The sequence below is a fragment of the Acidihalobacter sp. genome, from assembly GCF_037381185.1.
Classification (GTDB): Bacteria; Pseudomonadota; Gammaproteobacteria; order DSM-5130; family Acidihalobacteraceae; genus Acidihalobacter_A.
This window is the reverse complement of the sequence record NZ_JARRQY010000040.1, coordinates 1-56,379: the sequence shown is the minus strand read 5'-3', so window position 1 is coordinate 56,379 and position 56,379 is coordinate 1. Positions and strand designations below refer to the sequence as shown.

Sequence of the window (56,379 nt, the reverse complement as noted above, 5' to 3'; positions counted from 1 at the left end):
GACCAGCGCGCCTTCGACCCGCCGCACGCCGCGGACCTCGATCACCGCACTGCCCGACATCACGGTGATGCCGCGGCGGCGCGCCTCGTCCTGATAGGCGCCGTTGGGGTTCGCACGGGTGTCAACGATGGCGACCACATCTCGCCCCGTATCCTGCCAGTCGAAGGCGGTGCGGTAGGCGTGGTCGTTGGTCGTCATCAGCACCAGACGTCGGCCGGGGACGACCGCATAGCGGTTGATGTACGTGGACACGGCCGAGGCCAGCATGCAGCCCGGAACGTCGTTGTTGGCGAACACCAGCGGGCGCTCGTGGGCACCGGTGGCGAGCACCACCCAGCCGGCGCGCACGCGGTGCATGCGCTGGCGCGTGCGGCCATCCGGAGCGCTGTCGCGCAGATGATCGGTGCAGCGCTCGTGCAGCGTAAGGAAGTTGTGATCGTGATAGCCATTGGCGGTGGTACGCGGCAGCAGTGTCACGTTGTCGCAGGCGGCCAGCTCGTCGAGCACTTCGCGCACCCACTCCGCTGCCGGCTTGCCGTCCAACGTTTCCCGGCCGGACAGCAGCGAACCACCCATTTCCGCCTGCTCGTCGGCCAGGATCACGCGCGCACCGGCGCGCGCCGCGGCCAGCGCCGCGGACAATCCGGCAGGCCCCGCGCCGATCACCAGCACGTCGGTATGCCGGTTCATGTGATCGTAGACGTCGACATCCGCCTCGCGCGGCGAACGGCCCAGACCCGCGGCCTTGCGGATGTACTTCTCGTAAGTCTTCCAGGCCGCCGGCGACGAGATGAAGGTCTTGTAGTAGAAGCCCGGCGGCATCAGGCCGCCGGCCACTCTGGAGGCCACGCCCATGACGTCGAACGACAGGCTGGGCCAGCCGCTGGTGGGCTGGCTGACCAGGCCATGGAAGATCTCCTGCTGGGTCGCGCGTACGTTGGGCACCTGGGTGGCTTCGCTGGCGCCCAGCTGAAAGACGGCGTTGGGCTCCTCCGCCCCGGCGCTCACGATGCCGCGCGGACGGCCGTACTTGAAGCTGCGGGCGACCACGTCCACGCCGTTGGCCAGCAGCGCCGAAGCCAGGGTGTCGCCGCGAAAGCCTGTGTACGTCTGCCCGTCGAACTGGAACTGCACGGGTTGGCTGCGATCGATGCGCCCGCCCGCTGGAAGTCGATTGTCCTGCATGATGGCTCGCTCTTCAGGGCTGCTGGGTGTGGGACGGGGAGACGACCTGCGGCGCCGCGCCCATCGGATAGGTTTCCAGGATCTGGTAGGTGGCGGTGTCGCGCGTCACGTTGAAGAACTTGCGACAGCCGGCGGCGTGTACCCACAGTTCGTGGTGCAGACCGCGCGGATTGTCCCGGAAATACAGGAACTCGCCCCATTCCTTGTCGGTGCAGGCGTCGGCGTCGGCCGGACGCGTCAGATGCGCCTGCCCCTTGGGATGGAACTCTTCCTCGGACCGGTGCTCGCCGCAGTACGGGCAATAGATGTGCAGCATGTCGCGCTCCTCGATCAGTGCGCCACGCCGGCGGCGCCGTGCTCGTCGATCAGCGCGCCATCGTGGAAACGGAACATGGAAAACGGCTTGGCCAGTTCGTGCGCCTCGCCCTGGGCCAGAGTGGCCGCGAAAACGTGGCCGGAGCCCGGCGTCGCCTTGAAGCCGCCGGTGCCCCAGCCGCAGTTGAAGAACAGGTTCTCGACCGGCGTGGCCGAAATGATCGGACAGGCGTCGGGACAGGTGTCGACGATGCCGCCCCACTGGCGGTTCATGCGCACCCGGCTGAAGACCGGGAACATCTCGACGATAGCCTGCAGCGTATGCTCGATCGTCGGGTAGGAACCGCGCTGGCCGTAGCCGTTATAGCCGTCGATGCCGGCGCCGATGACCAGATCGCCCTTGTCCGACTGCGAAATGTAGCCGTGCACCTGATTGGACATGACGACCGTATCCAGCACCGGACGCAGCGGCTCGGACACCAGAGCCTGCAGAGGGTGCGATTCCAGCGGCAGACGGAACCCGGCCAACCCGGCGAGTACGCCGGAATTGCCCGCGACCACGCAACCGATGCGCCCGGCGCGGATGACGCCGTGCTGACGCGTGTTCACACCCACCGCCGCACCGTCTTCCATGACGAAGCCGTCCACTTCGCACTGCTGGATCAGATCCACGCCCATGGCGTCGGCGGCCCGCGCATAGCCCCAGGCCACGGCATCATGCCGGGCGACGCCGGCGCGGGGCTGCCAGGAGGCACCGAGGATGGGATAGCGCGCGTTCGGCGAGCAGTCCATGATCGGCACGATCTCCTGCACGCCCTGCGTGTCGAGTTCCTCGCTGTCGATGCCGTTCAGCAGATTGGCGTTGACGCGCCGACGGATGTCGCGCATGTCCTGCAGCGTGTGCCCCAGGTTGAGCACGCCGCGCTGCGAGAACATCACGTTGTAGTTCAGATCCTGCGACAGGCCTTCCCAGAGTTTGAGGGCATGCTCGTACAGCAGCGCCGCCTCGTCCCAGAGATAGTTGGAACGCACGATGGTGGTGTTGCGTGCGGTGTTGCCGCCGCCGAGATAGCCCTTCTCGATCACCGCCACGTTGGTGATGTTGTGCACCTTGGCCAGATAGTAGGCGGTCGCCAGCCCGTGGCCGCCGCCGCCGACGATGATCACGTCATAGCTTTTCTTGGGCGTGGGGCTGCGCCAGACCCGCTGCCAGTTCTCGTGGTGGCTCAGACTGTGCTTGAGCAGGTCGAATCCGGAGTATTTCTGCATCAATCGGGTCCTCATCAAATACTCGCCGAACGGACGGCGCCGCGGTTCAGCACTCTATGACGTTTACCGCCAGGCCGCCGCGTGACGTTTCCTTGTACTTGTCCAACATGTCCCGGCCGGTGTCGCGCATCGTCCTGATCACCTTGTCCAGCGAGACGAAGTGGCTGCCGTCGCCGCGCAGCGCCATGACGGCGGCATTGATCGCCTTCACGGCACCGACCGCGTTGCGTTCGATGCAAGGCACCTGAACCAGGCCGCCAATGGGATCGCAGGTCAGTCCGAGATGGTGCTCCATACCGATCTCGGCAGCGTTCTCGATCTGTTCCGGCGTGCCACCAGCAGCGGCGGCAAGCCCTCCCGCCGCCATCGCGCAGGCCGAACCCACCTCGCCCTGGCATCCGACCTCGGCGCCGGAGATCGAGGCGTTTTCCTTGAACAGGATGCCGATGGCCGCCGCAGTCAGCAGGAAGACGACCACACCGTCCTCGTTCGCCTCGGGGCACCAGTTGATGTAGTAGTGCAACACCGCCGGAATGATGCCGGCTGCGCCGTTGGTCGGCGCGGTGACGATGCGACCGCCCGCGGCGTTTTCCTCGTTCACCGCCAGGGCGTAGAGATTGACCCAGTCCATGGCGCTCAGGGACGGTGAAATCGTGTCGCGCCGATCCGCCGCGATCAGCTGGGCGTGGAGCTTCGCCGCGCGGCGCTGCACCTTGAGCCCGCCGGGCAGAATACCCTCGTTGCGGGTACCGTTACGCACGCAATCCTGCATCACCTGCCAGATGTGCAGAATGCCCTCGCGGATCTCGTCCGGGCTGCGCCAGGCCTGTTCGTTGGCCAGCATCACGTCGGCGATGGAAAGATCGTGTTCTCGGCACTGTTCCAGCAGCTCTGCCGCGGTGTGGAACGGATAGGCCAGCGGCGTCGTGTCCTCGACGATGCGGTCCGCCCCCGCGGCGCTTTCGTCCACCACGAAGCCGCCGCCGACGGAGTAGTAGGTGCCCTGCTGCAGCACCTCGTCGCCGGCGAAGGCCGTGAACACCATGCCGTTCGGGTGGTACGGCAGCGTCTCGCGCCGGTGATAGGTCAGGTCCGTCGCCTGATCGAAGTCGACCGCGTGGGAGCCGTCCAGCAGCAGCTTGCCCTCGGCCAGGATCTCGGCCGTGCGGGCGGGCAGCGCCTCCGGATCGACCGTGTCAGGCTGGTTGCCCTCGAGTCCGAGCAGGACCGCCGGCCCGGTGCCGTGCCCCTTGCCGGTCGCGCCGAGCGAACCGTACAGCTGCACGTCGATCCGCCGTACCCGCTCCAGCAGACCCGCCTCGCGCAGACCGCGCGCGAAACGATGCGCCGCCTCCATCGGACCCACGGTATGGGAACTCGAGGGTCCGATGCCGACCTTGAACATATCGAACAGGCTGATAGCCATGGTTGCTCCTCAGCTTGCCGGCGCGGACATCGTGTCTTCAGCCACCGGTCGTCAGCGGTAAGCCGGGAAGTCGCGGCACATCTGCTCGACCTTTTCCCGCACCGTGGCGATGGTCCCGGACGCGTCGCCGTCGCGCAGGGCGTCCAGCACGTCGACGATCCAGCCCGCCAGCTCTCTACTCTCGGCCTCGCCCAGACCGCGCGTGGTGATCACGGGCGTGCCGATGCGCAGTCCGGAGGTCACGAAAGGCGTCTGCGGGTCGTTCGGCACCGCATTCTTGTTGACCGTGATGTGCGCCTCGCCCAAAGCCGCGTCGGCCGCCTTGCCGGTCATGCCCTGGCGCACCAGACTGAGCAGCAGGAGGTGGTTGTCGGTGCCGTTCGACACGACATCGTAGCCGCGCTCGATGAAAACGTCCGCCATCGCCCTGGCATTATCCACGACCTGGCGCTGATAGGCCTTGAACTCGGGCTCCGCAGCCTCCTTGAAGGCCACCGCCTTAGCGGCGATCACGTGCATCAGCGGACCGCCCTGCCCGCCCGGGAACACCGCCGAATTGAACTTCTTTTCCAGCTCGGGATTGCCGTTCGACAGGATCAGGCCGCCGCGCGGACCGCACAGCGTCTTGTGCGTGGTGGTGGTGACGACGTGGGCGTGCGGAACCGGGTTGTCGTACACCCCGGCCGCCACCAGTCCCGCGACATGCGCCATGTCCACCATCAGATACGCACCGACACTATCGGCGATCTCGCGGAAACGCGCCCAGTCCGCCACCCGCGAATAGGCGGAGAAACCCGCCACGATCATGCGCGGACGATGTTCCTGCGCCAGCGCCTCGACCTGGTCATAGTCGATTTCGCCGGTTTCCTCGTTCAGGCCGTACTGCACGGCATTGTAGATCTTGCCCGAGAAACTGACCGATGCGCCGTGCGTCAGGTGACCGCCGTGCGCCAGGCTCATGCCCAGGACGGTGTCGCCGGGCTGCAGCAAAGCCATGTAGACGGCCGCATTCGCCTGGGAACCCGAGTGCGGCTGTACGTTGGCGTAGTCGGCGCCGAACAGCGCCTTGGCGCGGTCGATGGCCATCTGCTCGACGCGGTCGACATACTCGCAACCGCCGTAGTAGCGCTTGCCCGGATACCCTTCGGCGTACTTGTTGGTCAGACACGAACCCTGCGCCTCCATCACCCGCGGACTCGTGTAGTTTTCGGAGGCGATCAACTCCAGGTGATCCTCCTGCCGCTGCGCCTCGTCCTGGATGGCCTCCCACAGTGCTTCGTCGTAGGTGGCAAGCGTCTGATCCTTGGTGAACATCGTCATATTTCCCTGTTCATGAGTACCGAGGTGACGCAGTGATCTGCGTCGCACTGGGTGGATGATATTCGGGGGTGGGCAGACACGGATGTTTGCCTGCGACATCGCTGCATTGATTTACGACAAAGGGCGACGCGGCCGCGTCGCCCTTCCCATGCCCGCATAAGGATTCCGCACCCGGCAGCACGGCGGTTGAACGCGCCGCTACTGCCGGAAACGGCCGACACGTCAGGCCGCGACGGCCCCGTGAGGATCGATGACGAATTTCTTGGCCGCTCCGCCGTCGAAATCCGCATACCCGGCCGGCGCCTGGTCCAGGCTGATCATCTGCACGTTCACCGCCTTGGCTATCTCGGCGCGGCCGAACAGAATCGCCTGCATCAGCTGACGGTTGTACTTCATCACCGGGCACTGGCCGGTGTGGAACGAATGCGACTTCGCCCAGCCCAGGCCGATACGCACGCTCAGGGAGCCATGCCGGGCGGCGGTGTCCTCCGCACCGGGATCTTCCGTCACGTACAGTCCCGGAATACCCACCTGCCCGCCGGCGCGCGTCAGCTCCATAGCCGAATTGAGCACCGTCGCCGGCTGCTCGTGGCCGTGGTCGTGCCCGCAGGCATGCGCCTCGAAACCCACGCAGTCGACAAAGGCATCGACTTCGGGATCACCCGTAATCTGTTCGACCATGTCGAAAAGCTTTGCGTCCTGACGCAGGTCCACGGTCTCGCAGCCGAAGCTGCGCGCCTGTGCAAGGCGGTCGGGGATCATGTCGCCGACGATGACGCAGGCCGCTCCCAGCAGGCGTGCGGAAGCCGCCGCGGCCAGCCCCACCGGACCAGCACCGGCAATGTAGACGACCGAACCCGGACCGACGCCGGCCGTCACGCAGCCGTGGTACCCAGTCGGGAAGATGTCCGACAGCAGCGTCAGGTCCTTGATCTTCTCCATGGCCTGATCGGCGTCGGGGAACTTCAGCAGGTTGAAGTCCGCGTAGGGCACCATGACGTACTCCGCCTGACCGCCTACCCAGCCGCCCATGTCGACGTAGCCGTAGGCCGCACCCGGACGCGCCGGATTCACGTTCAGACAGATACCGGTCTTGCCTTCCTTGCAGTTGCGGCAGCGGCCGCAGGCGATGTTGAACGGCACCGACACGACATCGCCGACATGGATGAACTCGACATCACGGCCGCATTCGATGACCTGGCCGGTGATTTCGTGGCCCAGCACCAGGCCCTGCGGAGCCGTAGTGCGCCCACGCACCATGTGCTGGTCCGAACCGCAGATATTGGTGGTCAGAATCTTGAGAATCACGCCGTGGTCGCAACGGCGATTACCCAGTGCCAGCTCGGGGAAGGCTATGGACTCGACTGTTACCTCTCCAGGGCCTTGGTAAACCACGCCCCTGTTGGATGCATGACTGGTCATCGTTCCTCCTCTCATTAATGTATTGCACCTGAAGTACCCTCTGAATCTAATTCAAGGCATCAGGGACACATGTCTGGAAGCGACAACCTGTAATTGCTGAGCGTCACATCGCCGGCGCCACGGAAAAACGGCATCGCCGGAAAGCTCCTTCGCCTCGGCTGGCCACGCTTCAACCGTGTCGCGCCGTAGACGGCACGCATACGGTGCGGCCCGCCACATGGACCCAACAACAAACTGAAAACGTTAATGTTTTCATGACAAGGACAATGACTCCGCGGGCTTGAAACAGGCCCGGGAGATCCCCATCCGATCCCGCGTCATTACTCCGGCACGAATGGAAAACTCCGTCAGCGACGGCTTCTCATGCAGCGAGCATCCGCTCGACGTACTCCCGGGCCAACGCGCTGGCGGTTGCCGACGAGACGCCCCCTTCCAGGGCGGCGGCCACCCACAGACCATCGATAAACGCGGTCAGACCCTGCGCGACATGCTGCGCTCTGGGCCTGTCCACGGAGCGCTGGAGCCAATAAGTCAGATTGTCGCGCAGACGCCCGACGTGGGCTCGCCGCACCCGAAGCAGATTCGGGCGCAACGTGGACGACTGGGACCAGAATGCCAGCCACGCGCTGACGGCCTGGGGCTCGAACTGTTCGGGGGCGAAATTGCCTTCGATGATCGCGTACACCTTCGCCATCGGCTCGGACGCCACCTCGCAGCGTTCCCGCACGGCGCGCTTGAGGCGCTTCTGCAGATAACGGATCGTCGCCTCGAGCAGATCGTCCTTGCTCCCGAAATAGTGGCGTATCAACCCGGGCGACAGCCCGGCCGCCTGCGCGATATCGACGACCGTGGCCTGCTCGATGCCCTGACGCGCGATCACTTCGACGGAAGCCTCCATCAACTGACGCCGACGCACCGCATACATTCCGACTTTTGGCATCCAATCTCTCTTCATATTGATCCGGCAGCTAAATGGTTGCCGGATCAATAGCGATCAGACAACTCACGCTTCGAAATCGGGCTCCACGGAGGGCGCCTTCGGCAACCGCGATCGTGCCTTCAAGGTGTCCTCGTCGACGCCCAGGTTGCGCACATAGGCACGGGACGCGTCCATCTGCGGCTGGAAATCCCACGGCGTGTAGCGCCCGGTCGTCAAAGTGCGGTGAATATACAATCTGCGCTGCTGACTCTCCATGACCTCGCGCTTGAGTTCGTCCGGCTGCCAGCGGGCCATGACCGCATCGTGGAGTGCCCGTTCCTGCGCCGCGTAATCCGGATTGCCCGCCAGGTTGACGAGTTCGTGCGGATCCTCCGCCAGATCGTACAGCTCGACCGGATCGGTCTGGGAGAACACGTACTTGAGATCGCCCCGGCGCACCATGAGACGCGGATCCAGCGCGGCTTCGCTCAGATACTCCACGCGCACGTCGTCATTCTTCCAATCGCGCCCTTCCAGGGCCGGCAGCAGACTGGTGCCTTCGGGCCTCGCGGGACCGATGTCCTCAGCCGTACAGCCGGCGATGTCGTGCAAGGTGGGCATGATGTCCACGAGCGAAACGCCCCGGCTGATCCTCTGCGGCTTCCAGCGCTGCGGCCAGTGGAATATCAGCGGGACGCGTGCGGACCATTCGAAGAAGGTCATCTTGTACCAGAGGCCGCGCTCGCCGAGCATTTCGCCGTGATCCGCCGTGAACACGACAATCGTATCGTCGGCCAGCCCGGTGGCTTCCAACGCCTGCAACAGCTGCCCTACCTTGTCGTCGACGTAACTGACCATGCCGTAGTAGGCGTGGCGCGCGTTGCTAATCCGCTCCTCGTTGAGGTCGTAGCGATTCATGCTCGCCTGGTAGTAAAGGCGCCGACTGTGCGGATCCATGTCCTCGGGCTTCATCGCCGGCACGCTGGGCATGTCGATGTCCTCATCCGCATAGAGCGCCCAATGCTCGGGAAGGCAGTTGTACGGATCGTGCGGATGCGTGAGCGATACGGTGAGGAAGAAATTGTCCACTTCCGGATCGCGAGCAAGGTCATAGATCTTGCGCACGGCCTGATACGTCGCGTCCTCGTCGAAGTCCATCTGCAGGCTGCGCTGCACCGGCCCGGCCTCGACCACGCTCGCCATGTGCTGCGACCAGGTGTAATGCGTCGGTTCCCGGCTCCAGTCCGGCGTCCAACCGAAGTCCGCCGGGTAGATATCGGTGGTCAGGCGTTCCTCGAAACCGTGAAGCTGGTCGGCGCCGACGAAATGCATCTTGCCGGACAGCACCGTTCTGTACCCGCTGCTGCGCAGCGAGTGCGCGAAAGTGGGCTGCGAGGAAGGAAACTCGGCAGCATTGTCGTAAGCGCCGATCGAAGACCCGAGGCGGCCACTGAGCATCGAAAAACGCGACGGCGCGCAGATCGGAAAATTACAGTACGCGTTCTCGAAGACGGCGCCGTTTTCGGCAAGCGACGCGATATTCGGCGTCTTGACCAGCGGATGACCATAGCTCGACAGCGCCAGTGCGCTGAGCTGGTCAGCCATGATGAAAAGAATATTCGGACGTTTCACGCTGTCGTTACCGTTTTGCACTTGAGCACCTCATGTTGCGGGACGGCGAACCAGACCCCGGGCAATGAAAATGAATGCACCGGCGCCGCAACGCGCGGCGCCGGTGCTGCGGGAGGGATTTTCAGGCGCCGAACTTGGCCTTCACCGCCTCGATCGCCGGCTTGCTGCCGTCGGCGGTCTTCACGCCTTCAAGCCACTTGGAGATGGTGTCCATGTTGGCCTTGATCCAGGCCGTTGCCACCGCATCCGCCTTCTGCTTCTTGTAGCCGTAGTCGTAGATCCACTGGCTCTGGGCCTTGGAGTAGACGACCATCTGCTTGAGGAACCGCACCGCGTTCGGCTGATTCTTGACGAACTCCGGATTCACCACCGTGTACACCGTGGTCTTCCCGCCCAGCAGCTTCTTGGGATCGTTCAGGTAGCACAGTTTGTACTTGATGTTCATCCAGTGCGGCTTCCAGCCCAGGAACGCGATCCATTTGTGCTCGCGGATCGCGCGGCCTGCCTGGCTCAACATGCCCGCCGTGCTCGAGGGCACCAACTGCCAGCTGCCCAGATTGAAAGTGTTCTTCTTGATCGCGTCGCGCAGGGTTATATCGGCGGCGGAGCCGGCCTCTATGCCGTAGATCTTGTGATCGAACTTACCATTTTTTTCTGCGCGGGCATCCAAGCCGCCATCATCGCCGTGAGGTCACCACGCGCAACGCCTTGCAGATCGATGACGACCCCGGCGTTGGTCACCGCGGTGTCATACCCCATGGCCCCAAGCAACTGGCGTGCGACCTCCGTCTTCACCGTCACGCCCGGCCATGGCGGCACGCCGAATTTAATCGTGGCGGCTGCGGCTACGTTCGCCAGTCCACCAATGCACAACGCCGCTCCCAGCACGAGAGCCGAGCGCCAGCCGCGCCTCCGATTGGTTGATTCCTGCTTATCCATACGCACCTCCCTTCTTTGGCGATGGGGACGAACTGCGGGGAAACCTCATCCCGCCATCACGTCCCCGGAGGCTACGAGTATAGTTTTATTTTGATTGCTTATTCAAATAACAATAATTTCCTTTATTATCAATCCATTGTCGAAACCGACCTGATCGACGTCGCCCTACGTCACCACCCGCTCGCTCGGAAATCGGCTTCGAAGACGGGGTCGCGGCATACACGAAACGCATCACCGACACGTCGCCTATGGAGACACCGACCCGATGCATGGAGCGGAACCGACGCCAGTCGGCCGCAGCACAACTCCGCAAGAAATTCAGGCAGGAACGCGGAACGCTTGAGTAGGCGACAGAGGGACGACGATCTGCCGGCCTATCGCTCTTCAGTGACTTGGCATTAGCGGGTCACGCCTGGAATCGGCATGAGTTCCTGCATATCGCGAGAATGCGAAGAGGAGGGGGAAAAGCCGCCGGCATCGATGCCGGCGGCAACAACACAACTGTTTAGGACGCGAACTTGGTTTTGACCGCCTCGATCGCCGGCTTGCTGCCGTCGGCGGTCTTAACACCCTTCAGCCATTTGGCGACGGTGCCCATGTTGCTCTTGATCCAGGCCTTGGCCACGGCATCCGCCGGCTGCTTCTTGTAGCCGTAGTCGTAGATCCACTGGCTCTGGGCCTTGGAATAAACCACCATCTGCTTGAGGAACCTGGCTACGTTCGGCTGCTTCTTGACGAACTCCGGATTGACCGCCGTGTACACCGTGCTCGGCCCGCCCCAGATCATCTTCGGATCCTTCAGGTAGCGCAGTTTGTACTTGATGTTCATCCAGTGCGGCTTCCAGCCCAGAAACACGATCCACTTGTGCTGCTGGATGGCTCGCCCGGCCTGGGCAAGCATGCCCGCCGTGCTCGACGGCACCAACTGCCAACCCTTGAGGTTGTAGGTATCGTTTTTGATCGCGTCGATCATGATCTGGTTGCCGTCGTTGCCCGACTCGATACCGTAGATCTTGCTGTCGAACTTGCTCGAATACTTCTGCAGATCGCCAATCGAGTGCACGCCGGCCTTCCAGACGTACTCGGGCACGACTACGCCGTACAGCGCATCGGGCACGTTGGCGGTCAGCAGCTTGATCTTCCCGCTCTTGACCAGCGGATTCACGGTGGATCCCTGCGACGGCAACCAGATGGCCATGTCGGCATCGATCTCCCCGCGCGACACGCCCTGCAGGTCGATGATGTAGCCGGCATTGGTCACCGCCGTCTGATAGCCGATGGCTTCGAGCAGTTGCCGCGCGACTTCGGTCTTTACGGTCACGCCGGGCCACGGCGGCACGCCGAATTTGACCGTCGTACTGGCCGCGGCCGTAGTCAGTCCGCAGATACACAAGGTTGCGCCCAGCAACAATGCGGACAACCAGCCGCGCTTCCGACTGTGTGGTTCTTGCATGTTCATGCAGTTTTCTCCCAATCGTTGGTGATATGAGGCAGACCGAGATATTCGGTGCTCCGCAATCCGCCCACTCGAGACGGCAAGTATAGTTTTATATTGATTGATCATTCAAACTAGTTTCCTTTACTCTTGCTCCCGGACAACTGCCAGGCCCTCGCCATGCCCAAAATCGGAATGCAGCCCATTCGCCGCCGACAACTGATCGAGGCGGCCATACAATCGATCGGAGAGGTAGGCTTCGAGCGCACTACGGTCGTGCGCATCGGACGCATCGCCGGCGTGGCGCCGAGCATCATCCATCACTACTTCAGCGGCAAGAACGACCTGCTCGAAGCGACCATGCGCGAGTTGCTGGAGCAGTTCCGCGGCCACGTCGTGAGTGCGCAAGCCAACGCCCGCACCCCCATCGACCGTGTCGAGGCCCTGATCGGCGCCAACTTCGCCGACGAGCAGTTCAAACCAACCACCGTCGCCGCCTGGCTGGCGTTTTGGGCCCAGGCCCCGCACTACCCCGCATTGCACCGGCTGCAACGGATCAACGCCCGCCGCCTGCGTTCGAACCTGCGCCACGCCCTGCGCGCGCTGCTGGCGCCGAAAACCGTGGCGCCGACCGCCGAGGGATTGGCGGCAATGATCGACGGGCTTTACCTCAACTGCGCGCTCGACGGGCACGTCGACGGCCGCCACGCGAGGCGCGTCGTGCGTCAGTTTCTGTGCTGCGTGCTCGCCGCCAGCGGCGCCACGAACCCCTCAATATTGGATACGGAGACAGCATGAACCTGCCGGAACAACAGCTTTACATCGACGGCGGCTACCGCGATGCCGCCAGCGGCGAAACCTTCGACACCGTCAACCCCGCCACCGGCGAGACCATCGCCCGCGTGCAACGCGCCGGCCGCGAAGACATCGATCTGGCGGTGCGCAGCGCCCAGGCCGGCTTCGAGCGCTGGTCGCGCATGAGCGGCACCGAGCGCGGTCGCATCCTCAAGCGCGCCGCCGAACTGCTGCGCGAGCGCAACGACGAGATCGCCGCGCTGGAGACCCGCGACACCGGCAAGCCGATCGGCGAGGCCAACAGCGTCGACGTGCAGACCGGCGCCGACGCGCTGGAATACTTCGGCGGCCTGGCCGCCGCCCAGCACGGCGAGTACGTCGACCTCAACGACCACACCTTCTTCTACACCCGCCGCGAGCCGCTGGGCGTGGTCGCCGGCATCGGCGCCTGGAACTACCCGATCCAGATCGCCTGCTGGAAGGCCGGGCCGGCGCTGGCCTGCGGCAACGCCATGGTGTTCAAGCCGGCCGAGCTGACCCCGCTCAGCACCTCCAAGCTGGCCGAAGCGCTGACCGACGCCGGTCTGCCGCCGGGCGTGTTCAACGTCGTGCAGGGCGAAGGCGCGGTCGGGCGCATGCTGTCCACGCATCCGGACATCGCCAAGGTCTCGTTCACCGGCGAGGTCGGCACCGGCAAGAAGGTCATGGCCGATGCCGCCGGCACGCTCAAGTCGGTGACCATGGAGCTGGGCGGCAAGTCGCCGCTGATCGTGTTCGACGACGCCAGCCTGGACAACGCCGTCGCGGCCACGCTGATGGCCAACTTCTACACCCAGGGCGAGATCTGCACCAACGGCACTCGCGTGTTCGTGCAGCGCGGCCTGCTGGACGAATTCCTCGAGCGACTTGGCGAACGCACCCGCGCGCTGCGCATCGGCGATCCCATGGATCCGGCCACGCAGGTCGGCGCGCTGGTCTCGCGCGAACACATGGACAAGGTGCTGAGCTACATCGAGGCCGGCAAACAGGCCGGCGCGCGCGTGGTCTGCGGCGGCGGGCGGGCCTCGGTGCCCGGATTTGAAGACGGCTGCTTCGTCGAGCCGACCATCTTCGCCGATTGCGGCGACGACATGAGCATCGTGCGCGAGGAGATATTCGGCCCGGTCATGGCCGTGCTGCCCTTCGACGACGAGGATGAGGTCATCCGCCGCGCCAACGCCACCGACTACGGCCTGGCCGCGGGCGTGTTCACCCGCGACCTGGCCCGCGCCCATCGCGTGGTGGCGCGCCTGCAGGCCGGCATCTGCTGGATCAACAACTACAACCTGAGCCCGGTTGAGATGCCGGTCGGCGGCTACAAGCAGTCCGGTCTCGGCCGCGAGAACGGCCGCGCCGCCATCGAACACTACACCCAGCTCAAGAGCGTGTACGTCGAACTCGGCGACGTGGAATCCACGCTGTAGCCACCCCGCCCGCGCGCCGTCGAACGGCGCGCGGCCCCGATCAACATTCGACCGAAAGGATGCGAGCGATGAGCAATACGTTCGACTACATCATCGTGGGCGCCGGCTCGGCCGGCTGCGTGCTGGCCAACCGCCTGAGCGCCGATCCCAACACGCGCGTGCTGCTGCTGGAAGCGGGGCCGCGCGACCGCAGCATTTTCATCCATATGCCGGCGGCCTTCGCCGAGCCGCTCAAGAACGACCGCTATAACTGGTACTACGAGAGCGAACCCGAACCGCACATGGACAATCGGCGCATGTACTGCCCGCGCGGGCGCGTACTCGGCGGCTCCTCGAGCATCAACGGCATGGTGTACATCCGCGGCCACGCGCTGGACTATGACCGCTGGGCCCAGGCGCCGGGCCTGGAACACTGGGCCTACAGGAACGTGCTGCCCTACTTCCGCCGCGCCGAGACCCGGCGCAAGGGCGGCGACGCCTACCGCGGCGACAGCGGACCGCTGCACGTCAGCACCGGCGCCTGCGAAAACCCGCTGTTCGGCGCCTTCATCGAAGCCGGCAAACAGGCCGGTTATCCGTATACGGAAGACATGAACGGCTACCAGCAGGAAGGCCTCGGCCCGATGGACATGACGGTCGACGGCGGCGAACGCTGGAGCGCCGCCAAGGGCTATCTGCGCCCCGTGCTCGACCGGCCCAACCTGAGTCTGGAACTCGGCCGCCTGACCCACCGCATTCTGTTCGACGGCAAGACCGCCGTCGGCGTCGAGTACGCCGCGCACGACGGCTCGTTGGTGCAGGCCCGGGCCGAACGCGAGGTCATCGTCAGCGCCGGCGCCATCAACTCGCCTCAGTTGCTGATGCTTTCCGGCCTCGGCGACGCCGAGGCGCTGCGCGAACACGGCATCCCCCTGGTGCAGCACGTGCCCGGCGTCGGCCGCAACCTGCAGGATCACCTGGAGGTCTACGTGCAGTACGCCAGCACCCAGCCGATCAGCCTCTACCCCGTGCTCAAGCCCTGGAACCGCGCCATCGTCGGCCTGCAGTGGCTGACCGCGCGCAAGGGTCCCGGCGCCTCCAATCAGTTCGAGGCCGGCGGCTTCATCCGCTCGCGGGCCGGCGTCGAGCACCCGGACCTGCAGTATCACTTCCTGCCCATCGCCATCTCCTACGACGGCCGCGCACCGCAGGAAGGCCACGGCTTCCAGGCCCACGTCGGCCCCATGCGCTCGCAAAGCCGCGGCGCCGTCACCCTGAAGAGCCGCGACCCACAGCAAGCGCCGCGCATCGTGTTCAACTACCTCAGCCAGCCGGAAGATATGGAAGAGTTCCGCGCCGGCATCCGCCTGACGCGCGAGATATTCGCCCAGGCCGCCTTCGATCCGTTCCGCGGCCGTGAGCTGGCGCCGGGCGCCGACGCGGTCTCGGACGCCGAACTCGACGCCTTCATCCGCGCCAAGGCCGAAAGCGCCTACCATCCCTCCTGCAGCTGCAAGATGGGCGAGGACGACATGGCCGTGGTGGACGGGCAGACACGGGTGCACGGCATCGAGCAACTGCGGGTGGTGGACGCCTCTATCATGCCCAGCATCGTCAGCGGCAATCTCAACGCGCCGACCATCATGCTGGCGGAAAAAGCCGCAGACATGATCCTGGGCAAGAAAGCCCCGCCGCCCTCGGACGCGCCGGTCTACGTCGCGCCGAACTGGCGTGACGCACAGCGCTGACGCATCGGCCACAACGCTCTATGCGCCTTGCGTCTCACTCCGTTCGCTGGTCCTGACCGACGGCACCGCGCATGAGGTTCTTGATATCGCGGGCAGGCGGAGCGCCGAATTGCCGACTGTACTCGCGGCTGAATTGGGAAGGACTCTCATACCCAACCTTGAATGCGGCTCTCGAGGCATCGATGCGATTGGTCAACATCAAGCGCCGCGCCTCGTTCAAACGCATGCGCCTTTGGTACTGCAGCGGGCTCATGGCGGTCATGGCACGGAAATGGTTATGGAAAGCCGAAAGGCTCAAACCGGCCTTGCTCGCCAATTCCTCCATCTTGACCGGTTTGCTGAAGTTCTCCTTCAGCCAGTCGATCGCCAGGGAAACCTGATAGCCGCGGTTGCCGGCGTTGGTGATCTGGCGCAGCCGCGGCCCCTGCTCCCCCCTGAGCAGGCGATAAAAGATCTCCTGCTTGACCAGCGGCGCCAGAGCCGGAATGTCGTCCGGGCACTCGAGCAGATCAAGCAGGCGGTTGAAGGCGTCGGAAAGCTCCGCGGTGACCTCGCTTACCGCAATGCCGAGACACTCCTCCGATGGGTGAAGCGGGGCATGTTCTGCCCCAGCATGAGTTGCGCGATTGCGCGAAGGTCGAGTTCCAGCGTCAAACCCAGGTACGGCTCCTCACTACTGGCCTCGACGGTCTGCGTCACCACCGGAAGATCGACGGAAGTGATCAGAAACCGGTGCGCATCATAGACATAGGCATCATTGCCCAGGAACAGTCGCTTTCGACCCTGCCCGAATCGACAGCGTTGTCTCTTGAAGTCCATCGGGCAATCCGCCTTGCCAGGCCTTCACGCTCTTCTTGCGTGTCGCTCACCGCTCAACCTTCTATTTAAACTCAAAAATGATTTTATATATCCAAAAGTTAGCCTAAAAAATCCTTCCAAAGAGATTATCCATCAGCTTCAAAATCGGCAAGAGAAGGACATTAAAAAAAGCATGATTAGACAAAAATAAAAAAGATTGCGCCAATCCATGCCCCGCACTCCTTGCGCAATGGGGGAATTTTGCGAATTGAGTAGAAATAGGCAAAAGTCAAACAGGATCGCTCTAATGCTACCCGCACTCCACTGCCTAAAGTACCGACAATGCGATGCAAGCTGTCCTCCAACATCAGAGACCCGGTTGGTTTCGGCATCGCATGCCGTGACCAGGCATCCACACAGCCAGATGAGCAAACACGACGTTGCTGCGGCGCTGTTCGAAAGCTGTCCGCTGGACACTGACGGTAGCGATTGTGCTTTCCGACTTGGGCCTGACTGAAGCCAGCGGCGCCGCCCCGTAAAGAAGGCTTGTATGTCACGTGATCCTGGGCCGCGAACCCCTCAACGCGACGCTGAACGATACGCTTGCCGCACAAGCCGGACACCGCGGGCGCACCGGCCAGCTACATCCGGAAAGTACGCGACATCTTCTATATCGACACCGCCAACCTTGCGGCGGTTAATGCGGCGACAATCAGTATCACCGCCGTTTGCGAGGCGCCAAACCGGGCCCAAGATTCCGGATTCGAGAGCCCTGGGCCTGGCGACGGCGGACAAATCCGTCAGCACTCCTCGCGCGCCAGCTCCAGCCAAGCCCGCGCCGCGTGCGACAGATAGCCGCCACGGCGCCAGAGCAGCGCCATGTGCCAGTGCAGCTCGGAATCTGCCAGTTCGCGCATGCACACGCCAACATGCTGGCGTTGTTCTGCGATCATGCGCGGCAGGAACGCCACGCCCATACCCGCAGCGACCAGTTCGACGATGAAGTCGATCTGGCCGCTGCGCGTAACGATCGAAGGTTCGATGCCGAGCTGAGTGCAGGCCTCGAGAATGACCCGATTCAAGGCGAACCCCGCCTCGAACAGGATAAAGGGCGTGTCCGCTATTTCGGTCAGATCGAGCGCCTGCGTACCGGATGCGCAGGGATGCTCGTCGGGCAACAGGGCCATGATCGGCTCGCGACTGACGTCCTGCCACTCGAAGGCCTCGGACACCGGCAGCAACGAAGCTGCCAGCTCGATCTCACCAGCCAGAAGCATCTCCTCCAAACGCCGGCTGCCGTACTCCACGAGACTGATCTCGATGCCCGGGTAGCGTCGTCGGTAGCTGGCGAACAGTGGCGCGAACAGCACGCTGCTGCCGATCGGCGGCAGACCGATGCGCAACACGCCGCGCTGCAACCCACGCAGTTCGTCCAGCTCATGGATCAGGTCGTCGCGCTCGGTGAGCATCATCTGCGCACGCCGAAACACGATCTCCCCCGCCGCCGTCTGCGTGATCTTGTGTCCCACCCGGTCGAGTAGACGCAAGCCCAGTTCGTCCTCCAACTGCTTGACCGCCTTGCTCACAGTCGACTGGGTCGCGAACACCTTCTTGGCAGCCTGAGAGAACCCCCCCTGCCTGACCACTTCGACAAACGCCCGTAGATTTCGCAGCTCCATAACTAGTCCATATAGGAATCAATTATATTCAAATAATTCATTTTGAGAATAGTTTGGCGAAACTTAACATAGTTGCACGCCTAACCTTCCCAAAAGGATCGCCAAACCTGCCGCCATGAGCAAACGCCATCTCATCGTCAACAGCCGCTTCGCCATGCACCACAGCCGTCTGCTGCAGATCCTCCTGCTGTGCGCGTTCTGGCTGCTCGGCGAAGGTGCCGTCCACCTGACCGGCCTACCCGTTCCTGGCGGAATCGTCGGCATGCTGCTGGTGCTCGGACTACTGCTCAGCGGCCGCGTCAGTCTCGGCAGTATGCGCCTCGGCGCGCAATGGTTCCTAGCCGAACTGCTGTTGTTCTTCATTCCGACGGTATTGGCCGTGCTGGGCTACCAGCAGCTCTTCGGTCTGCTCGGCCTTAAGATCCTGCTCGTGATCCTGGTCAGCACGCTCTGTGTGATGGGCGTGACCGCCCTCACCGTCGAGTTCTGCTACCGCTGGAGACTCGCTCATGCCGCACATTGATCCCGCGCTGAGCATGCTGTTCTGGTCCGCGGCGACCATCGGCTTCTACCTGATCGCCAAGCGAGTCTACCGGGCCTGGCCGCGCTGGTGGCTGTCGCCGCTCGCGGTCGCCCCGGCGCTGCTGATCATTGCCGCGCTGTCGCTTCATGCCACTTATGCCAGCTACATCAGCGGCACGCATTGGCTCATCGCCCTGCTTGGTCCGGCCACAGTCGCCTTCGCCATCCCGATCTACCAGCAGCGCGTGCTGATCCGCCGCCATTGGCCGGAGCTGGCCATAGGCATGGTCGCCGGCAGCGGCACCGCCATGTTTAGCGCCTGGTTACTGGCCAGCGCCCTCGGATTGGACGGCTCCCTGCGCCTGAGCCTGCTGCCGCGCTCCATGAGCACGCCATTCGCCATGGTGGTGTCGGGCGACATCGGCGGCGTTCCGAACCTGACCGCGGTATTCGTCATCCTCACCGGCGTCATGGGCGCCGCCCTGGGTGAACTACTGCTGTCCCGTCTACCTCTACGCTCCTCGCTGGCCCGTGGCGCGTTACTGGGCATGGGAGCGCAGGGCGCAGGCACCGCCAAGGCGCACGAAATCGGCCACGAGGAAGGCAGCATCGCCGGGCTTGTAATGGTGCTGGTCGGCCTGTGCAACGTATTCGCCGCTCCGCTGCTGGCGTATTTCCTGCGCTAGCTGTCGCCCTCCAGCTTTACCATCCGATGACTGAGGATGCGGTAATTGCTCCGGCGACTAAGTTGCCCACTTCAGGGCTTGAACAAGGCTCGTACAGGCCGTATCCGGAAAGACCGGCCAGCCTGTGCCGGAGCAATACGGCACACAGCGTCGATGACAGGCGGCTCACGCATTCTTACCCCCTAAGATGCCGCCACTTCCGCAATTGCCGAGGGCAGCGCCTCCTTCATAAGTTCGATGAAGTATCGCAACCTCGCCGGATAAAACTTGGCGTAGGGATAGACTAGACAAACCGGTAATGGCTGGGCCTGCCACGCAGGCACGAGACGCACCAACCGCCCCGCTGCGATATCGGCGTCCAACAGCCAGGCCGAGCCGACACACACGCCCAGACCGCGCAGTGCGGCGGTGCGTAACGCATAGAGGCTGTCGGTAGCGAAACGCGGCTGGAAGGCCACGTGTTCGGTGGCGCCCGTGGCCGTATGCGTCAACTCGATCTCATTGCGGTAAAAGGTACTCAATGCCAGCCACGGCAGGCCGGCGAGTTCGGTTGGCCGCTCGGGCGCATCGAATCTTTGCAGCAGTTGTGGCGCCGCGACGGCGATACGCGGCACTTCGGACAGTTTGAGCGCAACCACGCCCGGCGTCTGCAGTTCGCCGACGTGAATAGCGCAATCGATGCCAGCGGCGATGTAGTCGTGCAAGGCGCGGTCGTCATGCAGTAACCAATCGATACGCACATGCGGATACCGCACCAGAAAGCGCTCGACGATACGCACCAGCAAATCCTGGCCGAACGCATGCGGCACGACGACCCGCAACAGCCCTCCCACCTCGGCCGCGCTACCGCGCATGTCCAGATCGAAGGCCTCCCAATGGCCCAGCAGCTCCCTGCCCCGCTCATAGCAGCGCTCGCCATCCGCGGTCGGACTCAGGGCGTGCGTGGAGCGCTGCAGCAGTTGCACGCCGAGTTCCTTCTCCAGCGTCTGTAGCCGCCGACTGACGGTCGGCTGCGTGCTGCCAAGCTGAGCGGCGGCGGCGGACAGGCTGCCTGCTTCGACGATCCGCACGAAGGTCTGCAGCAGCTCGAGGCGATCGGTACCGATCACAGATTTAACATTTCTCATACGTAATACGCATAACCAATATGCTATGCAGCCTACTACCGCCCCGCTTCGGATTCAAAGAAAATTAGCAACGTTACTCATTCATAGACAATTCAGGTGACTCTTTTCATGTCAAAGACGCATGAGCAATCGGCGGAGAATCTATCCACCTCCTTGCTGCTGCTGTTCGCCGCTGGTGCTGGTCTGGCCGTGGCCACGCTCTACTACAACCAGCCGATGCTGGCTGTCATCAGCGCCGATCTGCACGCATCACCAAGCGCGTTGGGCTGGATTCCGACGCTGACCCAGCTCGGCTATGCGGCGGGCATGCTACTGCTCGCGCCGCTGGGCGACCGTTACGATCGACGCAGCGTCATTCTCATCAAAGGCGCGGCGCTGATCGTCGCGCTGCTGGCAGCCGCCTTGGCGCCTTCTATCACGGTCCTGGACCTAGCCAGTTTCGCGATCGGACTATGCGCCACGCTGGCTCAGGACATCGTGCCGGCCGCCGCACATCTCGCGCCCGCCGCGCTGCGCGGCCGGGTCGTCGGCAAGGTGATGAGCGGGCTGCTGTTGGGCATTCTGCTGTCGCGGGTAGTCAGCGGCCTGGTCGCCGCCCAGTGGGGCTGGCGCGTAATGTTTTTCGCAGCCGCAGGCAGCATCGCGCTGCTGTGCCTGGCTGCCTGGCGCGGCCTGCCGTCATTCACGCCGGCCGCACGCATGGGCTACCGCGCACTGCTTGCCTCGCTCGGCCACCTTTGGCTGCAGCATTCGGCGCTACGCCGTGCGGCAATCGCCCAGGGCCTGCTATCGCTGGCTTTCGGCGGCTTCTGGTCGACCCTGGCAGTGATGCTGCATCACGCACCGTTTCACCTCGGCAGTACAACGGCCGGTGCGTTCGGGATCGCCGGCGCCGCCGGCGCGTTCGCCGCGCCGCTGGCCGGCCACATGGCCGATCGCGGCGGCCCCGAGCGCGTCACGCGCATCGGCGCACTACTCGTCGCCGTTTCCTTTGCATTGCTCCTGCTCTTGCCGTGGTCGTCCGTCCCGGTCTACCTACTTTTGCTCGGCATCGGCTCGATCGGTTTCGACCTGGGCATTCAGTCCTCGCTGATCGCACATCAGTCGATTATCTACTCACTTGATTCCGAGGCCCGCAGCCGTCTGACCGCGATTCTACTCACCAGCATGTTCGTGGGCATGGCCGCGGGTTCAGCCCTGGCGAGCCTGATGCTCCAGCACATCGGCTGGCTGGGCGTGGTGGGGCTGTCGATCGCGGCCGGATTGGCCGCCTTGACCACCCGCATGTGGCCGCAGGGACATAACCGTCAGGCGGACGCTGCGGCCTGAATCTGTTGCCCGGCAGACGGATACAGATGACATTCCACTTCATCTAAAAAGCAAATCATTCGCACGTGGATGGCAGCTACCAAGTATTGACGCTGTGCATACCCAGAAACTTCATGTGGATGGAGAGCTTGAGGCGCCGGGTCTGCTTCGCCAGACTGGACGGAAACGGCGCGAACGGCGCGGCCAGGTTGACGATGTGATGTGCCACGGGCTCCAGGTCACCCGCGCCGTTCAGACCATTCAGTTCCAGTGCCTGCAGCGAACCATCCGCGCCGACGATCAGGCGTACCACCACCGTGCCGGCATTCTCGCCGTCGTAGACCATGTCGCCGATACGCTGCAGTTTCTCTAGCAATGCCTCGAGGTAATAGCGCGCCACCAGCGTGTGCGGATCATGCACCTGCGCGAACTGTGAATGACTGACCACCGACGAGGCCACGGAGTCTATCTGGGAGGTCAGCTTGCCCCAGTCCAGCGTCTTGCTTTGCGGCGAAGCCTTGGAAGAGGCGGATGCCGGCGGCGTACTCGCCCTGGGCTGCGTAACCGCCGGGTGTGGTTTGGGAACCGGCGTCGTCGCCTTCGGCACGGGCGGGGCGGCGTGCCGGGCATGTTCGGGCTGTTTTGGCGCGGGTTTGGCCGGCGCCGGACGGCTCGGCCTGGCGTTCGCCGGAGCCGCAGCATGCGGATGCGTGGGGCCGGCCGGCTGCGGTTTGGACGCGCTGGAAGCGCGCTTCGCCGGCAGTTCGTAGATCCGCGCGTCGACCGGCGGCTGGCGCTGCGGCGTGGGCAATTGCGGTTGATGCAGCCAGCGCGCGGCGGCCACCAGCCCGAGCAGCACCAGCAGTACCGCCAGCGGCAGCACCCAGATCAGACGGCGCAGCGGATCATCCGGCGGCGAGGGGCCGCCGAAGGTCAATGCAGTCACGGCTTGCGCACGGCGATCAGAAAGTGCTGCACACCGGCCCGGCGCGCCGCCAGCATGGCGCGCACCACGGTGCCGTCGTGCGAGGCCTCGTCCGCGGCCACAATGATCGAGCTGTCGTGACCCTTGAGCATCGGCTTGAGCACGCTGTCCAGATTGGCCAGCGTCACCGGCTTCTTGTCCAGGTAGATGTGATCGTCATGGGTGACAGTCAGCGTCACCGGTGCCTGCGGCTTGCTCTTGGACGCCGTGCCCTCGGGCAGGTTCACGGCCAGCGAATGCAGGTTCTGCAGCGACAGCGAAGCCAACATGAAGGTCGCGAGCAGGAAGAACATCACGTCGATCATCGGAATGATTTCGATGCGCCCGCGCCGCGAGGCCCGCGATCTAGGCAGCTTCATGCGCCACCTCCCCGCTCTCGCTCTCCAGCCGCGAGCGGTCGAGCAGACGCGTGCCCATGCGCTCCAGTTCGTCCAGGGTACGCCCCTGCAGACGCGAGAAATAGTTGAAACCGAACAACGCTACCAGCGCCACCGCCAGACCCACCGCCGTGGCGATCAACGCCGTGGCCACGCCCGAGGTCACGCCCTTGGGATCGACCAGACCGTGCGCGCCGAACAGGTGGAAGGCATGCATCATGCCGTAGATCGTGCCCAGCAGACCGAGCAGCGGCGCCGCGGTGACGATGGTCTCCAACACCCACATCCCGCGCCCCAGCACGCGCTCGATAGCCAGCGACTCGTCGCCGGCGCGAGATTCCGTCCACCAGACAGGCCGCCCGCGGTTTTTCAGAATTACGCGCAGAAAACGCACGTAGTGATGGTTGGGGTCGTTGGTTGCAGCGTAATGCTCCAGTTCGCCCCAGGCGACGTCAGCATCGGCCAGCAGATGACGCAGCGCGGACGGCGGCCGCGTATAACGCCAGTAGACATAGGTCTTGTCGAGCAGGATGGCGACCATCAGCACCGCCAGCGCCAGCAATGGCCAGATCAGCGGTCCGCCGAAGTTCAGCAACTGCCAGGAATCGAAGAGAACGTGCATAACTCAATCAGCCCTTGATGGAGGAAGCCGGCCCGGCCGCGACGTAAGGCCAGGCGAGGTTCCCATGCTCCTATTCTTGCGGACGTTAGACAATGGACCGCGACAAAGATTTACACTTTCATACGCCGCAGACCTCGCCACATACCGCCATCCCGGTTACAGTAGATCGCATGTGGAAATGATCCTACCGATACCGCCCATGAGCATGCGCAACTGCACCTGCGGCGCCGAACCCGAAGTACGCCGCGAAAACCGCCCCACGGCCGACGGCCGCGATGAAACGTTCTTTCGCGTGTCCTGCCCGGTGTGCGGACAGACCGGCCCGGCCGTCTCCGCCGCCGGCAAGGACGAAGCGACCGCCATCGCCGAAGCGGTCGAGGCCTGGAACGCCATGATTGCCCGCGCCCGCCCTTCGGAGGCCTGAGACATATGAGTCCCGCCCCCACCATGGACTCCAAACCTCGCTACAGCGTCCGCGAGGAAATCGCCAACGCTCTGATCCACGGCATCGGCTTCGCCCTGGCCATCGCTGGCCTGGTGGTGCTGACGGTGCTCGCCGCACAGATCAGCGCGCGCCACGTGGTCGCGGTCAGTATCTACGGCACCTGCCTGATCCTCATGTACGGGGCCTCGACGCTGTACCACGCCGTCCCGCAACCGCGCATCAAGAGCGCGCTGCGCCAACTCGACCATGCCTCGATCTTCCTGCTCATCGCCGGCACCTACACGCCGTTCACCCTGATCAACCTCAGCGGGCCCTGGGGCTGGTCGCTGTTCGGCGTGATCTGGGGGTTGGCCGCGCTGGGCCTGATCCTGCAGCCCCTGCTCAGGCAGCGGCGCGTGATCGCCGTCGCACTCTACATCGCCATGGGCTGGGCCGTGCTGATCGCCATCAAGCCGCTGATCCACGCCGTCGCCCCCGCCGGCATCGCCCTGCTGGCGGCCGGCGGCCTGGCCTACACGCTGGGCACGATCTTCTACGGTTGGCGCAAGCTGCCCTACAGCCACGCCGTGTGGCACGGCTTCGTGCTGCTCGGCAGCGTGCTGCATTTCTTCGCCGTGCTGTTCTACGTGCTGCCGTCCGCGGTTACTTGATCCGCCCGTCCACGTAGTACCAGCGCCCGCCTTCTCTCACGAAGCGACTGCGCTCATGCAACCGGTGTGCCCTGCCTCCGGACTTGGAACGTGCCACGAACTCCACCCAGCCCTGCGCATCGACCTCGCTGCCTTCCTGCGTGCTCAGAATCTGCAGCCCCAGCCAGTGCTGGGCCGGATCGAAGCCGATCGACGGCGGGCGCGTCGACGTGTGCCACGTATCGCGCAGGTAATCCGCACGAGCCAGCGTGAACGCGGTATAGCGCGAACGCATCAACTGCTCGGCCGTGCCCGGCAGCAGGTCGCCGTCCAGGTAGCGCCCGCAGCACGCCTCGTATCCGCCTCCGGAACCGCAGGGGCAGGCATCCGCCGCATCCTGGCCGTCCGTTTTTTTCGCCTGCATGTTGATCCGACCGCCTCCGTCCTGTTGAGATAGATTACGGATGCATGATCTTACGCGCTCCCCACCCATTCCGGTTGTCGCCTATCCATGACTGAACCGCAGGACATCGTGCTGGCCTACCACCGGCGCACCAAACACCAGTTCCGCCGCTACGCCGCCGGCCCGCCCGGGCTCGACTGGGACACCCAGCCCGACCCGTTCCGCAGCTTCGACGGCGCCCCCCAACGGGAACTGCCGTTGCTGGACGCCGCCGCGCCCGAGCCGGCCTACGCCGATCTCTACCGCCCCGGCAAGATCGCGCCGCGCCCGCTGGAGCTGTCTACCGTCGCCGCCCTGCTCGAACTGTCTTTCGGACTTTCCGCCTGGAAGCGCTACGGCGACACGCGCTGGGCGCTACGCTGCAATCCCTCCAGCGGCAACCTACACCCCACCGAAGCCTATGTGATCGCCGGCGGCTGTGCCGGCCTGGACGACGGCGTCCATCACTACCACAGCCGCGATCACGTACTGGAACGGCGCTGCGCCTTTGCCGAAGACATGGCGCCGCCCGGCACGCTGCTGATCGGTCTCAGCTCCGTCCACTGGCGCGAGGCCTGGAAATACGGCGAGCGCGCCTATCGCTACTGCCAGCACGACATCGGCCACGCCCTGGCCGCGGCGCGCTACGCCGCCGCGACGCTCGGCTGGCGGGTGCAGCTGCTCGCCGACTGGAGCGACGCCGATCTCGCCTCGTTGCTCGGCATCGACCGCGACGCCGACTTCGGCGACGCCGAGCGCGAACACCCCGATCTGCTGCTACGCATCGATACTGCAGATGCTGCGCCCACCGATACCGGCGCTATGCTCGCCGCCGTGCGCGGCGGCCACTGGTTTGGCCGTGTCAACCGCCTGTCGGCCAAGCACGGTTTCGACTGGCCGGTGATCGACGAGGCGGCCACAGCCTGCGTCAAGCCTACGACGTCGGAACCACAGTGGCAGTGGCAGACGCTGCCTGCACTGCCGCCCGACGCGCGCACGCCGGGCGCGGTCGAACTCATCAGGCAGCGGCGTAGCGCGCAAGCCTTCGACGGCACGACCGGCATCGCCGCGGCGGATTTCTACCGCATGCTGGACCTGAGCCTGCCGCGCCCCGGCGTACCGCCCTGGGACGTGATCGCCTGGGAGCCGCGCCTGCACCTGCTGCTGTTCGTGCATCGCGTGGAAGACCTGTCGCCGGGGCTGTATCTGTTCCTGCGCCACGGCAACGCCGAAGAACTGGTCCGCCAAAACCTCTCCGCCGAATTCGCCTGGGAACGCGTGGACGGCTGCCCCGGACACCTCGCCCTGTTCCGCCTGCTCGAGGGCGACGCCCGAGCCGCCGCGCGCACGCTGTCCTGCCACCAGGACATCGCCGCCGACAGCGCCTTCAGCCTAGGCATGCTGGGTGAGTTCGAGCAAAGCCTCACACAGAAACCCTGGACTTACCGCCGCCTGTTCTGGGAAGCTGGTGTGCTCGGCCAGGTGCTCTATCTCGAAGCTGAAGCCGTCGGCCTACGAGGCACCGGCATCGGCTGCTTCTTCGACGATCCCGTACATGAGCTGGCCGGCATCGAAAACACAGCTCTGCAGAGCCTATATCACTTCACCGTCGGCGGCGCGCTGACCGACGCGCGCCTGCAGACCCTGCCTCCCTACGCGCATCTGGCGCGGGCGGCATCAAGCTGAACACGGAGGACACCATGCAAGCCACCGCCGAACTCCAGGTCATCCCGCTCGGGACGGGCGTATCCGTGCGCACCGAGATCCAGCGCGTGGTCGAGCTGCTGCACGGGCATGGCTTCATCATGGAAACGCACGCCTCCGGCACCAACATCGAGGGTGAGCTGCACGCCATCCTGGCCGCAGTCGAAGCGGTACACGAAACCCTGCATGGCGAAGGTGCGGTGCGACTGGTGAGTTACCTCAAGCTGGAAACGCGCACCGACAAGACACCCACCCTCGCAGGGAAGAAACTCTGACGTGCTGCCGGAGGCCATCCATCATATGAAGCCGCGCTGGCCATTCGTCCCCACCCACCCGACACTGGCGGCGATCTACCTCGCCCCGGTGGCGGGCGCGCCGATGAACGCGGCCGACGCCGTGGAGGCAGTTGCCGGCGTAGGCCTGAACGGCGACCGCTACGCCGTAAACGTCGGCTTCTGGCAGGCCACCGACGCCTGCCAGGTCACGCTGATCGGCACGCCGGACCTCGCTTGGGCCGTCCGCCGCGCTCCCGCGGCACAGCGCGAACGCCTCATGCAGGGGCACCATCGCCGCAACCTCGTCGTCGACGGACTCAAGGCGCAAGCGCTACTGGGCAAGCGTTTTCGCATCGGCGAAGCCCTGTTCGCCTACCGCAAGCCGCGCCCGCCCTGCGGCTACCTGGACCAGGTCGAAGGTGCAGGACTGTGCCGCGCACTGGGTCGGCACAGCGGCGTGTGCATAGAAGTCATCGACGGCGGCCGGTTCGTCGTGGGTGACGCCCTGGAAATCGTCGGGTCGAGTTGAGTTCCCGTCTCAGAAGTGCGCCAGCGCCACGATGCGCGCCCCGAAGGCCACGAAGGCAACGCCCAGCACGCGGTCCAGCACTCCGCGCACGCGTCGGTAGGCGGTCTGCATGCGCGCATGCGAAAACAGATAGGCCACCAGCACCCACCACAGCACTTCTTCGGCAACCACGATGCCCAGCGCCGTGAGATGCACCCACAGCGGCGCATGCGCCGGGAACACCGCGACGAAGATACTGGTGAAGTAGATGATCATCTTCGGATTGGTCAGCGACAGCATGCCGCCGGTCAGCACCGCCCGCCGCAGCGACGAACTCGCTCCCCGCCCGGCATCGTCCTCGGCGTCCTCGGCGCTGCTCTCCCCGCGCTGTGACGCGCTCCACGCCGACAGCCCCAGCCAGATCAGGTACGCGCCACCGGCCAGTTGCATAAGGCCGTACACCGTGGTGAATCGCGTCATAAACAGCGCCACGCCGAAGATCGCCGCCATCGCCCACAGCCCCGCGGCGGCCGACACGCCCATCGCGGTCGCCACACCGACCGCACGCGAACGGCTCGCGGCCGAACGGCTGACCAGGAAGAACGCCGGACCAGGACTCATGATGGCGAGCAGGTTGATCGCGGCGATGCCGGCCAGCATAGGAACGTAGGACATGAAGCGAAACTCCGAATACGGTGCGTAGCGAGGGACCGCCCGCCCAGACGCTGTAGAGCGCTGGCAAACTTCCGGCAAGTATAGCTTCCGCCGCAGCCCAGATCAGCCGAACGGCGCCACTCCGATCAGGCTCAGATGCAACCAGAACGCGAACGCCGCCCAGGCCACCACGCCGACGACGACCGTCAGCACATCGCCGATGACGGTACCACCTGGATGAACCACGCCCGCGCGGTCATCGCGCATATGCGAGACCACGAAGTCAGCCACCGCCCAGGCAAAGAACAGCCCGAACAGCAACAGATCACGCAGCCACCCGGTCGCGAACAAATGCCCGAAGGCCCACAGCGCCACCCCGGCCAGCATCGGGTGTCCGACCCAGGTCTTGATGTGATTGCGCGGCACATAGGCCGCCGCGACCAGCACGAAGGCCAGCAGCGTGAACAGCGAATTCAGGTGCCGCATCGCGGAGGGAGGCATATAGAACATGGCCGGCTGCGCCCGCTCCAGCCCAAAGCCCCAGATAATCGCCACCAGGCCGACGCCCGATACCACCGAATACAAGCCCTTCCAACCGTTCTTGCCCAGCCTGAGAATCTGCCGCTCGCGCCAGGCCGGCGCCGGCATGTGCACCGAGTGCGCCCCCAGGAACAACACCAGACCGATGATCAGCAGCCACATGGCACGCCCCCTTCTGCCGTTCGGAACCTAGACCTTAGCAGTCGCATCCCATGCGTGCGCCCTTATTCGGTTCTTCGGATTCCGACTCGCCGAACGACTAAGGATTCCTTGGTAGTTCGTAGGTTGGGGTGAGGTACGAACCCCAACATTGCCATCGTCCCCGCGGACACCACGTTGGGGTGCGCTGCGCTTACCCCAATCTACGCCACCTGCATTCCTGCCGAGCCATCGGGAAATTCCGGATAGCTGCCTCCGTAGGTTGGGGTGAACAAAGCGTACCCCAACAAAAAGCTCCTACACCTCACCCCTCTCCCCAAACCCCGCATCGAAGTCCTCGCCGCACGCCCAATCACTCTCCACCAAACCAAGTTTCACATCCCGATGAAACGACGAATACGGCCAATCGGCCACTCTCCTGACATGACCGTGCTTGACCGGGTTGTAGTGCGTGTAATCCACATGCCGCTGCAGATCCGCCTCGTCCCGGATCAAATGATCCCAAAAGCGCCGCTGCCAAATGCCACGCTCGCCTTTCGCTCTCCTGCTCGGCCCGATACGTTCATTTATGATGACGTCGAGGTTGTAGAACTTGACGGGCCTGTCCGAGCCGGCAATGTGCAAATTTTGCACATTGCTTTTCTCGTCCAGCTCGCCTTCCTTGAACACGTTGCGCAGATGCTTCGTGATCACCGAACGCTCGCGGCCGAACAGCTCGCTCATCTGCTCCTGGCGCAGCCACACCGTATCCTCGCCCACGCGCACCTCGACGCGCGTTTGCCCGTCCTCGGATTGGTAGATCTGTACCGGCGCGCTCATGAATCTTCCCCCGCAGCCCTCTATTCCGCGTCCAAGGCCAACAAGCGCTCGCTACGCCAAACCCTCACTACGCGGACCTTGCGCTATTCCCGTCTGTATACGATGCGAAACGGCGGCCTGATCAGTTCCCGGAGATGGGGCTGGCCGAATTCCGGCACGACGCGACCCATGTCGGGGTGGGGCGAGAGCGCTTCCGCGCTTTCGACGATATCCGCCACCAAACGCCGCCCGACCTCGGGAACGCGTTCCCGCTCATACCAGGCCAGGATAGCTTCGAGATCGCGTACCGCCGATTCGGCAAACGTGACGCCGACGCGGGCCAAGACCTTAGAGCCCCAACCGAGCCTTCACGTCTTTCAACGAAACTTCCTGCCCCGCTTCGAGGTCGCTCAAACCGGCCACGACGGCCCGCATGAACGCCCGCTCGTCCTCCGCGGCTTCGAAGTCCTCGATGGACTGTACGACAGCCACGCCACGGCCACGGCTCGTCAGCAGGGTTGGACGGTGCGCCTTGGCGACATGCCTGACGATCTTGCCGGGGTTGATCTTCAGATCGGTGAGGGGAACGACATCCTCGGAGAACTTGATCGTCATCGCAGCACCTGTGCCTCGAAGAAATGACCCGATGATAGCACCGGTTGGAGGTGCCGTTTACTAAGCTTTAGGGCATCGCAGTGAACAGTGCGTAGGCGACGCAGACTCGCAGCGTGGAGTCGGGTCCGCCCGCTTTCCAGCCCGTAGCCACGTAGGTTGGGGTGAGGTACGAACCCCAACATTGCCAAGCGCCTGCCATGTTGGGGTGTGCTTCGCTTACCCCAACCTACTCTCAGCCAGCAACGCCTCGTCTTCCATCTCATCGCCGCCCAAATCTGCCGCGATCTCGCGGAACTGCGCCAACGCCGCTTCCAGGTCGTCGACGATCTCCTGCGCGATCACCTCGGGCGCGGGCAGGTTGTCGGAATCGGCCAGGCTATCGTCCTTGAGCCAGAAGATGTCCAGGCTGGCCTTGTCGCGCGCGGCCAGCTCCGAATAGTCGTAGGCGCGCCAGCGGCCCTCGGGATTGTCCTCGCTCCAGGTCGCCTGGCGCTGGTGGCGATTTCCGGCGTTGTAGCAGGCCACGAACTCGTCCAGGTTCTCGCGCTTTAGCGGGTTGGTCTTGAGCGTGAAGTGCTGGTTAGTGCGCAGGTCGTAGATCCAGAGCTTCTTGGTCCACGGCGTTTCCGAGGCTGGCTTCTTATCGAAGAACAGCACGTTCGCCTTCACGCCCTGTGCGTAGAACAGCCCCGTGGGCAGACGCAGCAACGTGTGCACGTCGCACTCGTGCAGCAGCTTGCGGCGGATGGTCTCGCCCGCCCCGCCCTCGAACAGCACGTTATCCGGCACAACCACCGCCGCCCGGCCGTTCTGTTTGAGCAGCGTTTTGACGTGCTGCACGAAGTTGAGCTGCTTGTTCGAGGTGGTGGTCCAGAAATCGTCGCGCTCGACGCTGTCGCGCTCCCTGCTGACCTTGCCCTCCTCGCCGACGATGGTCGTGCTGCTCTTCTTGCCGAACGCACGAAATCCCGTTCGACGTAATAACCGTAAAGCTCGTCGAGTGTCTCGCGCGGGTCCGTGGCCAGCACGACTCTCGTCCCGGCGAACCGGACCACGGTTTCGCGTGGACGCACGATCTCGGCGAACACCGCCTTACCCGTTTCAGCAGGGTTTCCCGCCCCGACCTGCAGGAGCAATTCCGCCGCACGCGCCAGTTCTTCTCGCATATTCTGCATCGTGGCCTTGAAGACCTTACCGTCCAGATGCTCGAAAAAGTGCGTGACCCGCGTCTGACGGGTCATCAGCTTGAAGTCGAGATAGCCCTGCTCGGGCGCAAGCAACAGGATACCCACATTGGCGAACTCGCCCGTCTCCACGAACGGCATGAAGCGTACGATCGAGTACAGACAAGGTATCTTGTTCATTTCAGGCTCCAAAACCCGTCGCGCCGGTCTCAATTCTGAAAGATATTCAGTTCAACCAACCCGCTTCGTGCAGTCGAGTCCATGCGGCCGACACATGATCCGGCACCATTAGCGAGCGCTTCCGCGCATTCCATTGCTGCACGGCCGCCAACGCCTCATCCTCAGTTGCCGCACCTTCATGTCTGGCTACCCAGTGCACCGTCGCCAGCAACTCCATGCCATAGGGTGACTGGAATCCTTCAATCAGGTCGCCTACGCGACGGACACGCTCGGCCAGAACCTCATGGCCTTGCGCATCGACGAACGCTTCGGCCTCGACAACGGCCTCCGGCACCGGCTCGATTTCGGCCTCCACAACACCATCGCCCAGCCCTCGGATGAAATGCCCCTCCATACGATTCAGGACATGGCGTAAGGTGTCCGAATACGGCCCATAGACGTGCTTCTCGAACGGCAGATTCAAGGTCTCACCGGCTTCCTGCAGAAAATAAGCGAGTTTCTGCACCTCAATCTTGGACAGCCCGTAGCCCAACGTGCGGTACGTGTCCAACACCTTGATGACCGCAGCACGACCTGGCGTCATTCGCGGTCGTTTGGTGCGCACTTCCATGCTCTTCGGATCGGGAGCACCCTCAGGCGGAAACAACCGCACATCAACGTCCGGCAGATCGGCGAAGGCCGTTTCGATCAACGGATGCACCACCTCCCAATCGAGACCGCCATTGCCGCAGCCGAGCGGAGGGATCGCAATCGAACGGATACCGAGCTGGCGCACCTGCGCTACGAGATCAACCAAACCGTCACGAATGAACTCGATACGTGACTTGCCACGCCAATGATCCTTGGTCGGAAAATTGACGATGAAGTTCGGCTTGACCAATCCCCCGGAGTCGAACACGAACATCCGCCCCGGTCTGACCTGCTTGGCCTTACAGGCTGCCTCATAGGCTCGAAAGTTCTCCGGCCACCTGTTGCGGAACTGCAACGCGATGCCCTTGCCCATCACACCGACGCAATTCACCGTATTGACGATCGCATCCACATCGTCCTGCTTGAGCAAATCGCCATGTACGAGAGAAATAGCCATACTTATTGCCCGAGAAAATACCAGTCGCGCTTCACCCTAACTGGCAAGTTTACGCCAGAATCGCCCAGTATCGTGCACACCACCTGTGCTTGCTGCTCATCCATTACTCCGATCTGGGCAAAACTGCCCAATGAAACACGCTCACGAACCAAGAACTCCGCCTGACGCCTCTCCATGCGGTCCGCATAGCGCTCATTTCGGAGATTGTTCTGCCAGTACTTGCAGAAACCGTCCAACCTCGGTTGCTCTGTCAACAAATCCCAAGCCACCTCATCGAGCCGTGCAAGATCGGTAAACGCACGGGAAAATGCCAGCGTCGCGTTGCGGTCGTAGAACACGAACGGCACGCTACCCGCGGTAACGCGATCCACCGTCGTTTCCAAATGCACGATATCTCCCTGGCGCCACCGGCACCCTTCAACTCGTCCGCCATTGACCGCATACAACATCGGTGAGCGTGGCGCGAAATAGAACGGCACATAATCATGCACGACCCCGCCGGGAGGATTCGGCACCGCCCGCCCAGCGCGGGCGCCCTGAGCACCCTGATGGGCGATATTCTGGTAGGCAATTCCGGCGGCCGCACCCGCATTCTTCGACAGCAACGCACCCGACGCACAAATCGCCGGTAGATTGGCGATGGCTGTAATGTGGAACAGACGTACGGGATGCGGGACGCTCATTGCTCGCTTCTCAACTCAAACGAAGTCATTCCTGACGGCTTAACCCACAAAATATCCGCAATTATCGCGTGTGTGGCGTTCACGCCGCACATTCCTCGTCGGTAGAAACCAAGCCGCCAGAAAACGCACGACTCAGGATCGATTGCCGCAGCCGCTCAGCGCGCTGGAGGTTAGCGTCCACCTGGGCTTCGGTTTCACGCAGAAGGGAGAGGCGGCGGTCGACTTCAGCAACGATACGATGTTGCTCGTCTAGTGGCGGTATCGCCACCGGCAGTGATCGAACTTGTTCAAGACTGAGACCCGGCTTCCCAGCGCCATAAGCCCATGACTCCAATAACTTACGGCCATTAGACGGCGAGATAATCCAATCAAAAACAAATGGCGCCATTTCTGAAAAATTGAGCTTCAACAGCGCAACATGCTGGCTTACGAAGGCGGATTCCCCTAGCTCGGGCACAAGGGCAGATTTCGTAACATTCGCACCCGTGATGGTGATCAGGATGTCTCGAAATGACACGCCACTTCTAGTGCCCTCAGCGCCTCGCGGAATCTCGACACGGGCGACTCCACGAACACTAAGTCTATCGGTCTTGATGTCCTGCGCACGGATAAAAAGCACACCCTCATCCGAGTAATAGTCACCCCACCCCCTCGACCCGCTTGTGACCAGCCAAGTTAGCTGCTCGACCGTTGCCCACACCCACCCCTCCGGTAATTCGGGAAGGTCGGTGGTGTCGGGCGCGGCGGGTTCTTTGTATTTGCGCTTGCCTTGCCACTGGCTGCGGCGGGTTTCGAGGATACGTTGCAGCAGTTGTTCGCCGTTCTCGTAGCTACGGCCTTCGGTCGCTCCCGGCATCCTGCCTCCCGCGACATTCGCACTTCCCTGTGCAGCACGCCTAGCAAGTTCGGCTTCGGTTTCGACGAGGCGGCCTTCGACGGCGGCTTTGAGGACGGCGGCTTTATAGCGCTTGAGGTTGGCCCTGACGCGCTTGAGGTTGGCAACGGCTTCGTCGAGGCGGGAGAACTGTTTTTCGATTTCCGCGACGATGCGTTTTTGTTGGTCGAACGGCGGAACCGGAAGAGCGATCTTTGACAGATTTTTACGCGAAATTCTCTTGCGAGTACTGCCACCTTGCAGCGAAGCTACTGCCGACCTAAATGCGGGAGAATTTATGAAATACATCAACCAGAGATGATTGAATTCACCCCCAGAAGAACGAACTATTGCAACATCAACAACAGTTACTGCTTTCTTTGAATCGCCTGGAAATATACATGCTCGCCCCAATGGGTCCGGCATACGCGCCACTAGCACATCACCCTTCTCTAGAAAGGTACAACCAAGCTCAAGAGCTTTTTCATGCGTTAGAAAACGGGCTGATTTATTGCGGTACTCACCGTCCCCGATATCAGCAAGCTGAATCAGACGAACATCTCCGTCTGGATCTTGATCTTTGCTTTCAACCCAGTCACCGTCGACAAAGACGCCGCTAGCACCAACTAGATCTTGGATCGTGGACAGCGTCCAGCCACACGGCAAGACATCTTGTAGCGCTGTAGGGACTATTTCTACTGCTGCATTCTTCATGCCGCCAACGTCTCGTTCAATTCGTCAATCATCGCATTCAGTCCATCGCCAAATAGCTGATACAGCTTGCCCAAGCCATCCCCCTGGACGAAAGGCACATATTCGCAATCATTCCGTTCGACGCTTACCCAGTTCCAGCAGTTCATCCAGACTGACAGGAATCGTCCGTTGATTCGCACGCTCTTTGACCACCTTGACTAACGCTTCGTCGTCCAGCCTTTCCTGCTCGACTTCATCAGCGTCAGCAGGTGGTTTCTCCTTGTTCATCCATACACCTCGTCATGGCTGCCGATGTCGATCAGCAGAATTTCACGCTCTGTGATCTGCAACGTCAGAGTTATCCGGTAACTGTGGGTCAGGTTGACGGCTTGCAAACCTTGCAGTTTTCCGCCGAGCGGATGCAGGCGCAGGCTTGGCTGAAAGGGATCGGCGGCAAGTTCGGCCAGGGCTTTCGCGAAGCGGGGCCGAAGGTCGGGGTGCTTGGTCAGGAACTTGCGGGCGCGGCGGTCGAACGAGGCGGTGGTGGCCAGTGCCCAGTTCATGCCGCCGGTTCGCTGTCCAAATGCTGCAGCAGAGCTTCCACGCTGTCATGGCGGGTAATCCGCCCGGCTTTGGCATCTTCCAGCGATGCCTTGATGCGGGCCAGATCGGCTTCTTCCCGGGCTTCGACAAGCGCCTGATAGCGCTCTTCGGTGAGCACCACATACTGCGGACGGTTGTTCTTGACGATGTGTACGGGGCCTTCGGCCAGTGCCTCGTCCACGGCGGCGATGCCGCGTCGCTTGATTTCCTGTGCGGGGATCGTGTTCATGCTCGATTCCTATACCTGATTAGGTACTGATTTAAGCACTCATTCAAGCATCCATCAAGCCGCCAGTGTTTCGTTCAACTCTTCGATGATCGCGTTCAGCCCGTCGCCGAACAGCTGATGCACCTTGCCCAGTCCGCCCTCCTGGGCGAAGGGGACATATTCGAAATCGTCCCGCTCGATGCCGAGGTTGGCGGCGATGTGGTCGCGGATCATCTCCAACCACTTCATTTGTTCGGCGCTGAAACCGCCCTCTCCCCCAGCCCCTCTCCCGCTTGCGGGCGAGGGGAGGCCTTGGTGGGCCGCCAGCCACGCCTTGAAGTTGGCGTTCACGCGCTCGGGGAACGGTACCAGTTCGTTGTCGCGGCGCATGGCGAAGCGCACCAGCGAAACGAGGTCGGTCAGGATACGCCGGCCGGAGGCACCCTTGACCTTCGATTTCTCCAGCGCGGCGTAGGCGTTCCAGAGCTGGGATTCGTTCCACAGGTACGGCGGCTGCTCGATGCGCTGGGCGAGGTCCTTGACGGCCTCGAAGCTGAGGCGCTGGCGGTAGGGCTGGCTGTAGAGGATTTGCAGGGCGGTGATCTCGTCCTTGTGCTCCTGGATAAACTCCTCGAAGGAGTGCACCAGGCCGCGGGCGCGGTCGAGGGCGTCCTGCGAAAAACCAGCTTCGAGCACTTCGTCTGGGCTGACGATGTCGATGACGATCTCGTTCCTTTTCTTCACCTCGGCGATGGTCTCGCGCAACTGCGGGTCGTGCAGCGGCATGACGGCTTCGGTCACGATCCTGCGGCGCGCCTCGGCGAGCGCCTGCTCGGGGATCGGGCTGTCGTCGTCGGGCGCGCGGCCCAGGTCGGCCCTGGCCTGCTCGACGTGGCGGTCCGGGTCGAGGGCGGCGACGATGCGGTGGCTGAGGTCGTTTAGCCCTAGGCCGCCCGACTGCTCGCGGATGCGCTTGTCGTCATCGGCGCCGATGCGGTGTTCCAGGCGCGCGAGGCGGCCGGCGAGCGAGGTAAGCACGTCGTCCTCGATGTTGCCGAACACGACCGCCTGCATGAGCTTCTCGAAGCCGACGGTGGGCTTCTGCTCCATGGGGCGAGAGTCGGTCTTGTCCTGCTCGCAAACGCCGACGGCATCGACGATGACGAAGTGATCCTTGGCGGCGGCGTCGGGCGTGACGCTCTGCAGGTCGTCGGCCTTGATGACGCGCACGCCACGGCCCTTCATCTGCTCGAAGAAGGCGCGGGACTTGACCGCGCGCATGAACATGACGATCTCCACCGCCTTGATGTCGGTGCCGGTGGCGATCATGTCGACGGTGACGGCGATACGCGGCATCGGGCTGGTGCGGAACTCGTTGATGAGGTCCTTGGGCTTGGCGCCGGTAGTGCGGTAAGTGATCTTCTGGGCGAAGTCGTTGCCCTTATCGAACTCCTCGCGCACGATCTCGACGATGTTCTCGGCGTGCTGGTCGTCCTTAGCGAAGATCAGCGTCTTGGGCACCCATTCGCGGCCGGGGAAGATCTCCGTGAACAGCTTGTCGCGGAAGGTTCGGATGACGGTGCGTATCTGGTCGGGCGCGACGACGGCGCGGTCGAGCTGGTTGGGGTCGTAGGCGAAGTCGTCGTCGAGCTGTTCCCAGCGCTTCTTGCGCGTGTCGCGCTCCTGGACCTGCACGCTGTAGCCCGCCTCCACCTTGGAGCCGGCCTCGGTGATGAGGGTGCGGATGCGGTAGACGTCGTAGTTGACGTTGACGTTGACGCCGTCGGCCACGGCCATCTCGTGGTTGTATTCCATCACCAGGTTCTGGTGGAAGAAGCCGAAGGTCTGCTTGCTGGGCGTGGCGGTGAGGCCGACGAGATAGGCGTCGAAGTATTCCAGCACCTGCGCCCAGAGGTTGTAGATGGAGCGGTGGCATTCGTCGGTGACGATGACGTCGAAGGTGCCGATCGGGATGCTGGGGTTGTACTCGATGACTTCCGGGCCACGCAGGACGCCGGCATACGGCGTTGCGGGCTTCGCTCCGGTGCTCATTGCGCCGGACGGCAACTCCGCTCCTCGCTCGGCCCGCGCCTTGTCTGCCGACGCCCTGCTGTGCCCGGTCACATTCCAGAGCCGCCCCAGTTCGTCAGCCGACACTTCTTCGAGGTCCTCGGGTAATTCGCGGCCCTTGAGCATGGAGTACATGCGCTGGATGGTGCAGATGCAGACGCGCGCGGTGGTGTCCAGCGTGTTGCTGCTGAGGCGCTGGACGATGTATTCCTCGCTGAACTTGAAGTTGTTGTAAGGCGAGGCGTACTGCTGGAATTCCTTGAGCGTCTGGTCGCCGAGGTTACCGCGGTCGACCAGGAACAGCACGCGCCGCGCGCCGGCGAACTTGATCAGCCGGTAGATGAAGGAAATGGCGGTGAAGGTCTTGCCCGAGCCGGTCGCCATCTGGATCAGGGCGCGCGGGCGGTTGTCGCGCAGCGACTGCTCGAGGTTGCGGATGGCCGTGATCTGCACCGGCCACAGGCCTTCCTCGATCAGCTGCGGCATGTCGCGCAGACGGCTGAGGAAGGTGTCGATCTGGCCCGCCGCATAGTTGGCTGCGCCCTCCTTGACCCCTGCTGCAGGGCTCAGCCATTCGGCCAGCAGCGCCGGAGTGTGGAAGGCGAATACGCCACGCGAGCGTGGGGCAAGATCGAGGCCGTTGGTGAAGCGGGTTTCGACGCCGGTGGACTGATAGGCGAAGGGCAGCGGATTGAGCCAGCGCGGCAGGCCGTCAGGCAGACCCTGGGTGTATTTGTCGGACTGGGTTTCGACGCCGGTTAGCGTGACGCCCTGCTTCTTGGCTTCGATGACACCCGCAGCCCTTCCATCCACGTAGAGCAGGTAATCGGCGAAGCCGTGGCCCTGCTTGAGCGGAAACTCTCGGATGGCGACGCCTTGCGCGGCGTAGATGTTGGCGCTGGCGGCGTCCTGCACGGACCAGCCCGCCGCTTCCAGCAGCCGGTCGATGTCTTCCCTGGCTTGTTGTTCTGGATGTGGCGCCACGCGCAGCCTGATGTACTTGGGAATGTGGGGAAATTACCACATTCGGCGGCAAATGCCCTGCGCCCCGCTCGACCAGTTCGTCGATCTGCGCTTCGTCGATGGTCAGCGGCGGGGAGATGATGACGGCGTCGCCGGCCTGGCCGTCGAGACCGCCCTGCGCGGGGTAGATCAGCAGGCTGTTGTCGAAGGCCTTGCGGATGATCTTGCCGGTGACGTTGATCGCCAGCGGGAAAGGCCGCTTGGTGGCCTTGTCCTGCACGAACTCGATGCCGATCATCAGCCCGAGTCCACGCACGTCGCCGACGATGGTGGAAGTCTCGGCCACGGCCTTGAGTTTGTCGGACAGGACTTGCCCCAACCGCGCACTGCGCTCGACCAGATCGTTCTTCTGCACGTAGTCCAGCACCGCCAGCGCGGTTGCGGCGGACAGCGGGTTGGCGCTCAGCGTGTGCCCGCCCATGATCGAGCCGGAGCCGCGGCGGATGACGTCGATCACGCGCTCGCTGACCATGGTCGCGGCGATCGGCGTGTAGCCCGCGCCGATGCCCTTGCCCAGGGTGATCATGTCCGGCGCCACGCCCCAGTGCTCCATGGCGAACATCCGTCCGGTGCGCGCGATGCCGGTCATGACCTCGTCGGCGATCAGCAGAACCTCGTGCTTGTCGCAGATCTCGCGGATGCGCTGGAAGTAACCGTCGGGCGGCACCACGGCGCCGCCGGTAGCGCCCACAATCGGTTCGGCGATGAACGCCGCGACGTTCTCGGCGCCGAGGCGGGCGATAGCCGTTTCCAGCTCGTCGGCATAGCGCTCGGCCTGCTCCTGCGGCGTACCGGCGTAGGGGCTGCGGTAGGGATACGGCGTGCGTGCCACGGGCAGGTCATCCAGCTGCGAGACGAAGCGGCGGCGGCGGATGACGTGGCCGGACATGGACAGCGCGCCCATGGTGATGCCGTGGTAGCTCATCCAGCGCGACAGCACCCGGCTCTTCTGCGGGCGGCCGGCCTCCTGCCAGTACTGGATGGCGACCTTCATCGCGGTCTCCGTCGCCTCGGAGCCGCTATTGACCAGGAAGGTCCAGTTCACGTCGCCCGGCGAGAGCTCGGCCAGGCGCTCGCACAGTTCCTCGGCGGCGCGGCTGGTGAAATGCGAGCGGTAGACGAAGGCGACCTTGCCGGCCTGCTCGGCCATGGCATCGAGCACTTCCTGTACACCGTGGCCGATTGAGGCGGTGACCGCGCCGGCGCTGCCGTCCAGGTAACGCTTGCCGTGCACGTCGTACAGATACACGCCCTCGCCATGCGAAATCTCGGGATAGTCTCCGTCGATCAAGGGCTTAATAAGACGCGTATTTTCGGTCACGTGAGAACCCTCCCTGGGGCACTGGCGGGGCGGCCGGGGCGGACCGCGAAAGATTTCATGATATATTCCGGACGAAGCTTCAACTATTCTCCGCCGAGCGCCATAAACGCCGGGCTCTTTTGTACATTGTGTACAGCTGCCCGCCGCAGTCAGTGGAAGGACGCAACCCATGAGCTTGACCGTCGCCGACGCGATGAAGCTGTCCGTCATGCAGCAGGCCCGGCTCGTCGCCGGCTCGACCGGTCTGGACCGGCAGATCCGCTGGGTGACCATCGTGGAGGTCATCGAGGACGTCTCGCGCCTGCAGGAAGGCGAGTTCCTGATCACCACCGCCTACGGCTGGGAGGCCGATCCCGACCTGGGCCGGCGTCTGCTCGAAGGCTTCGCCGCGCAGGGGCTGTCCGGCGTGGCGATCCAGACCGGTTTCTACCTCGCCGCCATTCCGCAGCCGCTGATCGAGCTGGCCGACAAGCTGGGACTGCCGGTCTTCGAGCTGCCCTCGCAGCTGAACTTCTCCATGGTCACCCGCGAGCTGCTCGAACAGGTCGTCAATGAGCAGTTCCATGCCCTGGCGTACTCCGAGAACGTCCACCAGAAGCTGATCCACCTGGCGCTGTCCGGCGCGGGGCTGGACGCGCTGGCGCAGGAGTTGGGCCTGCTCACCCACGCCTGCATCCAGGTCTACAACGCCAAGTGGCGCGTCGAGACCCGGCAAGCGCACTCGGACGGCGACGCCGCGGCCCCGGATTTTCGCCGCTTCGTCATGAATGCGTTGCTCGGCAACACACAGCAGCGACGTGAACTGCTGGAGCACCGCCAGACCATACGCCTGCACTTCGAACCTCCCGCCACGGACGCGGAAAGCCCGGAACTCGCTCCGCTGGTGATCGACGCCGCCGAGGCAGCGTTGGAGACGGATATGCGCTCGGCCCTGGACCGCGACCCGGACGAGGGCGCCGAACACGCCTCGGGCTGCGGCATGCTACCGGCCGACGCCGCCATCGCCCCGATCACCGACAACCGCGAAATCCTCGGCTACCTGCTGCTGGCCAAGTCCGGTTCGCTCACCGACTTCGACCTGCTCGCCCTGGACCATGCCTGCAAGGTGTGCGCGCTCGAGCTGATCAAGCGTCAGGCCGTGTCCGACGCCGAGCAGCGCCTGAAAGCCGACTTCCTGGCCGAGCTGCTGCGCGGCAACCCGAACCACCTGCCGGCCCAGCTCGAACGCGCGGCGGCGCTGGGCATCGACGAAAACCGGCTGCATACGGTCGCGGTGGTGGAAGTCGAGAGCGAATCGGCCGAACACGGCCCACCCGCCTGGCATGCCATCGAGCAGTCGCTGGCTCTGCGCAACGTGAAGTTCTTCGCCAAGCAGGGTCTGGGAGCGACGCTGGTGCTGATCGAGCATGACGTGGACGACGATCTGCGCCGCCTGATGTGCGAAGCCGCAGCCAACGTCAGCGGACCGCAGGCCGTGCGCATCGGCCTCGGCGAGTCCAAAGGCGAGCTGGAGCGATTGTCGGACAGCACCCGCGAGGCCTACGTTGCAGCCCGCTTCGGCAGCGTGCTGCACGAATACGCCGGTGTGGCGGCCTTCGCCGAGCTTGCCCCCTACCGCCTGTTCATCGACATGCAGCAGCAAGGCATGGATCTGTCCGCCTATTTCCGCGACGTGCTGGCGCCGCTGCTGGACAAGCCGCAGTTGCTGAAGACGTTGGACATGCTGCTATGGAACAACATGAATCTGAAGTTCACCGCCGAGGCGCTATACATCCACCGCCATACGCTCAAGTACCGACTGCAGAAGATAGAACGCGAGACCGGCCACGAGCTGACCAATTCGCACCAGCGCTTCGAGCTGCAGGCGGCGCTGATCGCCTACAAGGTCCAGGAGGCCGCCTGCCGCCATCGCCTGGGTCTGCCGACGAGTATTCGTGCGCCACAACAGGATGAGATGGATGCGGATCTAGGGAGTGGCACCTGAAGGGGTTATCCGTGGTTGGGGGGAGTGCGGCGAGCCTCGGGCTACAGCCCTCCTCCCTCTTTCTAACGCTGAAACTTGTTTCGAGCGCGTCACTGATTCAAATCAAATCCCACACACTGATTCGCGTCCGAAACCGACCGCCACGGACAGCAAGTACGCCGCTTTCCCGCACAAGACAACCCTATACCGATCAACAGCCCACTGGACATCCCACCACACGCCCATACTTAGATAGAACGAACCATCCAATCGCCAGCAATACCGGGCCATGCCTCTATCCCATCGCCTCCGCAACGGCCTCCACTCCGCCCTGATGTTCGGCGGCTTGCTCGGCCTGCTCGCGCTGCTGGCTGCTTTGCTCAGCGGGCCTCAGCTGATGCCGGGTATCGTATTCGGTGGACTAATACTGCTGATCGGCGCCTCCCGTGTCTCGCCACGTTGGATTCTGAGGCTTTACGGCGCACGTCGCATGCAGCCCATCGACGCCCCCGGCCTGTTCCATCTGCGCGACGAACTCGCAGAACGAGCCGGGCTGGAGCATGTCCCGGAGATTTACTACATACCGACGCCGGTGCTCAACGCATTCTCCATCGGCCGCCGCCGCGACGCTGCCATCGGCCTGAGCGATGGCCTTCTGCACAAGTTGTCTTCGCGAGAACTGGCCTGCGTGCTAGCGCACGAACTCAGCCATATCCGGCATAACGATGTGTGGGTCATGACCCTGGCCGATGTCCTGGGGCAGATCACCCGTACGCTTTCCCTGTTCGGTCAGATTCTGTTGTTGCTCAATCTTCCCCTGCTGCTGCTCGACGAGGCCCATGTACCCTGGCCGGCCATACTGCTGCTGCTTGCCGCGCCGTGGCTCAGCATCCTGTTGCAACTCGGACTGTCACGCAGCCGCGAGTTCAGCGCCGATCTGGGCGCCGTCGAGCTGACCGCCGACCCCGAGGGGCTGGCACAGGCGCTGATCCGCCTGGAAACCCAACAGCCGGCGGCGCCCGGCCGGCGCGCACGCATGCGCAGCGAACCATCGCTGCTGCGAAGCCATCCGGTTACCGAGCAGCGCATTGCCCGCCTGCAGGAGCTGGCGCATAGCGCACCCTACGGCGGACCAAACCCTCGCCACTCCCTGCATCCCGGCTGGCCACGCGCCGAACATCGTCCGCGACGACGCTGGTTGAGTGGTTTCTGGCACTAAACGCGCAACTGCGCCAATTGCGCATGTACCAAACGGCTCGCTCCCCGTTACACTACGCGTCCTACGCACAGGGCCGAGCAAACTCATGTCCGTCAGCCAATATTGCAAGCGCGACGCAGCCAGCATCGCCGCCGATGCCAGCGCGCTGGATGCCGCCAAACTAATGCGCAAGCACCGCACCGGGACCTTGGTGGTGATCGGCGAGCAGGACGGCAAGCACAAACCGCTCGGCCTGCTCGGTGAATCCGCCCTGGTCATGGAGGTACTGGCGCGAGGCAAGGATCCCAAGACCGTCACCGCCGCCGACCTTATGCAGCCACTCGAGGATTGCGCGCGCGAGGATGAGGCCGTCTGGGCAGTGGTCGAACGCATGCGCGAACGCAACCAGCGCCGCCTGCCGGTCACCGATGTCGAGGGTGCATTCGTGGGCCTGCTTGCCGCCGACGATATCCTGGAACTACTCGCCGCCGGCCTGATCGACATCGCCATGCTCACCCGCGCGACACCGGCCACCGGCAAGACGTCAGGCACCAAACGCGCCGGGCAGAAGAACACCGCCCGCAAAGCCACCAAGCGCCCGGCCAAGAAAGATGCCGCCAACAAGAAGGATCCGGCCGACCAGCCCGAGAAGGACTGAACCGGGCGCTGCGCGATCCGCGCGCCGTTCTCAGACGGGAGGTTTTGGGGTAAGGTGCGCCGTTGCCGGCTTCACCGTCACTCCGACCGCCGGCCCGTCCGCGCATTTCCACGCCCGCACCGCGACCCCGGCTCATGAAACCGCTAGCTCTCGACAAGTCCTACGTACTCGACATCCTCACCCGCCTGCTTAACACGCCCAGTCCCTCCGGCTATACGGACCGCGTCGTGGCCTTGGTGTGCGAGGAACTCGAGCGCCTTCAGGTGCCGTTCGAGCTGACCCGCCGCGGGGCCGTGCGCGCCACACTGCAGGGCGAGTGGCCCACTCCCGACCGGGCACTGGCAGCGCATCTGGACACGCTTGGCGCCATGGTCAAGGAACTCAAGCCCAACGGGCGGCTGCGCATCGCGCCGATCGGGCACTGGAATGCGCGCTTCGCGGAAGGGGCCCGCGTGACGCTATTCACCGACGGTGGCGCCAGCTTGCGCGGCAACATCCTGCCGCCGAAGGCCTCGGGCCATACCTTCGGGCCCGAGATCGACGATCAGCCCTGCTCCTGGGACCACGTCGAGCTACGCGTCGACGCGCAGCTCGAGAATGCCGCCGACCTGCGCCGCGCCGGCATCCAGGTCGGCGACTTCATCGCCGTGGACACCAACCTGGAAATCAACGACAACGGCTATATCAACTCCCGCCACCTCGACGACAAGGCCGGCGTGGCGGTGCTGCTGGGCATGGTGCAAGCGGTCCAGGCTGCTAAACGAGACAGCGGCTTGATGCTGCCTGTGAGCTGCCACGTGATCTTCACCATCACTGAAGAAGTCGGCGCCGGCGCCTCGGCCGTACTGCCACCCAGCGTGGCGGAACTGGTCAGCGTCGACAACGGCACCAACGCACCGGGGCAGAACTCGCGCGAATTCGGCGCGACCCTGGCCATGGCCGACATGACCGGCCCCTTCGACTATCACCTCACCCGCCACCTGCAGGGCCTGTGTAAAACGCACTCCATCGCCTTCCAGCGCGACGTGTTCCGCTACTACCGCTCCGACAACGCCACCGCGCTGGAAGCCGGCAACGACGTGCGCACGGCGCTCGTGTGCTTCGGCATCGACGCCTCGCACGGCTATGAGCGCATCCACTGGGATGCGCTTGAATCGCTGATCGCTCTGCTCAGCGTCTATGTGCAGACGCCGCCGCTGACGTTCGGCTGAACTCTATCGGCAAGCCGCAGCGAAACGTCGCAGCAGACTCAGCACCACGGACGCGGCCACACCGGCGTCCTCGGCGGCCAGTGCCTCGTCGGGGTGGTGACTGAGACCGTCCGGCGTGCGTACGAACAGCATGCCGATATCGGTCAACCCCGCCATCGCCAGCCCATCGTGACCGGCCCCGCTGAACAGTTCGCGGGGACGCTCCCCGGTCGCGTCCGCCACCGCCTCGCCCAGTTCGCCGATCAGCCAGGGTGCACAGGAAACCGCCGACTGCTCGTAGACCAGCGCATCATCGAGGCCTAGGCCGTGCGCCTCCGCAATGCGCCTCGCCTCGCCGAGAATGCGTTTGCGGGCATCCACCCGGATCGCATCTTCGGGCGAACGCAGCTCCAGGGTCAGGCGGACCTGCGCGGGAATGACGTTGACCACGTTGGGCACCACTTCCAGCTCACCGACCACGCCCACGCAATCGTGCGTTTCGCGGCACACACGGTCCAGTTCCAGCACGATGCCGGCCGCTCCCACCAGTGCATCGCGCCGGCTCTCCATCGGCGTCGTTCCGGCATGCGAGGCCTTGCCCTTCAACATCAGGCGATGACGTTCGATGCCGGTCAGGGCGGTCACCACGCCCACCGCCTGCCCGGCGGTTTCCAGGACGGGTCCCTGCTCGATGTGCACCTCGACGAAAGCCCGCACGTCTTCCGGCCTTCGCGCCAGCGCGGGGATGCCGCCCGGGTCCGCGCCGAACTCACGCAGAGCCCGCTCGAGGCTGACGCCGTCGGCGTCCTCCATCGCCAATACTTCCGCATCGAAACCACCGGCAACCGCCTTGCTGCCCACCAGCGAGGTGGTGAAGCGTCCGCCCTCCTCGTCGGAAAAAGCGATCACCTCGACCGGATAGGGCAGCGCCGCCCCCTGCTCTCGAAGTGCCTCCAGACAGACCAGCGGCAGCACGATGCCCAGCATGCCGTCGTAGCGCCCGCCGCTGCGCACGCTGTCCTGATGCGAGCCGAAGATGAGCGTACGGTGGTCGCTGCCTTCGCCCTCCAGGCGCCCGACCAGATTGCCGGCATCGTCCCAGTGCGTCTCCAGGCCGGCGCGCTGCATCCACCCCTCGATCAGCGCACCGACCGCGCGGTGCTCGGCCGTGAAGCTGAACCGCGTCACGCCCGCCCCAGGCTCCGAACAGGCGGCTGCCTGGTCCAACCGCTGCAGAATCTCCTCGCCCAGTGCGTTCATTCCCCGCCTCCGCATCAGTGGCGCTCGGGCGCGTTGGGCACGGGGATACCGCGCAAAAAGGTCTGGAAGTCCGCCGCCAGCACATGCTCGTAAATCTCGAACAGCCGCGCCACGGGGTCGGCGTCGGAGTCGACGCGCAGATCCACCGGGGCACGGTCCATCGACACCACCCGCGCCGCCGCCGACCACTCGCCGCGACTGTCTCCGCCCAGCTCGCGACTAACCGCGAGCGCCTTGAGCAATCGCTCGATCAGCAGGCCGCGGCTTGCCAGAAAAGTCTCACGCATAGCAGGAAGCAGCGCTGTCGAATGCAGCAGATTGCCCGCCAGAGCGAGATCGTTCTCGCACACATGCAACTTGTCGTCGGTGTTCGAATCGCCCGTCCAACCGGCGGTGCCGCCGCGGCTATCAAGCACGATCAGCTGCCGATACGCGCGTCCGCTGTCGTGCCCGGTCAGCTCTGTGACGGCCTGCTGCGCGTCGGCGCCCTCTTCCAGCAAACGCAAGCCGCGCGTGCCGTAAAGCGTGTTGGTCCGGTAACCCTGCGTAGCGATGGCGCCCACGCCTGGCTGCAGGTGCAGCACATACCCCCCCACGCACGGCCCTCCCGTGGCGACGGCTGCACCCAGCTCGCCGGTGGCGGGATCGCGAGCGATCAATGAAAAAGTCATGGCACTCCCTGGCAGGCCGGTTCCTGTCGAAGGCGGGAAATTCTGCGATGCAATTTATCATGATAAATGTTTGTCATCGGCACGTATGGGATGATTAAATCGGAACGCATTCGCCGCACCGGGGACGGCGGGCAGGGAAACAGGAGAAACACCATGCGTCATCCGATACTACGTGCCGCGACTGCTCTGGTGGCGCTCGGCGCACTCTCGGGAATCCTTACCGCACGCGCTGCGACGCCTCCCGGCGTGCTGATCGTGGGCCAGAGCGCCGAGCCCAAATCGCTGGATCCTGCCGTCGATACCGCGGTAACCGATTTCCGCATCCTGGAAAACATCTACAACGGCTTGACCCAGTACAAGAGCGGCACGCTACAGGTTGCGCCGGCACTAGCCAAGAGCTGGACGATCAGCACCAACGGCCTGACCTATACCTTCGACCTGCGCAAGAACGTCAAATTCCAGGACGGCACGCCGTTCAACGCCGAGGCAGTGAAGTTCAACTTCGACCGCATGCTGGATAAGAACAACCCCTATCACGACACTGGCCCGTTCCCGCTGGCCTTCTTCTTCGGCGACGTAAAGAAGGTGACGGTGCTCGGTCCGTACAAGGTGAGGTTCACGCTCAAGAAACCCTACGCACCGTTCCTCTCCAACCTCGCCTACCCGACCGGCCTGATGGTGTCGCCGACCGCCGTGAAGAAGTACGGCAAGAACTACGGCAGCCATCCGGTCGGCACCGGTCCGTTCGAGTTCGTCGAATGGGACCGCAACAACAAGCTGGTGCTCAAGCGTAACCCCGACTACTGGGGCGGCAAACCTTCGCTGAAGACGGTTATCTTCCGTCCGATCACCGACACCAACACGCGCGTGTCCGAACTGCTTTCCGGCGGAATCAACATCATGTTCGGCGTGCCGCCGAATTCCTTGAAGCTGTTCGACCACAACGCGAACTTCAAGGTCTACCAGCAGGTCGGCCCGCACGTCTGGTTCGTGATCCTCAACGAGAAGGACGGCCCACTGAAGAGCAAGCTGGTGCGCCAGGCGATGAACTACGCGGTCAACAAGGAAGCGATCGTCAAGGATGTGCTCAAGGGTACCGCCGAGGTTGCCAACGGCCCCACGCCGCCGGCCTTTGCGTGGGCCTACAACAAGAAGCTGCAGCCGTACCCGTATGATCCGGCCAAGGCCAAGAAACTGCTGGCCGAAGCAGGCTACCCGAACGGTTTCTCGACCGCTTTCTACGTGACGCAAGGCGGCTCCGGCATGCTCTCGCCGGTCGAAATGGGCACCGCGATCCAGGCCGATCTGGCCAAGGTCGGCATCAAGGTGAAAATCGAAACCTTCGAATGGAACACCTTCCTGTCCAAGGTCAACGCTGGCCTCAAGGGCAACGTCGGCATGGCCGAGATGGCATGGATGACCAACTCGCCCGACACTCTGCCCTTCCTGGCGCTGCGCACGCAGGCCTGGCCGAGCAAGGGCGGCTTCAACTCCGGCTACTACTCAAACCCGGAAGTGGACAAGCTGCTAGAAGAGGCCCGCGCCACCCGCGACCAGGCCAAGCGCGCTGAGCTGTACAAGAAGATGCAGGTCATCGTGCACAATGATGCGCCATGGATCTTCGTCGCCAACTGGAAGCAGAACGCGGTCACCAGCGCCGGCGTCAAGGACTTCAAACTGCAGCCCTCGTTCTTCCTGCTGTTGCACGACGTCAAGAAGCAGTAATCATCACTGTTCGAGGGGCCGTTCGCGGCCCCTCTTTTACTGTGCGCGCTGAAGGATACGTTTCCTTTTACGCCGGTCAGGCGGAGACTTCTCTATGTACGGCTATATCGGCAAGCGCCTGCTTGCAGTGATCCCGGTATTGCTCGGCCTGTCCCTGGTGATCTTCATCATCATGCACCTGATCCCGGGCAACCAGGCCACCGCCATGCTCGGTGCCTATGCGACGCCGCAGAACGTCGCCAAACTGAACGCCGAACTCGGTCTCAACCAGCCGCTGCCGATGCAGTACTTCATCTGGCTGGGTAACGTTCTTCACGGCGACCTCGGCTATTCGTACACACTCAACCGCCCGGTGCTCGACGTGGTCATGCAGCGCTTCGGCAACACGCTGATCCTGGCCATCGCTGCGTTGATCCTGTGCACTACCTGGGGTCTGCTCGCCGGCGTCGTATCCGCGATCCGCCAGTACAGCTGGACCGATCGCATCGTCACGCTGCTGATCCTGACCGGCATCTCGCTACCCTCGTTCTGGCTCGGTCTGATCCTGATTCTGGTCTTCGCCGTCGACCTGCACTGGCTGCCCACCAGCGGCATGTTCGAGGTCTATGGCGGCGGCGGCCCGCTCGACCTGCTGCGCCACCTCATCCTGCCGGCATTCACGCTGGCGGTCGGCGCCACCACCGTCATCGCCCGCCTGACGCGCTCCAACATGCTCGAAGTGCTGCGTCAAGACTACATCCGCACCGCCCGCGCCAACGGCCTGAGCGAAGGCCGCGTGGTCTACCGTCACGCCTTCAAGGCGGCGCTGATCAACGTCATACCCGTCATCGGCGTACAAGCCGGCTTCGTGCTCGGCGGCGCTGTATATATCGAAACCGTGTTCCAATGGCCAGGCATCGGCCGCATGCTGGTTCAGGCCATCGAAAGCCGCGACATCCTGCTGGTGCAGGGCGGCGTACTCGTGGTGGCAAGCAGCTATGTGCTGTTCAACCTCGCCGCCGACATCCTGCAGAACGCGCTCGACCCGCGGGTGCGCGCATGAGCACTGTCGCCTCCTCGCTGTTCGCCACATGGAGGCGTGTCGCGCGCAACCGCCTGGCCGCCTTCGGCGCCCTGATACTGCTCGCGGTTGGCGCGCTCGTGCTGCTCACGCCCATCCTGCCGCTGCAGCCGCCCGACGCCACCAATCTCGGCAACTCCCTGCTGCCCGCGCTCAGCCCGGGACATCTGCTCGGCACCGACCAGCTCGGCCGCGACATGCTCTCGCGCCTGCTGTGGGGCACGCGCCTTAGCATCGCCGTCGGCATCGCCGCCACGCTATTCGCCGCGGTGATCGGCTCGGCCATCGGCATCATCGCCGGCTACGCGGGCGGGCGCGCCGACAACCTGATGATGCGCGGCATCGACATGCTCATGGCCTTCCCCTACATCCTGCTCGCACTGTCCATCGTCGCCGTGCTGGGGCCCGGTCTGATGAACGCCATGTACGCCGTGGCGCTGGTCAACATCCCGTTCTTTGCGCGCAACATCCGCGGCATCACCGTCGGCATCGTGCACCTGGAGTACATCGACGCCGCACGCCTGACCGGCAAGACCGACCTGCGCATCCTGCTCAGCGAGGTGCTGCCCAACGTCATGCCGGTGATCATCATCACGATGTCCACCACCATCGGCTGGATGATCCTCGAGACCGCCGGCCTGAGCTTCCTTGGCCTGGGCTCGCAGCCGCCGCAAGCCGACCTCGGTTCCATGCTCGGCGAAGGGCGCAAGCTGCTGATGGTCGCGCCCAACGTGTCGATCGTGCCCGGCGTGATGATCTTCCTGCTGGTGATGAGCGTGAATCTGCTCGGCGACGGCATTCGCGATGCGCTCGACCCGCGCCTGCGCTCCGGCGCGCTGGCCCGCCCGGCACCGGTCACCGAAATCGACCGCAAGGACATCCCCAGCGCATCACAAGTCGGGGACGAAGCGCTGCTGGACGTCGATCGCCTACGCACCGAATTCCAGGCCGGCACGCGTGTCTCACAAGCCGTCAACGACGTATCCTTTCGCATCGCGCCCGGCGAATGCCTGGGCCTGATCGGCGAATCCGGCTCCGGCAAATCCGTCACCGCACTATCGCTGACGGGCCTGGTCGCCTCGCCGCCCGGGCGCATCGTCGGCGGTGCCGTGCGTTACAACGGACAGGACGTGCTCGGCCTCAACGCCGAGCAGTTGCGCCGCATCCGCGGCAAGGAAATCGCCTACGTCTTCCAGAACCCGCTGTCCACGTTGCACCCGCTGCACCCGATCGGCGAGCAAATCGTCGAGGCGATCCGCGCGCACCGCCCGCTGACGCACGCACAGGCCTGGCAGCGCGTGGTCGAACTGCTCGATCTCGTCCACATTCCCAACGCCGCGCAGCGCGCCCGCGCCTATCCGCACGAACTCTCCGGCGGCATGCACCAACGCGTCGGCATCGCCATGGCGCTGGCCAACGAGCCAGCGCTCATCGTGGCCGACGAACCGACCACCGCGCTGGATGTCACCGTGCAGGCGCAGATCCTCGCCCTGCTCGACGAAATCCGCCGCGAGCGTAGCACCTCGCTGCTGTTCATCACCCACGACTTCGGCGTACTCTCACAGATTGCCGACCGCGTCGCCGTCATGTACGGCGGCCGCATCGTCGAGCAGGGCCGCACTGCCGAGCTGCTCGCACATCCTGCGCACCCCTATACCGCCCGGCTGATCGACTGCGTGCCGATGCTCGGCAGCGGCCGGCGCGAAATGAGCGCCATCCCCGGCCTGCCGCCCGCCGGGGATGCCATGCCGGCCGGCTGCGCCTTCGCGGCACGCTGCGATCGGGCGACCGATGCGTGTCTCGAGCGTATCATCGAGGAACGCGACATTGCTCCGGCGCATAGCGTGCGGTGCCTGCATCCGTTGCGGGGCGAGAGGCAAGTGTGATTTATCGCGCCGGCACAGCATCTTACGACAAGTTCTGGAGGCGGGACGCCGTGAGCAAACGCAGGTTGGTTTCGGATTTTCGGCACTCGCGCAGAGTTTCAAGCGCGAAATGGCGAATGGTGATTTCGTCTACACGCGGCAACGTGCCCGCCCCCCTGTCTTTGAATGCACGAAGAAAGTCGCTCGCACGCCTGCGCCTGCCAGTCGAGAAAAATCCAAACGCCGCCAGCCTGCGAAACGAGGCCGCCCAACCCAAAGCGTGCTCGCCCAACGGGCAGACAGCATGAACGAAGCTCCGATCCTGCAAGTCGACAAAGTCCACAAAACCTTCGGCGGCGGCCACACCCTGCTGCGCAAGCCAAAACCGCAGGTGCATGCCGTGCAGAACGTCGAATTCGCCGTGCAACCCGGCGAAACGCTGGGCATCGTCGGCGAATCCGGCTGCGGCAAATCCACCCTGGCCCGCATGCTGGTCGGCCTGAGCCTGCCCACCTCCGGCAGTATCACCGTCGAAGGCCGCGACATGGCCGCGCTCAAGCGCAAAGGCACGCGCGCCGCCGGGCGCATGATCCAATACGTATTCCAGGATCCGCTCAGCTCGCTCAATCCGCGCAAGACCATCCGCGAGATCCTCGAGGCGCCGCTGATCCATCTGCACGGACTGGACAAACCGGCCCGCACCAAGCGCATCGCCGAACTGATGGACGCGGTCAATCTGCGCCCCGAGTTCCTCGAACGCTATCCCCACGAGTTCTCCGGCGGCCAGGCCCAGCGCATCGGCATCGCCCGGGCGCTGGCCGCCGACGCACGCATCCTGGTACTCGACGAGCCGGTGTCGGCCCTGGACGTGTCGGTGCAGGCCCAGGTGCTCAACCTGCTGCGCGAACTACGCCGCGAGTTCGACCTGACCTATCTGTTCATCAGCCACGATCTGGCCGTGGTCGAGGCAATCAGCGAACGCATCGCCGTCATGTATTTCGGTCACATCATCGAGATCAGCAACGCCGAGCAGGTATTCGCTCAGCCGCACCATCCGTATACTCGATTGCTGCTCGACAGCGCACCGAGTATTGCCAAATCACGCGCCATCCGGAGCCAGACTGCAGCCGAACTGCCCGATCCGCTCAATCCACCGCCCGGCTGCCCCTTCGCCCCGCGTTGTCCGCACGCCGACTCGCAGTGCCAGGCACAGATTCCTCCACTAACCCGACATGGCGACACCCACTCCGTTGCCTGTTTCCACCCGCTCTGAGGCAGACGATTGAAAGCCCCGCCTGGAGAGAAAAAACGCGTCGGCACGAACGCCCGCGGCGCCACCTCTGCGCGCGGGCGCAACCGACCGCGCCAGCTCGCCGAAGCGCTCAAGGACTGGATCGCGGAACACGCCCTGCAGCCCGGCGACCGCCTACCCCAGGAAAAGGAACTCATCGAACTGTTCAAGGCCAGCCGCGGCACCGTGCGCGAAGCTCTCAAGCTACTCGAGGCGCAGGATCTCGTGAGCATCCGCACCGGTCCGCGCGGAGGCGCCTACGTCAAGGACGTCTCGCTGGAGCGCGCCACCGAGCTGCTGGGCAACTATTTCTTTTTCAAGAACCTCACCATTCACGACATCTACGCACTGCGCATCCAGCTCGAACCCGAGCTGGCCGCCAGTCTCGTAGGCGTGATCACGCAGCAGGACATCGACCAGCTGCAGCGCCTGATGACCCGCTACGACCATCCGCCGCAGTCGCCCGGCGAGGAACGCGAACAGCGCTTCGCCGAGCTGGCGTTTCACGAAACCTTGACAGAACTGTGTCCCAATCCGGTGTTAGCCTTCTCCTGCCGGTTCCTGATCCGCCTGCTCAAGGAACTGACGATCTGCCATCGCATCTACGAACGGCCGCAACCCAAACTGCGCGCCGGCGGGCACAGCTACCAGCTCAAGCTGCTGGAAGCTCTGCGTGAAAACGATGCCCACGGCGCCAGAAACCTCATGCACGAACACATGTGCTTTGCGCGGGACCTCATGGAAACCCAGGAGGCCGAAGTGTTGCGCCAATTCCTGCGCTGAAACGGCAAGGAACGTGAATCGGCACAGAGTGCCATTCCGTCAACGCCGAAATAGCGGACATTACCAATTATAAGTTTTCGGCTCGCAGGGGCAGGGCCTCAAACATGCAACGATCGAGCTATAAACAACACAGAATTCTTCTGATCGCACGGCTTGTATTGATCATGGTCACCGCCCTGATCGGCGTCATCGTGTTCCTCATCATAAAGAATCACGCCCAGCAGCAGATGATTTCCAATCTGCAGGTCGCGCTAGGAAACCACGTCAGCGATGCGAACAACGAGATCAGGAGCAGCGCCGGCAAAACGGCGGCGTTTGCCGGCCATCCTTTCCTGATCAATCAGATCTACATCCTGAACGCACATCCCGATGACGCCCGAGCACTCGCAGCGCTGCAACGCGAAACACATGCACTCCTCGCCAACGGCTTTTCGAGGGTTGCGCTGTACGGCAAGAACGGACGCCAACTCGCAAGCGTGGGCAGCCCCATCAGCCAGCCCATCCAACAGATCCGCCTCAAACTGGGTAAACGCAACGACCTGCTGTTCAAGAACGGCTACTACCTGCGCACGACAATCGCCATCCGCAGCAACGGCACGCAGATCGGACGGATAGCAACCGAACATCCACTACCGCTGCTCAGCCGCATGTTCTCAGCCAACGCACACTTGAGCAAAACCGCCGAGCTTGCCATGTGCGCCGCGCTGCCCGGCGGCGGCATGCGTTGTTTCCCCTCGACACGCTCTGACCACGCTTTGGAGTTTCCGCCGCGTCCAGCGGGCAGTGCGCCGCGGCCCATGGGCTTTGCGCTGCGGGGCGAGAGCGGCGCCACCCTCACGCACGATTACCGCGAGCAGAACGTGGTCGCCGTATTCATGCCGGTGAGCGACCTCGGACTCGGCATGGTTCTGAAAGTCGACCGTTCCGAACTGTACGCGCCGATCTGGCGCCAGTTTCTGTACCTGCTGCCTCTGCTGTTGTTGCTGCTCGTCCTGGCGCTGTTTTCCCTGCGCTGGCTGCTCAATCCGCTGATCACCGAACTGGTGCGCTCCGAGGAAGAAACACGCCGGGCCAACGACCGGCTGCGCGCCAGCGAAAAACGCATGCGCATGGTGGTGGACAGTGTCGACGAGGGCATCCTGAGCATCTCGGCCGACGGGACGGTCGAACTGTTCAACCCCGGCGCGGAACGCATATTCGGCTATCGCAGCGGGGAAGTCATCGGGCGCAACGTGTCCCTGCTGATGCCCGAACCGCACCGCGGGCAGCATGACCAATACCTGCGGCACTACCTGAAGACCAGCGATGCACGGCTCCTCTGCGGCCCCCGCGAAGTTGTGGCACAGCGTCAGGACGGCACGCTATTCCCCATGGAGCTAAGGGTCTCCCAACTCGATCTCAATAGACAGCGCAGGTTCATCGGGATCGTGTACGACATTTCGGAACGCAAGACCAGCGAAGAAAGGATCGCTCACCTGGCTCACCACGACGTGCTCACCGGCCTGCCGAACCGCCGCCTCACCCAGGACCGGATCGAACAAGCCATCGTCCGCGCCCAACGGACACTCTCGCGATTCGCAGTCATGTTCGTCGACCTGGACAAATTCAAGCAGGTCAACGACTCGCTCGGTCACGATGCCGGCGATCAGTTGCTCAAGGAGGTCGCACAGCGTCTGACCGACTGCCTGCGGGAGGAGGATACAGTCGGCAGACAAGGCGGCGACGAATTCATCATTCTGCTGAACGAAGTTTCGGCCGATGCCGATGCCATATCAGCAGCCGACAAGATAGGAGAGGCCCTGTCAGCACCCTTTCAGGTCCAGGGTTCGGAAATGCAGATCGACGCCAGTATCGGCATCACCGTCTATCCCCGCGACGGCGCCGACTTCGAAACCCTGATCAAACACAGTGACATGGCGATGTACCGCGCCAAGAAGTCCGGGGAACGGCGTTGCCAGTTCTTCACCGGAATCGAAGATTCCGCGCCGACGACTGACCCGCTCGCGCCCAGATAGGTCCTCTCACTTGAGCGCCGTCCAGGCGCCCAGGCCGACCAACAGCCAAAACAG

General features: G+C 63.7%; 56 protein-coding genes and 1 pseudogene (1 of these 57 only partly in view). 23 read left to right on the top strand and 34 right to left on the bottom strand.

Going from position 1 to position 56,379, the window contains the following annotated elements; translation table 11 throughout:
* From P8014_RS14135 to P8014_RS14085, 11 genes are all read right to left on the bottom strand, one after another.
* Positions 1-1,185, bottom strand: partial view of a sarcosine oxidase subunit alpha gene (locus P8014_RS14135; RefSeq protein ID WP_337817973.1) — the start only. The gene continues 1,833 nt to the left of window position 1, outside the view; the window shows 1,185 of its 3,018 coding nt (coding positions 1-1,185); the start codon lies at positions 1,183-1,185; the stop codon falls past the left edge of the window.
* Between the two features lie 13 nt (positions 1,186-1,198).
* Positions 1,199-1,501 carry a sarcosine oxidase subunit delta gene (locus tag P8014_RS14130; RefSeq protein ID WP_337817972.1) on the bottom strand — a complete coding sequence of 101 codons (303 nt, stop codon included), beginning with the start codon at positions 1,499-1,501 and terminating at the stop codon, positions 1,199-1,201.
* A gap of 14 nt (positions 1,502-1,515) precedes the next feature.
* The gene (locus P8014_RS14125; protein ID WP_337817971.1) at positions 1,516-2,769 is read right to left on the bottom strand and encodes a sarcosine oxidase subunit beta family protein; all 1,254 of its coding nucleotides are present in this window, start codon (positions 2,767-2,769) and stop codon (positions 1,516-1,518) included.
* Positions 2,770-2,815: 46 nt separating this feature from the next.
* A complete protein-coding gene (locus tag P8014_RS14120) occupies positions 2,816-4,195 on the bottom strand; it encodes an L-serine ammonia-lyase (protein WP_337817970.1) in 1,380 nt (459 codons plus the stop codon).
* 51 nt (positions 4,196-4,246) lie between these two features.
* Positions 4,247-5,509: a serine hydroxymethyltransferase gene (gene glyA / locus P8014_RS14115; protein WP_337817969.1), complete on the bottom strand. Its 1,263-nt coding sequence runs from the start codon at positions 5,507-5,509 to the stop codon at positions 4,247-4,249.
* A 228-nt stretch (positions 5,510-5,737) separates the two neighbouring features.
* A complete protein-coding gene (fdhA, locus tag P8014_RS14110; protein WP_337817968.1) occupies positions 5,738-6,937 on the bottom strand; it encodes a formaldehyde dehydrogenase, glutathione-independent in 1,200 nt (399 codons plus the stop codon).
* Positions 6,938-7,298: 361 nt separating this feature from the next.
* Positions 7,299-7,877, bottom strand: a complete 579-nt coding sequence (betI, locus tag P8014_RS14105) for a transcriptional regulator BetI (protein ID WP_337817967.1) — start codon at positions 7,875-7,877, stop codon at positions 7,299-7,301.
* A gap of 63 nt (positions 7,878-7,940) precedes the next feature.
* Positions 7,941-9,488, bottom strand: a complete 1,548-nt coding sequence (gene betC, locus P8014_RS14100) for a choline-sulfatase (RefSeq protein ID WP_337817966.1) — start codon at positions 9,486-9,488, stop codon at positions 7,941-7,943.
* A gap of 121 nt (positions 9,489-9,609) precedes the next feature.
* Positions 9,610-10,158 (bottom strand): glycine betaine ABC transporter substrate-binding protein, encoded by a 549-nt coding sequence (locus P8014_RS14095; RefSeq protein ID WP_337817965.1) that lies wholly within the window; start codon positions 10,156-10,158, stop codon positions 9,610-9,612.
* A complete protein-coding gene (locus P8014_RS14090; RefSeq protein WP_337817964.1) occupies positions 10,104-10,427 on the bottom strand; it encodes a glycine betaine ABC transporter substrate-binding protein in 324 nt (107 codons plus the stop codon). The genes P8014_RS14095 and P8014_RS14090 overlap by 55 nt, the downstream gene beginning before the upstream one ends.
* A 505-nt stretch (positions 10,428-10,932) precedes the next feature.
* Positions 10,933-11,886 (bottom strand): ABC transporter substrate-binding protein, encoded by a 954-nt coding sequence (locus P8014_RS14085; protein ID WP_337817963.1) that lies wholly within the window; start codon positions 11,884-11,886, stop codon positions 10,933-10,935.
* A 156-nt stretch (positions 11,887-12,042) separates the two neighbouring features.
* On the opposite strand from P8014_RS14085, the gene betI (P8014_RS14080) reads away from it, so the two are divergent.
* From betI (P8014_RS14080) to P8014_RS14065, 4 genes are all read left to right on the top strand, one after another.
* A complete protein-coding gene (gene betI / locus P8014_RS14080) occupies positions 12,043-12,660 on the top strand; it encodes a transcriptional regulator BetI (RefSeq protein WP_337817962.1) in 618 nt (205 codons plus the stop codon).
* Complete coding sequence (betB, locus tag P8014_RS14075; RefSeq protein WP_337817961.1) at positions 12,657-14,120, top strand: betaine-aldehyde dehydrogenase; 1,464 nt, start codon at positions 12,657-12,659, stop codon at positions 14,118-14,120. The genes betI (P8014_RS14080) and betB overlap by 4 nt, the downstream gene beginning before the upstream one ends.
* 68 nt (positions 14,121-14,188) lie before the next feature.
* On the top strand, positions 14,189-15,847 hold the full coding sequence (gene betA / locus P8014_RS14070; RefSeq protein ID WP_337817960.1) for a choline dehydrogenase: 1,659 nt from the start codon (positions 14,189-14,191) through the stop codon (positions 15,845-15,847).
* A 188-nt stretch (positions 15,848-16,035) separates the two neighbouring features.
* Entirely contained in the window at positions 16,036-16,227 is a 192-nt protein-coding gene (locus P8014_RS14065; RefSeq protein ID WP_337817959.1) for a hypothetical protein, read from the top strand.
* Between the two features lie 175 nt (positions 16,228-16,402).
* Here P8014_RS14065 and P8014_RS14060 read toward each other — a convergent pair whose 3' ends face one another.
* A complete protein-coding gene (locus tag P8014_RS14060) occupies positions 16,403-16,666 on the bottom strand; it encodes an AraC family transcriptional regulator (protein ID WP_337817958.1) in 264 nt (87 codons plus the stop codon).
* 779 nt (positions 16,667-17,445) lie between these two features.
* On the bottom strand, positions 17,446-18,324 hold the full coding sequence (locus P8014_RS14055) for a LysR family transcriptional regulator (RefSeq protein ID WP_337817957.1): 879 nt from the start codon (positions 18,322-18,324) through the stop codon (positions 17,446-17,448).
* A gap of 115 nt (positions 18,325-18,439) precedes the next feature.
* Here P8014_RS14055 and P8014_RS14050 point away from each other — a divergent pair, with 115 nt between their 5' ends.
* Both P8014_RS14050 and P8014_RS14045 read left to right on the top strand, forming a co-directional pair.
* Positions 18,440-18,847: a CidA/LrgA family protein gene (locus P8014_RS14050; RefSeq protein WP_337817956.1), complete on the top strand. Its 408-nt coding sequence runs from the start codon at positions 18,440-18,442 to the stop codon at positions 18,845-18,847.
* Entirely contained in the window at positions 18,834-19,532 is a 699-nt protein-coding gene (locus tag P8014_RS14045; protein ID WP_337817955.1) for an LrgB family protein, read from the top strand. Before P8014_RS14050 ends, P8014_RS14045 begins: the two co-directional genes overlap by 14 nt.
* Positions 19,533-19,714: 182 nt before the next feature.
* On the opposite strand, the gene P8014_RS14040 is transcribed toward P8014_RS14045, so the two are convergent.
* On the bottom strand, positions 19,715-20,641 hold the full coding sequence (locus P8014_RS14040) for a LysR family transcriptional regulator (protein WP_337817954.1): 927 nt from the start codon (positions 20,639-20,641) through the stop codon (positions 19,715-19,717).
* 126 nt (positions 20,642-20,767) lie between these two features.
* Between P8014_RS14040 and P8014_RS14035 the strand changes: the two genes are divergently transcribed.
* On the top strand, positions 20,768-21,988 hold the full coding sequence (locus P8014_RS14035; RefSeq protein ID WP_337817953.1) for an MFS transporter: 1,221 nt from the start codon (positions 20,768-20,770) through the stop codon (positions 21,986-21,988).
* Between the two features lie 76 nt (positions 21,989-22,064).
* On the opposite strand, the gene P8014_RS14030 is transcribed toward P8014_RS14035, so the two are convergent.
* From P8014_RS14030 to P8014_RS14020, 3 genes are read right to left on the bottom strand one after another with little or no spacing between them, the layout of a single operon-like run.
* Entirely contained in the window at positions 22,065-22,913 is an 849-nt protein-coding gene (locus P8014_RS14030) for a hypothetical protein (protein WP_337817952.1), read from the bottom strand.
* Positions 22,910-23,311, bottom strand: coding sequence for a biopolymer transporter ExbD (locus tag P8014_RS14025; protein ID WP_337817951.1), 402 nt, complete (start codon positions 23,309-23,311; stop codon positions 22,910-22,912). Before P8014_RS14025 ends, P8014_RS14030 begins: the two co-directional genes overlap by 4 nt.
* Positions 23,298-23,951, bottom strand: a complete 654-nt coding sequence (locus P8014_RS14020; protein WP_337817950.1) for a MotA/TolQ/ExbB proton channel family protein — start codon at positions 23,949-23,951, stop codon at positions 23,298-23,300. The genes P8014_RS14025 and P8014_RS14020 overlap by 14 nt, the downstream gene beginning before the upstream one ends.
* Before the next feature lie 199 nt (positions 23,952-24,150).
* Between P8014_RS14020 and P8014_RS14015 the strand changes: the two genes are divergently transcribed.
* On the top strand, positions 24,151-24,375 hold the full coding sequence (locus P8014_RS14015) for a hypothetical protein (protein WP_337817949.1): 225 nt from the start codon (positions 24,151-24,153) through the stop codon (positions 24,373-24,375).
* Between the two features lie 5 nt (positions 24,376-24,380).
* Positions 24,381-25,046: a hemolysin III family protein gene (locus tag P8014_RS14010; RefSeq protein ID WP_337817948.1), complete on the top strand. Its 666-nt coding sequence runs from the start codon at positions 24,381-24,383 to the stop codon at positions 25,044-25,046.
* On the opposite strand, the gene P8014_RS14005 is transcribed toward P8014_RS14010, so the two are convergent.
* Positions 25,039-25,449 carry a YchJ family protein gene (locus tag P8014_RS14005; RefSeq protein WP_337817947.1) on the bottom strand — a complete coding sequence of 137 codons (411 nt, stop codon included), beginning with the start codon at positions 25,447-25,449 and terminating at the stop codon, positions 25,039-25,041. The genes P8014_RS14010 and P8014_RS14005 overlap by 8 nt on opposite strands.
* Before the next feature lie 87 nt (positions 25,450-25,536).
* Between P8014_RS14005 and P8014_RS14000 the strand changes: the two genes are divergently transcribed.
* Genes P8014_RS14000 through P8014_RS13990 form a run of 3 tightly spaced genes read left to right on the top strand, consistent with a single transcriptional unit; the run spans position 25,537 to position 27,975 of the window.
* A complete protein-coding gene (locus P8014_RS14000; RefSeq protein ID WP_337817946.1) occupies positions 25,537-27,153 on the top strand; it encodes a SagB/ThcOx family dehydrogenase in 1,617 nt (538 codons plus the stop codon).
* 14 nt (positions 27,154-27,167) lie between these two features.
* Positions 27,168-27,446 (top strand): MTH1187 family thiamine-binding protein, encoded by a 279-nt coding sequence (locus P8014_RS13995; RefSeq protein ID WP_337817945.1) that lies wholly within the window; start codon positions 27,168-27,170, stop codon positions 27,444-27,446.
* Positions 27,447-27,471: 25 nt separating this feature from the next.
* A complete protein-coding gene (locus P8014_RS13990; RefSeq protein ID WP_337817944.1) occupies positions 27,472-27,975 on the top strand; it encodes an MOSC domain-containing protein in 504 nt (167 codons plus the stop codon).
* 9 nt (positions 27,976-27,984) lie between these two features.
* Here P8014_RS13990 and P8014_RS13985 read toward each other — a convergent pair whose 3' ends face one another.
* From P8014_RS13985 to P8014_RS13960, 6 genes are all read right to left on the bottom strand, one after another.
* Positions 27,985-28,629: a LysE family transporter gene (locus P8014_RS13985; RefSeq protein WP_337817943.1), complete on the bottom strand. Its 645-nt coding sequence runs from the start codon at positions 28,627-28,629 to the stop codon at positions 27,985-27,987.
* A 102-nt stretch (positions 28,630-28,731) separates the two neighbouring features.
* Positions 28,732-29,310: an NnrU family protein gene (locus P8014_RS13980; RefSeq protein ID WP_337817942.1), complete on the bottom strand. Its 579-nt coding sequence runs from the start codon at positions 29,308-29,310 to the stop codon at positions 28,732-28,734.
* Between the two features lie 294 nt (positions 29,311-29,604).
* On the bottom strand, positions 29,605-30,126 hold the full coding sequence (locus tag P8014_RS13975; RefSeq protein WP_337817941.1) for a hypothetical protein: 522 nt from the start codon (positions 30,124-30,126) through the stop codon (positions 29,605-29,607).
* Positions 30,127-30,209: 83 nt separating this feature from the next.
* Positions 30,210-30,449, bottom strand: coding sequence for a type II toxin-antitoxin system RelE/ParE family toxin (locus tag P8014_RS13970; RefSeq protein ID WP_337817940.1), 240 nt, complete (start codon positions 30,447-30,449; stop codon positions 30,210-30,212).
* Between the two features lie 4 nt (positions 30,450-30,453).
* A complete protein-coding gene (locus P8014_RS13965; protein ID WP_337817939.1) occupies positions 30,454-30,720 on the bottom strand; it encodes a type II toxin-antitoxin system Phd/YefM family antitoxin in 267 nt (88 codons plus the stop codon).
* Between the two features lie 216 nt (positions 30,721-30,936).
* Positions 30,937-31,560 carry an N-6 DNA methylase gene (locus P8014_RS13960; RefSeq protein ID WP_337817938.1) on the bottom strand — a complete coding sequence of 208 codons (624 nt, stop codon included), beginning with the start codon at positions 31,558-31,560 and terminating at the stop codon, positions 30,937-30,939.
* Here P8014_RS13960 and P8014_RS13955 point away from each other — a divergent pair.
* Complete coding sequence (locus P8014_RS13955; protein ID WP_337817937.1) at positions 31,552-31,701, top strand: hypothetical protein; 150 nt, start codon at positions 31,552-31,554, stop codon at positions 31,699-31,701. The two genes, P8014_RS13960 and P8014_RS13955, sit on opposite strands and share 9 nt — an antisense overlap.
* Positions 31,702-32,130: 429 nt before the next feature.
* Here the strand turns inward: P8014_RS13955 and P8014_RS13950 are convergent, their stop codons facing one another.
* The 8 genes and pseudogenes from P8014_RS13950 to P8014_RS13915 form a co-directional block, all read right to left on the bottom strand.
* Entirely contained in the window at positions 32,131-33,126 is a 996-nt protein-coding gene (locus P8014_RS13950; protein ID WP_337817936.1) for a macro domain-containing protein, read from the bottom strand.
* A 47-nt stretch (positions 33,127-33,173) separates the two neighbouring features.
* Positions 33,174-33,854, bottom strand: coding sequence for a DUF4433 domain-containing protein (locus P8014_RS13945; protein WP_337817935.1), 681 nt, complete (start codon positions 33,852-33,854; stop codon positions 33,174-33,176).
* Between the two features lie 79 nt (positions 33,855-33,933).
* Positions 33,934-35,442, bottom strand: a complete 1,509-nt coding sequence (locus P8014_RS13940) for a restriction endonuclease subunit S (protein WP_337817934.1) — start codon at positions 35,440-35,442, stop codon at positions 33,934-33,936.
* Positions 35,443-35,550: 108 nt separating this feature from the next.
* A complete protein-coding gene (locus P8014_RS13935) occupies positions 35,551-35,709 on the bottom strand; it encodes a hypothetical protein (RefSeq protein ID WP_337817933.1) in 159 nt (52 codons plus the stop codon).
* On the bottom strand, positions 35,706-35,984 hold the full coding sequence (locus P8014_RS13930) for a plasmid stabilization protein (RefSeq protein WP_337817932.1): 279 nt from the start codon (positions 35,982-35,984) through the stop codon (positions 35,706-35,708). The genes P8014_RS13935 and P8014_RS13930 overlap by 4 nt, the downstream gene beginning before the upstream one ends.
* Complete coding sequence (locus P8014_RS13925) at positions 35,981-36,253, bottom strand: type II toxin-antitoxin system Phd/YefM family antitoxin (protein WP_337817931.1); 273 nt, start codon at positions 36,251-36,253, stop codon at positions 35,981-35,983. The genes P8014_RS13930 and P8014_RS13925 overlap by 4 nt, the downstream gene beginning before the upstream one ends.
* A gap of 54 nt (positions 36,254-36,307) precedes the next feature.
* Positions 36,308-39,286: a type I restriction-modification enzyme R subunit C-terminal domain-containing protein gene (locus P8014_RS13920; protein WP_337817930.1), complete on the bottom strand. Its 2,979-nt coding sequence runs from the start codon at positions 39,284-39,286 to the stop codon at positions 36,308-36,310.
* A 76-nt stretch (positions 39,287-39,362) separates the two neighbouring features.
* Positions 39,363-40,817: pseudogene (locus P8014_RS13915) on the bottom strand (aspartate aminotransferase family protein); the annotation flags it as partial.
* Between P8014_RS13915 and P8014_RS13910 the strand changes: the two are divergent.
* The 4 genes from P8014_RS13910 to P8014_RS13895 all read left to right on the top strand — a co-directional run bounded on the left by P8014_RS13910 (position 40,816) and on the right by P8014_RS13895 (position 45,676).
* Positions 40,816-42,630, top strand: a complete 1,815-nt coding sequence (locus P8014_RS13910; protein WP_337817929.1) for a PucR family transcriptional regulator ligand-binding domain-containing protein — start codon at positions 40,816-40,818, stop codon at positions 42,628-42,630. The pseudogene P8014_RS13915 and the gene P8014_RS13910 sit on opposite strands and share 2 nt — an antisense overlap.
* Before the next feature lie 268 nt (positions 42,631-42,898).
* Complete coding sequence (locus P8014_RS13905; protein ID WP_337817928.1) at positions 42,899-43,828, top strand: zinc metalloprotease HtpX; 930 nt, start codon at positions 42,899-42,901, stop codon at positions 43,826-43,828.
* 85 nt (positions 43,829-43,913) lie between these two features.
* Positions 43,914-44,465, top strand: coding sequence for a CBS domain-containing protein (locus P8014_RS13900; protein WP_337817927.1), 552 nt, complete (start codon positions 43,914-43,916; stop codon positions 44,463-44,465).
* A 134-nt stretch (positions 44,466-44,599) separates the two neighbouring features.
* Positions 44,600-45,676 carry an osmoprotectant NAGGN system M42 family peptidase gene (locus P8014_RS13895; protein ID WP_337817926.1) on the top strand — a complete coding sequence of 359 codons (1,077 nt, stop codon included), beginning with the start codon at positions 44,600-44,602 and terminating at the stop codon, positions 45,674-45,676.
* A 3-nt stretch (positions 45,677-45,679) separates the two neighbouring features.
* Here P8014_RS13895 and P8014_RS13890 read toward each other — a convergent pair whose 3' ends face one another.
* Both P8014_RS13890 and P8014_RS13885 read right to left on the bottom strand, forming a co-directional pair.
* Positions 45,680-46,915: a M20 family metallo-hydrolase gene (locus P8014_RS13890; RefSeq protein WP_337817925.1), complete on the bottom strand. Its 1,236-nt coding sequence runs from the start codon at positions 46,913-46,915 to the stop codon at positions 45,680-45,682.
* A gap of 14 nt (positions 46,916-46,929) precedes the next feature.
* Positions 46,930-47,586: a DUF1028 domain-containing protein gene (locus tag P8014_RS13885; protein ID WP_337817924.1), complete on the bottom strand. Its 657-nt coding sequence runs from the start codon at positions 47,584-47,586 to the stop codon at positions 46,930-46,932.
* Between the two features lie 153 nt (positions 47,587-47,739).
* Here P8014_RS13885 and P8014_RS13880 point away from each other — a divergent pair, with 153 nt between their 5' ends.
* The 6 genes from P8014_RS13880 to P8014_RS13855 all read left to right on the top strand — a co-directional run bounded on the left by P8014_RS13880 (position 47,740) and on the right by P8014_RS13855 (position 56,325).
* Complete coding sequence (locus P8014_RS13880; RefSeq protein ID WP_337817923.1) at positions 47,740-49,311, top strand: ABC transporter substrate-binding protein; 1,572 nt, start codon at positions 47,740-47,742, stop codon at positions 49,309-49,311.
* A gap of 94 nt (positions 49,312-49,405) precedes the next feature.
* The gene (locus tag P8014_RS13875; protein WP_337817922.1) at positions 49,406-50,353 is read left to right on the top strand and encodes an ABC transporter permease; all 948 of its coding nucleotides are present in this window, start codon (positions 49,406-49,408) and stop codon (positions 50,351-50,353) included.
* Positions 50,350-52,257, top strand: a complete 1,908-nt coding sequence (locus tag P8014_RS13870) for a dipeptide/oligopeptide/nickel ABC transporter permease/ATP-binding protein (protein WP_337817921.1) — start codon at positions 50,350-50,352, stop codon at positions 52,255-52,257. Before P8014_RS13875 ends, P8014_RS13870 begins: the two co-directional genes overlap by 4 nt.
* 283 nt (positions 52,258-52,540) lie before the next feature.
* The gene (locus P8014_RS13865; RefSeq protein WP_337817920.1) at positions 52,541-53,509 is read left to right on the top strand and encodes an oligopeptide/dipeptide ABC transporter ATP-binding protein; all 969 of its coding nucleotides are present in this window, start codon (positions 52,541-52,543) and stop codon (positions 53,507-53,509) included.
* Between the two features lie 9 nt (positions 53,510-53,518).
* Positions 53,519-54,310 carry an FCD domain-containing protein gene (locus P8014_RS13860; protein ID WP_337817919.1) on the top strand — a complete coding sequence of 264 codons (792 nt, stop codon included), beginning with the start codon at positions 53,519-53,521 and terminating at the stop codon, positions 54,308-54,310.
* Positions 54,311-54,474: 164 nt separating this feature from the next.
* On the top strand, positions 54,475-56,325 hold the full coding sequence (locus P8014_RS13855) for a diguanylate cyclase (protein ID WP_337817918.1): 1,851 nt from the start codon (positions 54,475-54,477) through the stop codon (positions 56,323-56,325).
* Positions 56,326-56,379: the final 54 nt, after the last annotated feature.

What these genes read in the sequence shown, in the direction of transcription:
- P8014_RS14120 (WP_337817970.1), bottom strand. Translation starts at nt 4,195, where the DNA reads ATGGCTATCAGCCTGTTCGATATGTTCAAGGTCGGCATCGGACCCTCG.
- P8014_RS13900 (WP_337817927.1), top strand. Translation starts at nt 43,914, where the DNA reads ATGTCCGTCAGCCAATATTGCAAGCGCGACGCAGCCAGCATCGCCGCC.
- P8014_RS14045 (WP_337817955.1), top strand. Translation starts at nt 18,834, where the DNA reads ATGCCGCACATTGATCCCGCGCTGAGCATGCTGTTCTGGTCCGCGGCG.
- P8014_RS14025 (WP_337817951.1), bottom strand. Translation starts at nt 23,311, where the DNA reads ATGAAGCTGCCTAGATCGCGGGCCTCGCGGCGCGGGCGCATCGAAATC.
- P8014_RS14060 (WP_337817958.1), bottom strand. Translation starts at nt 16,666, where the DNA reads ATGGACTTCAAGAGACAACGCTGTCGATTCGGGCAGGGTCGAAAGCGA.
- P8014_RS13990 (WP_337817944.1), top strand. Translation starts at nt 27,472, where the DNA reads ATGAAGCCGCGCTGGCCATTCGTCCCCACCCACCCGACACTGGCGGCG.
- glyA (WP_337817969.1), bottom strand. Translation starts at nt 5,509, where the DNA reads ATGTTCACCAAGGATCAGACGCTTGCCACCTACGACGAAGCACTGTGG.
- P8014_RS13925 (WP_337817931.1), bottom strand. Translation starts at nt 36,253, where the DNA reads ATGAACACGATCCCCGCACAGGAAATCAAGCGACGCGGCATCGCCGCC.
- P8014_RS13865 (WP_337817920.1), top strand. Translation starts at nt 52,541, where the DNA reads ATGAACGAAGCTCCGATCCTGCAAGTCGACAAAGTCCACAAAACCTTC.
- betA (WP_337817960.1), top strand. Translation starts at nt 14,189, where the DNA reads ATGAGCAATACGTTCGACTACATCATCGTGGGCGCCGGCTCGGCCGGC.
- P8014_RS13995 (WP_337817945.1), top strand. Translation starts at nt 27,168, where the DNA reads ATGCAAGCCACCGCCGAACTCCAGGTCATCCCGCTCGGGACGGGCGTA.
- P8014_RS13945 (WP_337817935.1), bottom strand. Translation starts at nt 33,854, where the DNA reads ATGAGCGTCCCGCATCCCGTACGTCTGTTCCACATTACAGCCATCGCC.
- P8014_RS14125 (WP_337817971.1), bottom strand. Translation starts at nt 2,769, where the DNA reads ATGCAGAAATACTCCGGATTCGACCTGCTCAAGCACAGTCTGAGCCAC.
- P8014_RS13855 (WP_337817918.1), top strand. Translation starts at nt 54,475, where the DNA reads ATGGTCACCGCCCTGATCGGCGTCATCGTGTTCCTCATCATAAAGAAT.
- P8014_RS14085 (WP_337817963.1), bottom strand. Translation starts at nt 11,886, where the DNA reads ATGAACATGCAAGAACCACACAGTCGGAAGCGCGGCTGGTTGTCCGCA.
- P8014_RS13985 (WP_337817943.1), bottom strand. Translation starts at nt 28,629, where the DNA reads ATGTCCTACGTTCCTATGCTGGCCGGCATCGCCGCGATCAACCTGCTC.
- fdhA (WP_337817968.1), bottom strand. Translation starts at nt 6,937, where the DNA reads ATGACCAGTCATGCATCCAACAGGGGCGTGGTTTACCAAGGCCCTGGA.
- P8014_RS13980 (WP_337817942.1), bottom strand. Translation starts at nt 29,310, where the DNA reads ATGTGGCTGCTGATCATCGGTCTGGTGTTGTTCCTGGGGGCGCACTCG.
- betB (WP_337817961.1), top strand. Translation starts at nt 12,657, where the DNA reads ATGAACCTGCCGGAACAACAGCTTTACATCGACGGCGGCTACCGCGAT.
- P8014_RS13885 (WP_337817924.1), bottom strand. Translation starts at nt 47,586, where the DNA reads ATGACTTTTTCATTGATCGCTCGCGATCCCGCCACCGGCGAGCTGGGT.
- P8014_RS13895 (WP_337817926.1), top strand. Translation starts at nt 44,600, where the DNA reads ATGAAACCGCTAGCTCTCGACAAGTCCTACGTACTCGACATCCTCACC.
- P8014_RS14090 (WP_337817964.1), bottom strand. Translation starts at nt 10,427, where the DNA reads ATGGATAAGCAGGAATCAACCAATCGGAGGCGCGGCTGGCGCTCGGCT.
- betI (WP_337817962.1), top strand. Translation starts at nt 12,043, where the DNA reads ATGCCCAAAATCGGAATGCAGCCCATTCGCCGCCGACAACTGATCGAG.
- P8014_RS14015 (WP_337817949.1), top strand. Translation starts at nt 24,151, where the DNA reads ATGAGCATGCGCAACTGCACCTGCGGCGCCGAACCCGAAGTACGCCGC.
- P8014_RS13880 (WP_337817923.1), top strand. Translation starts at nt 47,740, where the DNA reads ATGCGTCATCCGATACTACGTGCCGCGACTGCTCTGGTGGCGCTCGGC.
- P8014_RS13935 (WP_337817933.1), bottom strand. Translation starts at nt 35,709, where the DNA reads ATGAACAAGGAGAAACCACCTGCTGACGCTGATGAAGTCGAGCAGGAA.
- P8014_RS13940 (WP_337817934.1), bottom strand. Translation starts at nt 35,442, where the DNA reads ATGAAGAATGCAGCAGTAGAAATAGTCCCTACAGCGCTACAAGATGTC.
- P8014_RS14005 (WP_337817947.1), bottom strand. Translation starts at nt 25,449, where the DNA reads ATGCAGGCGAAAAAAACGGACGGCCAGGATGCGGCGGATGCCTGCCCC.
- P8014_RS14055 (WP_337817957.1), bottom strand. Translation starts at nt 18,324, where the DNA reads ATGGAGCTGCGAAATCTACGGGCGTTTGTCGAAGTGGTCAGGCAGGGG.
- P8014_RS13965 (WP_337817939.1), bottom strand. Translation starts at nt 30,720, where the DNA reads ATGACGATCAAGTTCTCCGAGGATGTCGTTCCCCTCACCGATCTGAAG.
- P8014_RS13930 (WP_337817932.1), bottom strand. Translation starts at nt 35,984, where the DNA reads ATGAACTGGGCACTGGCCACCACCGCCTCGTTCGACCGCCGCGCCCGC.
- P8014_RS13905 (WP_337817928.1), top strand. Translation starts at nt 42,899, where the DNA reads ATGCCTCTATCCCATCGCCTCCGCAACGGCCTCCACTCCGCCCTGATG.
- P8014_RS14130 (WP_337817972.1), bottom strand. Translation starts at nt 1,501, where the DNA reads ATGCTGCACATCTATTGCCCGTACTGCGGCGAGCACCGGTCCGAGGAA.
- P8014_RS14010 (WP_337817948.1), top strand. Translation starts at nt 24,381, where the DNA reads ATGAGTCCCGCCCCCACCATGGACTCCAAACCTCGCTACAGCGTCCGC.
- P8014_RS14050 (WP_337817956.1), top strand. Translation starts at nt 18,440, where the DNA reads ATGAGCAAACGCCATCTCATCGTCAACAGCCGCTTCGCCATGCACCAC.
- P8014_RS14000 (WP_337817946.1), top strand. Translation starts at nt 25,537, where the DNA reads ATGACTGAACCGCAGGACATCGTGCTGGCCTACCACCGGCGCACCAAA.
- P8014_RS13975 (WP_337817941.1), bottom strand. Translation starts at nt 30,126, where the DNA reads ATGAGCGCGCCGGTACAGATCTACCAATCCGAGGACGGGCAAACGCGC.
- P8014_RS13875 (WP_337817922.1), top strand. Translation starts at nt 49,406, where the DNA reads ATGTACGGCTATATCGGCAAGCGCCTGCTTGCAGTGATCCCGGTATTG.
- P8014_RS13870 (WP_337817921.1), top strand. Translation starts at nt 50,350, where the DNA reads ATGAGCACTGTCGCCTCCTCGCTGTTCGCCACATGGAGGCGTGTCGCG.
- P8014_RS13910 (WP_337817929.1), top strand. Translation starts at nt 40,816, where the DNA reads ATGAGCTTGACCGTCGCCGACGCGATGAAGCTGTCCGTCATGCAGCAG.
- P8014_RS13890 (WP_337817925.1), bottom strand. Translation starts at nt 46,915, where the DNA reads ATGAACGCACTGGGCGAGGAGATTCTGCAGCGGTTGGACCAGGCAGCC.
- P8014_RS14020 (WP_337817950.1), bottom strand. Translation starts at nt 23,951, where the DNA reads ATGCACGTTCTCTTCGATTCCTGGCAGTTGCTGAACTTCGGCGGACCG.
- P8014_RS14035 (WP_337817953.1), top strand. Translation starts at nt 20,768, where the DNA reads ATGTCAAAGACGCATGAGCAATCGGCGGAGAATCTATCCACCTCCTTG.
- betI (WP_337817967.1), bottom strand. Translation starts at nt 7,877, where the DNA reads ATGCCAAAAGTCGGAATGTATGCGGTGCGTCGGCGTCAGTTGATGGAG.